The 57,671-nt window shown below is 39.3% G+C and carries 55 protein-coding genes and 1 pseudogene (1 of these 56 running past the window's edge); 40 read left to right on the top strand and 16 right to left on the bottom strand.

Going from position 1 to position 57,671, the window contains the following annotated elements; translation table 11 throughout:
* From KH893_RS06055 to KH893_RS06040, 4 genes are all read left to right on the top strand, one after another.
* Nucleotides 1–1,091, top strand: the 3' portion of a protein-coding gene (locus KH893_RS06055) for a glycosyltransferase (RefSeq protein WP_281165254.1). The gene continues 22 nt to the left of window position 1, outside the view; only the last 1,091 of its 1,113 coding nucleotides appear in the window; the start codon falls outside the window, past its left edge; its stop codon occupies nucleotides 1,089–1,091.
* Between the two features lie 493 nt (nucleotides 1,092–1,584).
* Entirely contained in the window at nucleotides 1,585–2,094 is a 510-nt protein-coding gene (locus KH893_RS06050) for a YagU family protein (protein ID WP_281165253.1), read from the top strand.
* A 29-nt stretch (nucleotides 2,095–2,123) separates the two neighbouring features.
* Complete coding sequence (locus KH893_RS06045) at nucleotides 2,124–3,443, top strand: MFS transporter (RefSeq protein WP_281165252.1); 1,320 nt, start codon at nucleotides 2,124–2,126, stop codon at nucleotides 3,441–3,443.
* 72 nt (nucleotides 3,444–3,515) lie between these two features.
* Nucleotides 3,516–4,367 (top strand): NAD(P)H-binding protein, encoded by an 852-nt coding sequence (locus tag KH893_RS06040; RefSeq protein ID WP_281165251.1) that lies wholly within the window; start codon nucleotides 3,516–3,518, stop codon nucleotides 4,365–4,367.
* Nucleotides 4,368–4,533: 166 nt separating this feature from the next.
* On the opposite strand, the gene KH893_RS06035 is transcribed toward KH893_RS06040, so the two are convergent.
* Complete coding sequence (locus tag KH893_RS06035) at nucleotides 4,534–4,713, bottom strand: hypothetical protein (protein ID WP_281165250.1); 180 nt, start codon at nucleotides 4,711–4,713, stop codon at nucleotides 4,534–4,536.
* A 282-nt stretch (nucleotides 4,714–4,995) separates the two neighbouring features.
* Between KH893_RS06035 and rsmG the strand changes: the two genes are divergently transcribed.
* Genes rsmG through KH893_RS06000 form a run of 7 tightly spaced genes read left to right on the top strand, consistent with a single transcriptional unit; the run spans nucleotide 4,996 to nucleotide 10,499 of the window.
* Nucleotides 4,996–5,733, top strand: coding sequence for a 16S rRNA (guanine(527)-N(7))-methyltransferase RsmG (gene rsmG / locus KH893_RS06030; RefSeq protein WP_281165249.1), 738 nt, complete (start codon nucleotides 4,996–4,998; stop codon nucleotides 5,731–5,733).
* A 2-nt stretch (nucleotides 5,734–5,735) separates the two neighbouring features.
* Nucleotides 5,736–6,581, top strand: a complete 846-nt coding sequence (noc, locus tag KH893_RS06025) for a nucleoid occlusion protein (protein ID WP_281165248.1) — start codon at nucleotides 5,736–5,738, stop codon at nucleotides 6,579–6,581.
* 9 nt (nucleotides 6,582–6,590) lie between these two features.
* Nucleotides 6,591–7,358 (top strand): ParA family protein, encoded by a 768-nt coding sequence (locus tag KH893_RS06020; RefSeq protein ID WP_281165247.1) that lies wholly within the window; start codon nucleotides 6,591–6,593, stop codon nucleotides 7,356–7,358.
* Nucleotides 7,348–8,229 (top strand): ParB/RepB/Spo0J family partition protein, encoded by an 882-nt coding sequence (locus tag KH893_RS06015; protein ID WP_281165246.1) that lies wholly within the window; start codon nucleotides 7,348–7,350, stop codon nucleotides 8,227–8,229. Before KH893_RS06020 ends, KH893_RS06015 begins: the two co-directional genes overlap by 11 nt.
* 20 nt (nucleotides 8,230–8,249) lie before the next feature.
* Nucleotides 8,250–8,453, top strand: a complete 204-nt coding sequence (locus KH893_RS06010; protein ID WP_281165245.1) for a DUF951 domain-containing protein — start codon at nucleotides 8,250–8,252, stop codon at nucleotides 8,451–8,453.
* Nucleotides 8,454–8,479: 26 nt separating this feature from the next.
* Nucleotides 8,480–9,580, top strand: coding sequence for a redox-regulated ATPase YchF (ychF, locus tag KH893_RS06005; protein WP_281165244.1), 1,101 nt, complete (start codon nucleotides 8,480–8,482; stop codon nucleotides 9,578–9,580).
* Between the two features lie 25 nt (nucleotides 9,581–9,605).
* Nucleotides 9,606–10,499 (top strand): DUF1129 family protein, encoded by an 894-nt coding sequence (locus KH893_RS06000; protein WP_281165243.1) that lies wholly within the window; start codon nucleotides 9,606–9,608, stop codon nucleotides 10,497–10,499.
* Between the two features lie 149 nt (nucleotides 10,500–10,648).
* On the opposite strand, the gene KH893_RS05995 is transcribed toward KH893_RS06000, so the two are convergent.
* The 4 genes from KH893_RS05995 to KH893_RS05980 all read right to left on the bottom strand — a co-directional run bounded on the left by KH893_RS05995 (nucleotide 10,649) and on the right by KH893_RS05980 (nucleotide 14,456).
* A complete protein-coding gene (locus KH893_RS05995; protein ID WP_427859994.1) occupies nucleotides 10,649–11,401 on the bottom strand; it encodes a substrate-binding periplasmic protein in 753 nt (250 codons plus the stop codon).
* A 169-nt stretch (nucleotides 11,402–11,570) separates the two neighbouring features.
* Nucleotides 11,571–12,269 (bottom strand): amino acid ABC transporter permease, encoded by a 699-nt coding sequence (locus KH893_RS05990; protein WP_281165241.1) that lies wholly within the window; start codon nucleotides 12,267–12,269, stop codon nucleotides 11,571–11,573.
* Between the two features lie 21 nt (nucleotides 12,270–12,290).
* The gene (locus tag KH893_RS05985) at nucleotides 12,291–13,016 is read right to left on the bottom strand and encodes an amino acid ABC transporter ATP-binding protein (RefSeq protein ID WP_281165331.1); all 726 of its coding nucleotides are present in this window, start codon (nucleotides 13,014–13,016) and stop codon (nucleotides 12,291–12,293) included.
* Between the two features lie 57 nt (nucleotides 13,017–13,073).
* Nucleotides 13,074–14,456 (bottom strand): aspartate aminotransferase family protein, encoded by a 1,383-nt coding sequence (locus KH893_RS05980; protein ID WP_281165240.1) that lies wholly within the window; start codon nucleotides 14,454–14,456, stop codon nucleotides 13,074–13,076.
* 81 nt (nucleotides 14,457–14,537) lie between these two features.
* On the opposite strand from KH893_RS05980, the gene KH893_RS05975 reads away from it, so the two are divergent.
* The 6 genes from KH893_RS05975 (at nucleotide 14,538) to KH893_RS05950 (ending at nucleotide 22,875) form a co-directional block, all read left to right on the top strand.
* Nucleotides 14,538–15,698, top strand: a complete 1,161-nt coding sequence (locus tag KH893_RS05975) for a PucR family transcriptional regulator (RefSeq protein WP_281165239.1) — start codon at nucleotides 14,538–14,540, stop codon at nucleotides 15,696–15,698.
* A gap of 481 nt (nucleotides 15,699–16,179) precedes the next feature.
* Complete coding sequence (locus KH893_RS05970) at nucleotides 16,180–18,162, top strand: ABC transporter ATP-binding protein/permease (RefSeq protein WP_281165238.1); 1,983 nt, start codon at nucleotides 16,180–16,182, stop codon at nucleotides 18,160–18,162.
* Nucleotides 18,163–18,313: 151 nt separating this feature from the next.
* A complete protein-coding gene (locus KH893_RS05965) occupies nucleotides 18,314–19,558 on the top strand; it encodes a dicarboxylate/amino acid:cation symporter (RefSeq protein WP_281165237.1) in 1,245 nt (414 codons plus the stop codon).
* 294 nt (nucleotides 19,559–19,852) lie between these two features.
* Nucleotides 19,853–21,118 carry a phosphotransferase enzyme family protein gene (locus tag KH893_RS05960; protein WP_281165236.1) on the top strand — a complete coding sequence of 422 codons (1,266 nt, stop codon included), beginning with the start codon at nucleotides 19,853–19,855 and terminating at the stop codon, nucleotides 21,116–21,118.
* A gap of 17 nt (nucleotides 21,119–21,135) precedes the next feature.
* Entirely contained in the window at nucleotides 21,136–22,395 is a 1,260-nt protein-coding gene (locus KH893_RS05955) for a class-III pyridoxal-phosphate-dependent aminotransferase (protein WP_281165235.1), read from the top strand.
* Between the two features lie 30 nt (nucleotides 22,396–22,425).
* Entirely contained in the window at nucleotides 22,426–22,875 is a 450-nt protein-coding gene (locus tag KH893_RS05950) for a GtrA family protein (protein WP_281165330.1), read from the top strand.
* On the opposite strand, the gene KH893_RS05945 is transcribed toward KH893_RS05950, so the two are convergent.
* Together KH893_RS05945 and KH893_RS05940 are read right to left on the bottom strand one after the other, a co-directional pair.
* Nucleotides 22,844–23,875 carry an alcohol dehydrogenase catalytic domain-containing protein gene (locus KH893_RS05945; RefSeq protein WP_281165234.1) on the bottom strand — a complete coding sequence of 344 codons (1,032 nt, stop codon included), beginning with the start codon at nucleotides 23,873–23,875 and terminating at the stop codon, nucleotides 22,844–22,846. The two genes, KH893_RS05950 and KH893_RS05945, sit on opposite strands and share 32 nt — an antisense overlap.
* Nucleotides 23,838–25,274, bottom strand: a complete 1,437-nt coding sequence (locus KH893_RS05940) for a helix-turn-helix transcriptional regulator (RefSeq protein ID WP_281165233.1) — start codon at nucleotides 25,272–25,274, stop codon at nucleotides 23,838–23,840. The genes KH893_RS05945 and KH893_RS05940 overlap by 38 nt, the downstream gene beginning before the upstream one ends.
* Nucleotides 25,275–25,654: 380 nt before the next feature.
* Between KH893_RS05940 and KH893_RS05935 the strand changes: the two genes are divergently transcribed.
* The 4 genes from KH893_RS05935 to KH893_RS05920 all read left to right on the top strand — a co-directional run bounded on the left by KH893_RS05935 (nucleotide 25,655) and on the right by KH893_RS05920 (nucleotide 29,503).
* Nucleotides 25,655–26,602, top strand: coding sequence for an AEC family transporter (locus KH893_RS05935; RefSeq protein ID WP_281165232.1), 948 nt, complete (start codon nucleotides 25,655–25,657; stop codon nucleotides 26,600–26,602).
* Nucleotides 26,603–26,694: 92 nt separating this feature from the next.
* Entirely contained in the window at nucleotides 26,695–27,309 is a 615-nt protein-coding gene (locus tag KH893_RS05930; RefSeq protein ID WP_281165231.1) for a superoxide dismutase, read from the top strand.
* A 294-nt stretch (nucleotides 27,310–27,603) separates the two neighbouring features.
* Nucleotides 27,604–28,434 carry a transporter substrate-binding domain-containing protein gene (locus KH893_RS05925; RefSeq protein WP_281165230.1) on the top strand — a complete coding sequence of 277 codons (831 nt, stop codon included), beginning with the start codon at nucleotides 27,604–27,606 and terminating at the stop codon, nucleotides 28,432–28,434.
* Between the two features lie 184 nt (nucleotides 28,435–28,618).
* On the top strand, nucleotides 28,619–29,503 hold the full coding sequence (locus KH893_RS05920) for a VOC family protein (RefSeq protein WP_281165229.1): 885 nt from the start codon (nucleotides 28,619–28,621) through the stop codon (nucleotides 29,501–29,503).
* Here KH893_RS05920 and KH893_RS05915 read toward each other — a convergent pair.
* Nucleotides 29,500–30,912, bottom strand: coding sequence for an aspartate ammonia-lyase (locus KH893_RS05915; RefSeq protein WP_281165228.1), 1,413 nt, complete (start codon nucleotides 30,910–30,912; stop codon nucleotides 29,500–29,502). The genes KH893_RS05920 and KH893_RS05915 overlap by 4 nt on opposite strands.
* A gap of 597 nt (nucleotides 30,913–31,509) precedes the next feature.
* Here KH893_RS05915 and KH893_RS05910 point away from each other — a divergent pair.
* On the top strand, nucleotides 31,510–32,739 hold the full coding sequence (locus KH893_RS05910) for an aminotransferase class I/II-fold pyridoxal phosphate-dependent enzyme (protein ID WP_281165227.1): 1,230 nt from the start codon (nucleotides 31,510–31,512) through the stop codon (nucleotides 32,737–32,739).
* A 263-nt stretch (nucleotides 32,740–33,002) separates the two neighbouring features.
* Here the strand turns inward: KH893_RS05910 and KH893_RS05905 are convergent, their stop codons facing one another.
* Nucleotides 33,003–33,671 (bottom strand): helix-turn-helix transcriptional regulator, encoded by a 669-nt coding sequence (locus KH893_RS05905; protein WP_281165226.1) that lies wholly within the window; start codon nucleotides 33,669–33,671, stop codon nucleotides 33,003–33,005.
* 359 nt (nucleotides 33,672–34,030) lie between these two features.
* Between KH893_RS05905 and KH893_RS05900 the strand changes: the two genes are divergently transcribed.
* From KH893_RS05900 to aguB, 9 genes are read left to right on the top strand one after another with little or no spacing between them, the layout of a single operon-like run.
* The gene (locus KH893_RS05900; protein WP_281165225.1) at nucleotides 34,031–35,092 is read left to right on the top strand and encodes a polyamine ABC transporter substrate-binding protein; all 1,062 of its coding nucleotides are present in this window, start codon (nucleotides 34,031–34,033) and stop codon (nucleotides 35,090–35,092) included.
* Nucleotides 35,093–35,133: 41 nt separating this feature from the next.
* Complete coding sequence (locus tag KH893_RS05895; RefSeq protein ID WP_281165224.1) at nucleotides 35,134–35,478, top strand: P-II family nitrogen regulator; 345 nt, start codon at nucleotides 35,134–35,136, stop codon at nucleotides 35,476–35,478.
* A gap of 15 nt (nucleotides 35,479–35,493) precedes the next feature.
* Nucleotides 35,494–36,615 carry an ABC transporter ATP-binding protein gene (locus KH893_RS05890; protein ID WP_281165223.1) on the top strand — a complete coding sequence of 374 codons (1,122 nt, stop codon included), beginning with the start codon at nucleotides 35,494–35,496 and terminating at the stop codon, nucleotides 36,613–36,615.
* Between the two features lie 20 nt (nucleotides 36,616–36,635).
* Entirely contained in the window at nucleotides 36,636–37,547 is a 912-nt protein-coding gene (locus KH893_RS05885; protein WP_281165222.1) for an ABC transporter permease, read from the top strand.
* 11 nt (nucleotides 37,548–37,558) lie between these two features.
* Nucleotides 37,559–38,353 carry an ABC transporter permease gene (locus tag KH893_RS05880; protein WP_281165221.1) on the top strand — a complete coding sequence of 265 codons (795 nt, stop codon included), beginning with the start codon at nucleotides 37,559–37,561 and terminating at the stop codon, nucleotides 38,351–38,353.
* 26 nt (nucleotides 38,354–38,379) lie between these two features.
* Nucleotides 38,380–40,029, top strand: coding sequence for an amidohydrolase (locus KH893_RS05875; protein ID WP_281165220.1), 1,650 nt, complete (start codon nucleotides 38,380–38,382; stop codon nucleotides 40,027–40,029).
* Between the two features lie 16 nt (nucleotides 40,030–40,045).
* The gene (locus tag KH893_RS05870; RefSeq protein WP_281165219.1) at nucleotides 40,046–41,425 is read left to right on the top strand and encodes a putrescine aminotransferase; all 1,380 of its coding nucleotides are present in this window, start codon (nucleotides 40,046–40,048) and stop codon (nucleotides 41,423–41,425) included.
* Nucleotides 41,426–41,452: 27 nt separating this feature from the next.
* Nucleotides 41,453–42,553 (top strand): agmatine deiminase, encoded by a 1,101-nt coding sequence (gene aguA, locus KH893_RS05865; protein ID WP_281165218.1) that lies wholly within the window; start codon nucleotides 41,453–41,455, stop codon nucleotides 42,551–42,553.
* A gap of 20 nt (nucleotides 42,554–42,573) precedes the next feature.
* On the top strand, nucleotides 42,574–43,440 hold the full coding sequence (gene aguB / locus KH893_RS05860; protein WP_281165217.1) for an N-carbamoylputrescine amidase: 867 nt from the start codon (nucleotides 42,574–42,576) through the stop codon (nucleotides 43,438–43,440).
* 165 nt (nucleotides 43,441–43,605) lie between these two features.
* On the opposite strand, the gene KH893_RS05855 is transcribed toward aguB, so the two are convergent.
* The 4 genes from KH893_RS05855 to KH893_RS05840 all read right to left on the bottom strand — a co-directional run bounded on the left by KH893_RS05855 (nucleotide 43,606) and on the right by KH893_RS05840 (nucleotide 47,805).
* Nucleotides 43,606–44,454 carry a nucleotidyl transferase AbiEii/AbiGii toxin family protein gene (locus tag KH893_RS05855; protein ID WP_281165216.1) on the bottom strand — a complete coding sequence of 283 codons (849 nt, stop codon included), beginning with the start codon at nucleotides 44,452–44,454 and terminating at the stop codon, nucleotides 43,606–43,608.
* Nucleotides 44,451–45,038: a type IV toxin-antitoxin system AbiEi family antitoxin domain-containing protein gene (locus KH893_RS05850; protein ID WP_281165329.1), complete on the bottom strand. Its 588-nt coding sequence runs from the start codon at nucleotides 45,036–45,038 to the stop codon at nucleotides 44,451–44,453. The genes KH893_RS05855 and KH893_RS05850 overlap by 4 nt, the downstream gene beginning before the upstream one ends.
* Nucleotides 45,039–45,388: 350 nt before the next feature.
* Nucleotides 45,389–46,543: an ArgE/DapE family deacylase gene (locus KH893_RS05845; RefSeq protein ID WP_281165215.1), complete on the bottom strand. Its 1,155-nt coding sequence runs from the start codon at nucleotides 46,541–46,543 to the stop codon at nucleotides 45,389–45,391.
* Nucleotides 46,544–46,617: 74 nt separating this feature from the next.
* A complete protein-coding gene (locus tag KH893_RS05840; protein ID WP_281165214.1) occupies nucleotides 46,618–47,805 on the bottom strand; it encodes an NAD(P)-dependent oxidoreductase in 1,188 nt (395 codons plus the stop codon).
* A gap of 71 nt (nucleotides 47,806–47,876) precedes the next feature.
* Between KH893_RS05840 and KH893_RS05835 the strand changes: the two genes are divergently transcribed.
* A complete protein-coding gene (locus KH893_RS05835) occupies nucleotides 47,877–48,503 on the top strand; it encodes an LbetaH domain-containing protein (RefSeq protein WP_281165213.1) in 627 nt (208 codons plus the stop codon).
* A gap of 174 nt (nucleotides 48,504–48,677) precedes the next feature.
* Here the strand turns inward: KH893_RS05835 and KH893_RS05830 are convergent, their stop codons facing one another.
* Both KH893_RS05830 and KH893_RS05825 read right to left on the bottom strand, forming a co-directional pair.
* A complete protein-coding gene (locus KH893_RS05830) occupies nucleotides 48,678–49,349 on the bottom strand; it encodes a YczE/YyaS/YitT family protein (protein ID WP_281165212.1) in 672 nt (223 codons plus the stop codon).
* Nucleotides 49,350–49,363: 14 nt separating this feature from the next.
* Entirely contained in the window at nucleotides 49,364–49,783 is a 420-nt protein-coding gene (locus KH893_RS05825) for a MarR family winged helix-turn-helix transcriptional regulator (protein WP_281165211.1), read from the bottom strand.
* Nucleotides 49,784–49,991: 208 nt separating this feature from the next.
* On the opposite strand from KH893_RS05825, the gene KH893_RS05820 reads away from it, so the two are divergent.
* From KH893_RS05820 to KH893_RS05805, 4 genes are all read left to right on the top strand, one after another.
* Entirely contained in the window at nucleotides 49,992–50,306 is a 315-nt protein-coding gene (locus KH893_RS05820; RefSeq protein WP_281165210.1) for an RNA polymerase sigma factor, read from the top strand.
* Nucleotides 50,303–50,518 (top strand): RNA polymerase sigma factor, encoded by a 216-nt coding sequence (locus tag KH893_RS05815; RefSeq protein ID WP_281165209.1) that lies wholly within the window; start codon nucleotides 50,303–50,305, stop codon nucleotides 50,516–50,518. The genes KH893_RS05820 and KH893_RS05815 overlap by 4 nt, the downstream gene beginning before the upstream one ends.
* Nucleotides 50,519–50,710, top strand: coding sequence for a hypothetical protein (locus KH893_RS05810; protein WP_281165208.1), 192 nt, complete (start codon nucleotides 50,519–50,521; stop codon nucleotides 50,708–50,710).
* 168 nt (nucleotides 50,711–50,878) lie between these two features.
* A complete protein-coding gene (locus tag KH893_RS05805; RefSeq protein WP_281165207.1) occupies nucleotides 50,879–51,160 on the top strand; it encodes a hypothetical protein in 282 nt (93 codons plus the stop codon).
* 329 nt (nucleotides 51,161–51,489) lie between these two features.
* Here KH893_RS05805 and KH893_RS05800 read toward each other — a convergent pair whose 3' ends face one another.
* Nucleotides 51,490–52,509: a linear amide C-N hydrolase gene (locus tag KH893_RS05800; RefSeq protein ID WP_281165206.1), complete on the bottom strand. Its 1,020-nt coding sequence runs from the start codon at nucleotides 52,507–52,509 to the stop codon at nucleotides 51,490–51,492.
* Nucleotides 52,510–52,948: 439 nt separating this feature from the next.
* Between KH893_RS05800 and KH893_RS05795 the strand changes: the two are divergent.
* From KH893_RS05795 to KH893_RS05780, 4 genes and pseudogenes are all read left to right on the top strand, one after another.
* Nucleotides 52,949–53,746, top strand: a pseudogene (locus KH893_RS05795) (ABC transporter substrate-binding protein); the annotation flags it as partial.
* A gap of 108 nt (nucleotides 53,747–53,854) precedes the next feature.
* Nucleotides 53,855–56,740, top strand: coding sequence for a DUF3427 domain-containing protein (locus tag KH893_RS05790; protein ID WP_281165205.1), 2,886 nt, complete (start codon nucleotides 53,855–53,857; stop codon nucleotides 56,738–56,740).
* Between the two features lie 56 nt (nucleotides 56,741–56,796).
* Complete coding sequence (locus KH893_RS05785) at nucleotides 56,797–57,141, top strand: Arc family DNA-binding protein (RefSeq protein WP_281165204.1); 345 nt, start codon at nucleotides 56,797–56,799, stop codon at nucleotides 57,139–57,141.
* Nucleotides 57,142–57,169: 28 nt separating this feature from the next.
* The coding region (locus KH893_RS05780; RefSeq protein ID WP_281165203.1) for an SPFH domain-containing protein at nucleotides 57,170–57,671 on the top strand (502 nt) is incomplete at its 3' end.

The following is a 57,671-nucleotide window of genomic DNA, read 5'->3' as shown; positions in this document are numbered from 1 at the left end:
AAAATGTTGTAATGGACGGGACTAAACGAGCTGCAACTGTTTTGGGAAATACACTGCATGATCAGCAAGTTGATGTTTCGTTTTATTCTTTAGAAGATGTTGATCCATATTATACGCTGAAAGCACCATTAGCAGTTGCTGCCCGACCAGCGGCTGGTAATGTTTTGAACTTTCATGGTGCTGATCCGTATGTTCACTATGCTGATCAGATTGAAGACTTGATTACTTATCTTGAACAAAGGGATTTTGATACAGTAATTTTAACTGCTGGTTTGCTAAGCAGTTTTGCTCCATTGATCAAAAAACGCCTGCCCAAGATTAAATTGATTGCATGGATGCATAATAACTACCAAACATATTTAAATCAATATTATGTTTCAATGCAGGATGAATTCAAGCAAGGATTGCAAGCGGCTGATGCGGTTGTTGCTTTGACGGATTCCGATTGGCAGAATTATCGCAAGCTCAATGCCAATACTGTCAAAATTTATAATCCCTTGACTCTCAAACCACAGCATCGAGCGGACTTGAATAGTCATGTGATTGCCTTTACTGGGCGAATCGCGATTCAGCATAAGGGAATCGATTTTTTGTTAGAAGCAGCCCAGTTTTTGCCGGCCGATTGGAAAATTGCGATTGCTGGCGAGGGTGTTCCTGAAGATATGGAGTGCTTTAGCAAACTGATTGCCAAATTTGAAGTGGCGGACAAGATAATTTATCGCGGGGCTCTGAAAGATCAGCAGCTACAGGACCATTACGAAAGTGCATCAATTTTTGTTTCAACCTCACGTTGGGAAGGAATGCCGTTAGTTATGGGGGAAGCCATGGCTTTTGGCTTGCCGGTAGTGGCAATGGAAAATACCGGTTCGCTAGAGTATTTGCAAGATAATAGTTACGGCGTGGTGACCCAGCCACAGAATGTAGCTGATTTTGTTAATGTATTGCTTCGCTTTACTCATAGTCGCTTTTTGCGCCGCTACTATGCTGAGCGCTCGTTAGAACGAATTAGTCATTTTGCTCCAGAAACGATTGCTAAGCAGTGGATCCAAGTACTTAGTCAATCAAATCAGCCGGTACAGGAATTAGTTTGATTTTTTAATAACTTGGGAGAGAAAAAAGTGAAAACTAAAAAGCCCCAAATAATTCTTTTGCGACTTTAAGAGGCACATAAAAATTGTGAGCCTCTTTTTTTTTAGCCAATTTTTAAAGGTAGTTACTGAAACCTAAAAGGCCAAAAAGTATCCAGTATCTTAGAATTACTTAAAAGTTCACATGGCTAATAATTTAGAAAAACTTTCTGGTAATTGGTCAAAAGCTGAGTTTAAGAATTCATTTATTTGCTTTTCAATGAATCTTTTTTAGCTGATCTAGCTGGCTAGATCAGCTAAAATCTTGATGCGGTGCAAGTAATTAATGATGCCAGCGGTTAAAAGACAAGTAAATTATTGCCAGACAATCCAAAGCTGAACTTTTAAATTTTAGTCAATTGAAAATTAATCGGTATTTTAAAAACTTATGATTGGTAAGTAAATTTTAAAACGTGTAAAATAAAGCTAATTTAATTAAGTCGGGAGAGATCTTAAAATGGCCAAAAGAAATTTTGATTTAAAAACAGCAGTGGTTGCCGGCGGAGTTGCAGGAATCGTGTCAGGTTTTGTTAAATTAGGATGGGAAGCTTTATTTCCGCCACGGACCGCGGAACGAGATGCAACTAATCCGCCACAGCAGTTTTTACAGCAGTTAGGTGTACCAGAAAAAATTACCCACTCAACTTATACTTACTCTGGACATCAGCTGCCGTGGGTCAGCTTTTTAATGCATTTTGGTTTTTCTTCCAGCTTCGGAATTCTGTATACTGTGGCCGGCCATTATTTGCCAATCATTAAGCTAGGGCAAGGAACATTTTTTGGAGCCGGAGTTTGGGCTACCGCACATTTGGGCGCTTTACCAATGTTAGGGACGGTTCCAAGTGCTAAGGATCAACCAGCTGAAGAACATTTGTCAGAATTGTTTGGCCATGTTTCTTGGATGTGGGTGACCCATATCGTTGCTAATGAATTAATGGCTGAAGCCCAAGCCAAGGTTAAAAAATAAGCTGATCTGCAGAAAGAAGGAAATCAGGGATGAAGGAACCACAATGGCAAACCCGCTGGCCAGAACGGATTAGTTATGGTTTGAGTGATGCGGCGGATAATCTGGTTTTTCAGATGATGACGACTTATTTGATGTTTTTTTATACCGATGTATATGGCTTAAGTGCCGGAGCGGTTGCTGTGTTATTTGTCGTTGCCCGCGTTGCTGATGTGGTTGAAAGTCTGATCATTGGCTATATGATCGATCATACTCATTCTAAGTATGGAAAAAGCCGGCCTTTTTTTCTCTGGTACGCGTTGCCGTATGCAGTTATGGCCGTCTTGACTTTTGTAACGCCAAATTTTTCTGCTACCGGGAAACTGATTTGGGCCTACGCAACTTATCTGGGACTGGGGTTTTTGTATACCGCAGTCAACTCACCGATCACGTCGATTCTGCCGACCATGTCGCAAAATGTTCGTGAACTGACTTTATTAGGCGTGATTCGTCAATTTTGCGGCAGTTCAGTTCAGATCATCGTGGCTGTTTTTACGTTGCCGTTAGTCAAACTGTTCGGCAAGGGTGACCAGCAACAAGGATTCTTTTGGACGATCGTAGTTTTCAGTGTAATTTCATTGATCTTGATTTGGAATACTTTTTTGCATGTTAGGGAACGTTTTACCAATCATGAAATTGCTCATCAGCCTTTGTCACTGGTCATAAAAATGTTGCGAAAAAATCAACCATGGATCATCATTTCAATTGTGATCTTTTTATTCTGGTTAGTAACAGCGATCAAAAATCAAACGACAGTCTATTATTTCAAGTATGCTTTGCATAATGCCAACTTAGTTCCCTGGGCTAATAGTTTTACGCTGACTTCTTTGATCGGAGTCTTGTTGATTATGGTTTTGACACGGATTTTAAGTAAGAAAAAAACAATGCAGCTGGGAATTATGGTAGAATTAGTGGGGCAACTGGTCTTACTAGCTGGGGTCTATACTCGATGGCTGCCGGTTTTATTCTTGGGAGTTACAATCAATTCAATTGGCAATGGAATCGTCGTTGGGTTAGTTTCAATTATGATTGCTGATACGATCCGCTATGGAACTTCAATGGGAATTCAAGCAGAGGGCATTTTGGCTTCGACTGATGATTTTGGAGTCAATATGGGTCTAGGCTTAGGTGGTTTGGTCACAGCTGGCTTGTTTGAACTTTCTGGTTATGTACCAAATCAGGCCCAAAATGCTGCTACCTTGCAGATGATCAACCTCAATTATGTTTGGTTGCCACTGGTGATTTATCTCATCATGTTTGTGGTTTTGCATTTTTATGATGACCAGCGCATGGTGAAATCGGTTGTTAAATAGTGCATACATTTTGACAGTTTTCTCTTTATGTTACTTTAATAATCACAGGAATACTCAAAGGAGGATTTTTTTATGAAATATGCAGTAACTGCGGCAACTGGGAAATTCGGTCAGACCGCTATCAAAACTTTATTAAAGTTAGTCGATCCAAGTCAAGTAGTTGCCGTTGTCCGTAACCCACAAAAGGCCCAGAAAATTTTGCCGGCTCAAGTTGAGATTCGCCAGGGCGATTATACTCAGCCCACTCAATTAGAAGCAGCTTTTGCCGGCATCGAGCGGTTATTATTCATTTCCTCTTTACCAGGTGGCAAATATCCGCGTGATCGGCAGCATTTGAATGTCGTAGCGGCTGCAAAAAAGGCCGGTGTTAAATTTGTAGCTTATACAAGTTTTCCCCATGCTGATCAGGCTACTAGTCCGCTCTCAGCTGATCATCGAGTAACCGAAAAGGCTTTGGCTGAAAGTGGTTTGAAAACTGCTTTTTTGCGGAACAATTGGTACTTGGAAAATCAGGCTGATTTTATCAAGACGGTACTGGCTGGCCAACCGGTTTATTACGCCACTGGTGATAGTCAAGTTGGCTGGGCGCCAGAAGCAATTTATGCACAGGCCGCTGCTAAAGTCTTAGTGGCAGCTAAACCAAAAAATGTCTATGAATTTGCTGGCCCAATGCATACTTTCGCTGAATTGGCTAATGCCGCGGCTGAAGTTGGTGGGGTCAAAGCTGATGCGCAGGCAGTTTCCAAAGATAAATATCGTCAGATCTTGCAGCAACAAGGGCTTCAGGCTGCTGCCGATGTGCTCTTAATGATCCAAGGCTTGATCGGGGATGGTGAACTAGCTCATCCTAGCAAAGATTTGGAGGAAGTTTTGGCAACACAATTGCCAACGCTAACTGAGAGTATTGCCAAGGTTTTTAAATAACAGATTAACGCGAATAACTAAAAAATTGGTGGACTTAGGCTCAATTGCTAAGGTCCATTTTTTTGTTGAAGCTAAAAATTTTAATCAGCAATAAAAACAGCCGGCAAAGCTGAATTCAACTTTGCCGGCTGTTCAATTTTGTACGAACTTTTTAGTTAGAGTTACTCTATCTTCTTTCACGCCAAAACGCCAGCTTCGGTCTTGGCATAATCATCAGTGCTAAGATCACAGCACCATAATCAAAATAAATATCATATGCTGAGGGAGCCACAATATAATGTACGGATAAAACAAACGCAACAATCACTAATGCAACAATTACTCGAATGTTTTTGTTCATCATCATAATTCTTACCTCCTTCACTCTATTTATATGATAGCGTTTTCTTTTACGAACATCAATTGAAAATAATTGATTAACAGATTTTTGTGATTTGCCAAGAAAAAAGCTGATTTATTTATTGAACTTGAGTTTTCAAATTCAAAAAAACTAGTAAAATAAAGTTGAAACTTATTGAATTTACAATGAAGCGAACTTGTATTTATGAGCTAAGTATTTTAAACTATGAATAGTGTGTGAAACAAACTTGTTTCACAAATGCATTCGTTAGAAATCGAGGAATAAATAATGAAACCAGCGGAATTTCAAGCTAGTTTGGCCGCTCATGGCATTCAATTAACCGACCTACAGTTAGATCAGTTTGCTCGTTACTATCAGTTGCTGGTAACCACTAATCGTCAAGTAAATTTGACAGCAATCACAGCTGAAGAAGAAGTCTATTTAAAACATTTTTATGATTCATTGGTTTTGGCTTTGGCCTTACCGCAATTGCAGGTTCAGCCATGGATCGTTTGTGATGTCGGAGCTGGAGCGGGCTTTCCATCAATCCCGTTAAAAATCGCCTTTCCGCAATTGCAGATTACAATTGTTGATTCACTGAATAAGCGGATCAATTTTTTGCAGACATTGATTACTCAACTCAATTTGCAACAGGTTGAATTGCATCATGCGCGAGCAGAAGAATTTGGCGGCAAGAAGAGCCCTTATCGGCAACGTTTTGATTTGGTCACAGCGCGGGCGGTCGCGCGGTTGAATATTTTGAGCGAGTTGTGTCTGCCATTAGTTAAAGTCAACGGAAAATTTGCCGCGATGAAAGCTCAAAAAGCCCCACAGGAATTGACGGATGCACAGTCGGCAATTCAAATTCTGGGCGGCAAGGTGGCTACTGATCAGCAAATTACTTTACCGGAAAATGGCGAAGTCAGACATGTGATCATTATTGATAAAATTAAAGCAACTCCAGCAAAGTATCCACGTAAGCCAGGGTTTCCAAATAAAAAACCCTTGGGAAAAAAGGAGGCGTGAAGGTGGCATTTTCATTTTGGAAAAACAAACAGGGAAACTCTGCAGCCACTGATGATCAAATCCAACAGATTGCACTTGAAAAGATCAAGCCCAATCGCTTTCAGCCAAGGAAAACGTTTGATCAGCAAAAAATCACTGAATTAGCTGAGACGCTGAAAGAGCATGGGATGCTGCAGCCAATCATTTTAAGGCAGGCCACTGAAAATAAATATGAGATTATTGCCGGTGAACGGCGCTTTCGGGCAGCCTTAGAACTAGACTGGCAACAAGTTCCAGCCATTATCAAGAAAATGTCGGATAAAGAAGCGGCTTCGTTTGCGGTAATTGAAAATCTGCAACGCGAGGAATTGACAGCGATCGAAGAAGCTCAGGCGTACCGACGCTTGATGGAATTGAATCAACTGACACAAGGCCAGCTAGCTGAAAATTTAGGGAAGAGCCAATCATTCATTGCCAATAAATTGCGTTTGCTGAAACTGACGCCAGTTGTGCAACAGGCTATTTTAAAACGTCAGGTCACGGAACGCCACGGTCGCAGTGTGGTTGGTTTAACTCCACAGCTGCAAGAGAAGATTATTCAACAAGTTATCACCGAACAGTTAACTGTCAAAGAAACCGAAAAGTTAGTCAAAGATGCATTGAATACGCGATCAGTTAAGCAAAAACCAACATTTTCCAAAAAATCAAAAGGCAAAACACAAGATATGCGAGTGGCAATCAATACAATTAAAAAGTCGCTCAAAATGATCAGTGATAGCGGCATTACTTTGACCACTAAGGAAGAAGAAGGACCAAATTATCACCGGATCATTATTGATCTGCCACTTGAAAACAAGGATCGAAACTAGGAGGCACTCATGGGAAAAGTAATTGCATTGGCCAATCAAAAAGGCGGAGTTGGCAAAACAACGACCAGTATCAACTTGGGAGCTTGTTTAGCAGACCTTGGACAGAAAGTATTGCTGATCGATTCTGATGCTCAGGGAAATGCTACCAGTGGCTTGGGAATCCATAAAACGGAGATCGACAAAGATATTTATGATGTTTTAGTCAATGAATATCCACTTGCTAAGACAATCATTAAGACAGCTCATCCCAATTTTGACATTGTTCCGGCAACGATTCAGCTTTCAGGTGCTGAGATCGAATTAACTTCGCAGTTAGCACGTGAATCACGACTCCAAGAAGCAGTTAAACAAATTAAAGATCAATATGATTTTATTTTGATTGATTGTCCGCCTTCATTGGGCTTGTTGACGATCAATGCTTTTTGTGCCAGTGATTCGATTTTGATTCCGGTGCAAAGTGAATACTATGCTTTGGAAGGATTAGGTCAACTGTTAAATACGATTCGACTAGTTCAGAAACATTTCAATCCAGATTTAGAAATCGAAGGAGTTTTGATGACAATGCTTGATGCCCGTACCAAACTGGGGATTCAAGTCGTTAAGGAAGTTCAAAAATTTTTTGGCAAAAAGGTTTACCAGACGATCATTCCGCGCAATGTCCGTTTGTCAGAAGCACCAAGCTATGGTCAGCCAATCGTTGACTATGATCCTACTTCAAAGGGTGCCCAAGAATATCAAACGTTAGCTAAGGAGGTGCTGGCACATTATGGCAAATAAGAATAGCAAAGGCTTAGGTCGTGGCTTGGATGCGTTGTTCCAAGATTTGGAGCAAGTCAGTCAAGGTGAAGAAGTTATTACTGATTTAAAACTGAGTGATATTCGACCGAATCCTTATCAACCACGGAAAGACTTTAACGAAAAGGCTTTGGCTGAATTGACCAATTCGATCAAAAAATCCGGCGTTTTTCAGCCAATTATTGTTCGCAAATCAAAAATCAGGGGCTATGAGATTATTGCTGGCGAACGGCGCTTTCGAGCTTCAAAACTCGCCGACAAGCAGACAATTCCAGCAATTATTCGTCAATTGGATGAACCGCAAATGATGGAAATCGCGGTTTTGGAAAACCTGCAGCGTGAAGACTTGACCCCATTAGAAGAGGCACAGGCTTACGAGATGCTGATGAAGAATCTGAAATTAACTCAAGCTCAGGTATCTGAACGCTTAGGCAAAAGCCGACCATATATTGCTAATTATCTCAGATTGCTTGGCTTGCCGATTGAGGTTAAAAAACTGTTGCAGCAACAAGAGCTTTCAATGGGACAGGCGCGAACTTTGCTGGCTTTAAGGGACCGATCAAAATTAATTATGATTGCTAAAAAAACTGTGCGGGAAAACTTAACCGTTAGACAATTGGAGCAATTGATCACGCGGCTTAATGGTGAAGCTTCACCTGTCAAAAAAGCCAAAAAGGATCCTTATCAAAAGTATTATCAGCAAACTGAACAAGCTTTGCAGGAACGGTTTGGCACAAAAGTAGCGGTTAAGGGCAATTCTAAGACCGGCCGTGGTCATATTGAGATCGATTACCTGTCAACAGCAGATTTTAACCGAATTATCGATCTTTTAGGAATTTCACTTGATCAATGATTTAAAGCGGGGGAACGAAGATGGCAGTTACTTATAACTTACATGATATTGTTGAAATGAAAAAGCAGCACCCGTGTGGCGTTAACCGGTGGGAAATTATCCGGGTTGGAATGGACATTAAGATCAAATGTACTGGGTGCGGACATTTAGTTATGATGCCGCGACGGGAGTTTGATCGAAAAATCAAAAAGATTCTGACCGCTGCACCTAAAGATGAAGAATAAAATTTAAAGAAAGAGTGAAGTAGAGCATGTCATTAACAGCAGGAATCGTTGGCTTGCCGAATGTTGGCAAATCAACGTTATTTAACGCAATTACGAAAGCTGGAGCCGAGATGGCTAATTATCCATTTGCGACGATCGACCCCAATGTGGGAATGGTCGAAGTGCCGGACCAACGACTAGCTAGAATTGATGAGTTGATCCCAGCCAAAAAAATTATTCATACGACCTTTGAATTCACCGATATTGCTGGGATCGTTAAAGGAGCCAGCAAAGGTGAAGGCCTGGGCAATAAATTTTTGGAGAATATTCGGCAAGTAGATGCGATTGTTCATGTGGTGCGGGCCTTTGATGATGATAATATCACGCATGTCAACAACAAAGTCGATCCGCTTGATGATATTGAAACGATCAATCTGGAATTGACAATCGCTGATTTGGACAGTATCAACAAACGTTATGCGAAAGTCGAAAAAGTTGCTCGGACCAAAGATAAAGCAGCAATGGCTGAATTTGCAATTTTAAAGAAGATTAAACCAGTTTTGGAGGCTGGTAAACCAGTTCGCTCGTTGGATTTTGCTGAAGATGAGCAAAAGATCGTCAAAGGTTTATTCCTGTTGACTTCAAAACCAGTTTTATATGTGGCCAACATTGCTGAAGATGATATGGCTGATCCGCTGAAATGCAAGTATGTTCAGCAGATCAAGCAATATGCCGCGACTGAAGGTTCCGGGATGCTAGCAGTTTGTGCCCAGACAGAAGAGGAAATTGCTCAGCTGGATGACGATGATAAACAGGAATTTCTCGAAGCTGAAGGAGTTGAAGAATCCGGCTTAGATCGTTTGATCAAAGCTTCTTACAAGCTTTTGGGCTTGGCAACCTTTTTTACCGCTGGTGGCAAAGAAACACGTGCCTGGACTTTTCATCAGGGGATGAAGGCTCCACAAGTTGCTGGCATCATTCATTCAGATTTTGAACGAGGCTTTATTCGAGCTGAAACGGTATCGTTTGCCGATTTAGATAAGTACGGCAGTCTGGCGGCTGTTCGCGAAGCTGGCAAATTGAGATTGGAAGGTAAGGATTACTTGGTTCAAGATGGCGATATTATTGAATTCAGATTTAATGTCTGATAAAAAAAGAAGGGAAAGTGAAATAATGGCGGAAGAAAAAGAGACAAAAGCATCAACGACTCCAGTAACCGCGGAAAAAGAATCCGTTGCAACGACTGCTCAGGAGCAAGCAGGCCAGGACCAAGCTGCTGTAACTGCTTCAAATCAAACAAAGCAAACTGTTACGGCAACTGAGGATCCATCAGACCAGCCGCCTCTCAGCAATAAGGAGCGTAATCAAAAGGTTGCTCAGCAGCAGGCTGAAGTACTAGAAAAACAAACCAAAAAGGAATTAAAAACCGAAATTGGGATTTATGCAGGTTTAACGAAACGAAATGAAAATTATTTGTACCGCTTGAATAAAATCTTGACGGAGAAGAATTATGATCAAGCTAAAAAAGATACAGTTTTGCAGGAGTTAGCTGCAGAGTTGCGGGAAAAGCAGGGCAAAGGAATCACGGCTAGTCGCTTATATGGCACTCCGAGTGATAAGGCAGATGAGATCATCGCTGGTCCTAAGAAAAAACCGCAACCGGTAACCTTTTGGAAGATGGCGGTCGACAATGGTTTAATGATGTTGGTGCTATTTTGTGCTATGTATGCGATTATGGGCTTAGTTTCTCCTAAAGCAATCAAGGTGAATGGCGGTGTCTTAACCTTACTAGTTACTTCAGTCTTAGCCGGAGTTGGGATGGCCTTCTTTTATCAAATGGCAGCAGATCGCAAATCTAAAAAAGTCCGACTGCCATTTTGGAAAATGTTATTATGGTCAGTGGTCTTAATTGCTGTCTGGATGCTGGTCTTCACAGTAGTTGCAGCAATTCCAGGTGCCATCAATAATGCACTCAATCCGATTGCTTATGCCGTAATTGCAGTTTTAGCCTATTTACTGAGATATTATTTGAAAAAGAAATACAATATTCGCAGCACACCATTTTAAAAGACCGCCTCAAAATTTAGAAAGCTAAAAATATTCAACAGTATAAAACTATTAATCGCCTGTTTAATTAAAAACAGACGATTTTAAATTACCAAAAAAAGGTTAGGAAAAATGGTTTCCTAACCTTTTGAGATCCTAAAGTGAAATTCTTATTTAACGTTTTTGGTAATCCCATCTTTGACGTTGACATAGTAATCATTGCCAAGATTGTGTTTAGCCAAGATTTTTTTCAAAGTCCCATCTTTCTTCATGGCGGTTAATTGTTTGTTAACGGCATTTAATAAAGCTTTGTTTTTAAAACTGACGGCGGCACCAATTTTACCAGTTTCCTCTTGTTGATAAGGTTTTAGGATTTTCAGATTCAATGATGGATCTTTTTGGAAGGTGTAATTTGCAACGATTCCATCCGTGACACAAGCGGCAATTTTTCCAGTTTTAACAGCCAGCATTAAATCAGTTTGCTTGCTGTAAACTTGGACATCTTTGACTTTTCCTTCTTTTTTCCATTTTTCAGCTAGATCTAAAAATGCTGTTCCTTTTTGACCACCAATTACTTTACCGGACAGATCACTGAATGATTTGATCGAACTGTTTTTAGGAATAACGACAGCTTCGCCTTCTTTATACCAAATATTTGTAAAGTAAGCTTTTTGTAGGCGATCTTTTCTGACATACATAGCATCAGTAACCATATCGATTGATCCTTTATTTAATTCCAAGATTAAATTCTCAAAAGGAATCTGTTTCATAACAACTTTTTTAATTCCCATGCGTTTGGCAATTTCTTTGATGATATCAGCATCAACACCACTGAACTTTTTAGTTTTCGAATCAATATAAGCAAAAGGAGCATCATTTGATGAACCGACTGTCAGGACGCCTTTTTTCTTAATTTGTGCCAAAGTATTTGTTGAATTGCTGCTGGAGCTTTTGCTGGAAGAACTTTTGCTGGAACTTGATGAGCAAGCAGTCAAAAAGAGCAGTGAGATCAATAAGGTGGCCCCTAATTTTAAAATTACAGAAAATTTAATTTTTTTCATATCTAAGTCCTCTCCCTTGGAAGTTTGTCGGTTAGCGTACGATATGGAATTTGTTTTCGATCATTTTCATCAAATGTGACAGCGGCAAACTTAAAATCAAGTAAACGACGGCTAACATTGTATAGGACTCAACTGTTTCAAAGGTCTGAGAAGCATAAGTTTGAGTACGCAATAACAATTCACTAACTGAAATAACGGCTAGTAATGAAGTATCCTTGATCATCATTACTAAATAGTTTCCTAAAACGGGAATACTATTACGCAAAGCTTGTGGAATGATGATTTTTCGTAATACTTGCTGTTCCGTAAAACCTAAAGCTAAGCCAGATTCTTTTTGACCGGTATCAATTGTTAAAATAGCGGAACGAAATACCTCCGAAATATAAGCCCCATAATTGATTGCTAAACCAGCAATTCCGGCTGACAGAGCAGAAAATTGAATATTAGCACTGCCACTCCCCAAGGCTTTTAATAAACCGTCTAACAAAATTGGGATTACATAATAAATATAAAATAATTGGACAAGCAGTGGAGTTCCTCTAATAATTTCAACTAGAACAACAAAAATTGCCCTTAAAGGTTTAAGCTTACTTAAGCGGCAAATGGCAACCAATAGACCAATGATGGTTGCTAAAATGAAGCCGAAGAAAGTTGCTTGTAAAACCACCACCACACCTTGCAGCAGTGAAGGCCCAAGCGTTACAAATGCGTCTTTCCATTTTAAGTCCATTTAATTACCTCTTCCTCTAAGTTAATTAATAAAACGTGCTAAGAATTCTTTGGTGCGATCATTTTGAGGATGTTGAAAGATATCTTCTGGGCTGCCTTCTTCAACGATATAACCGCCTTCCATGAAAATAACTCGATTGGCAACTTCTTTGGCGAATCCCATTTCGTGGGTAACAACGATCATGGTCATCCCTTCATCAGCTAGTTTTTTCATTACTTTTAGAACTTCTCCAACCAGTTCGGGATCTAAAGCAGAAGTTGGTTCATCAAACAGCAATAAATCGGGATGCATAGCTAAAGCTCGGGCAATCGCAACTCGTTGCTTTTGACCACCGGAAAGTGAAGCTGGATAAACAAGTTTTTTTTCAGCCATTCCAACTTTTTCCAGTAGCTGGCTAGCTTCTTTTTCAGCATCTTCGTGGGTTTCTTTTAATAAAGTCATAGGAGCCATAGTAATATTGTTAATAACATTTTTGAAGGGAAACAGGTAATATCCTTGGAAAACCATGCCAACATGTTGGCGGTAAGAACTTACATTCAAGGACTTATCTAAGATGTTTTTTCCACGATAGGAAATTGCTCCTGAGGTTGGCTGTTCTAAGAGGTTAATGCAACGAAGAAAGGTACTTTTTCCTGAACCAGATGGACCAATGATACATAGCACCTCACCTTTGTTAAGAGAAAGATTAACATCTTTTAACACGTGGTTTTTACCATAATATTTTGAAAGTTGAGTAATTGATAACATATTTTCTTCGGTTTCAATCAAATACAGTCACCTCTTTATTGAAATTTAAAAACTTAGTTAATTTAAAACAGCTGGTTTGCTGCTTAGTTCTTGGATGCTTTCCTCGAGAATCGAAAAACCGACAGTTAATTGTTCATCGGTAGTAACTAAGGGGGCTAAAAAGCGAACGACATTTCCGTATACTCCAGCATTTTCTAAGATCAAGCCTTTATGAACACAAACTTGGATCAACTGTTTAACAAAATCTGTGGCGGGTGCTTTAGTTTGCTGATCTTTAATGAATTCGATTCCAACCATTGATCCCAAGCCACGGACATCACCAATTACTGGATATTTTGTCTGCCATTCTTTAAAGGTTGCCAGACACCGTTGTCCCATTTTTTGTGATTTTTCAATTAAGTTTTCTTCTTTAATGATTTCCAAGACTTGCAATCCAGCAGCGCAAGCAACCGCGTTTCCGCCAAAGGTTCCACCGATGACGCCGCTGGGAACACTGTCCATGATTTCCTTGCTAGCAATAACTGCTCCTAAAGGCAGGCCATCAGCGATTGATTTAGCAGTTGTTAAAATATCAGGGGCGACTCCGGCTTCTTTCCAATACTCTGAAGCAAACAGTCGGCCAGTTCTGCCAAAACCTGACTGAACTTCATCAGCAATCAGCAGAATTCCATTTTCGTCACAAATTTTACGAACAGCTTTAACCCATTCGAGTGGTGCCGGAATAAAGCCGCCTTCACCTTGAACAGGCTCAACTACCATGGCAGCAATTTGATCAGCTGATGCGCATTCTTCAAAAACCTTTTTGATTCGAGCAAGGTAATAATCGAGGGCATCTTCTTGGGCAATTCCTTTTGGAAGACGGTAGTAGTAAGGAAAATCAGCACGAAACACTCCGTTTGCTAAGGGACCAGCATCTTTGGCATAAGCCTTTTTAGAAGTCATTGTCATAGTTAACAACGTTCGTCCATGGAAGGCTCCAGAAAAAACAATTATATTTGAGCGCTTGGTGTAAGCTTTAGCGATTTTTACTGCGTTTTCATTAACCTCAGCTCCGCTATTAGCAAAAAAGACTTTGGCTGCTCCAGATTCAGCTTTTTTGACTGGCGCCAGCGTTGCTAATTTTTCAGCTAAGTCGACATAACCGCTATGAGTTACGATGTTAAACATCCCATGCAGATATTTTTCACTTTGCTTTTTGATGGCCGCAACAACCTTAGGATGAGCGTGACCAACATTGAGAACGCCAACGCCGCCGACCCAGTCTAAGAAGCGGTTGCCGTCGGGATCTTGAATGATTGCTCCTTGAGCTTTATCAATGACAACGGGATAGACACAAGAAACGCTATTAGGAACGTATTGTTTTCTTTTTGCAATGATTTCAGCAGCTTTTTTACCTGGCAATTTTGTAGAAATGATTCGTGGTAACTCCTCACTCAACATAAGTTTATTCCTCCTCGAGATTGACTAAATTAAACTAAATCATATAATGTGATATTAAATGACATGAAAGCAGGTGAGATAGTGGCTATTAAATTAAGAACAGTTTATTATGCAACTAAAGAAAAATATGAAATGAAATTACTTACCGGTAATTCTGGCTTAGATCGACTGTTTAGCTGGGTACACATCTTGGAAAATATCAATACAATGGATTATCTGCATGGAAACGAGATTGTGATCACGACTGGGATCGGCAGAAATTCCGATGAATGGTTAGAAAAATACGTTAAAAGAGTTGTTAACTCTAGTGCAACAGCATTAATAATCAATACGGGGGAATTTATAAATTATATTCCAGCTGATTTGATCAAATATTGCCAAGCCAAAAACTTTCCTCTATTTACTGTTCCTTGGAAAATACATTTAATCGATATTATCCGTGACTACTGTAATCGAATCTTTTTGAGTGAACAATTTGCCTTTAGTTTGACTGAAAGCATTAAAAATGCCATTTTTCATCCAGAAAAACCAGAACAGTTTGTAGCTCAATTGGAAAGGAATAGTTTTGATCTGAACAGCAATTACGCGATAATCGCGATTCAAGGTAAAAATTTTGTAATTCAAAAAAGTAGTGCACAGTTTCATGAGCAATTACAGTTAAGTATTGAAATTCAACTTAATGCTTATGGGTTGGTAAATGGTATCTTTGAAATTGAGGATGCAATAATGATCGTTGTTAATGATCCATTTCAACTGAAGGACTTTGCTAAATCACTGGATAAAGCATTAAGCAATAAGTTTCCAAGCAAGCTATTTGAAATAAGTGTCAGTGAGGAAGTTTTGTCCATTAAAAAATTGCAGCAAGCCTATAAGCAAGTCAAATATGTGATGGATCGAATTCAAAAGCACACTGATGACTCACTTTGCTTTTTTGAAGACAATGGCATTAATGAGCTCATTTTAGCTGTTAATGATTTTGAGATTTTACAAAAAAGTGCTCAACGGATCTTAGAACCAATTCTTTTATATGATCGAGACAATGGAACGAATTATACCTCCTTGTTAAAACTTTATTTGCAAGAAAATGGTAGTATTAAGGCTATATCAGAGAAGACTTTTACTCATCGAAATACCATCAATTATCGAATAAAGAAGATAAAAGAAATCCTGTCATTAAATCTTGAAGTCAATAGTGACCGCTTTAAATTAATGTTTGCCTTTTATGTTTTAGATAGTCTTTAAAATGCCTCCTTTAAATTAATTGAAAAAAGCATATCATAGTTATTTAAACTAAAAAATGTTTTACAGCATAAATATTAACTAGCTGTTTAGTGCTGAAGCACTAAACAGCTTTGTATTTATTAGTTATATGGACATTCTTCTTTGTAAAAACAAAGTAACCGATTACAATTAAAGAATAATAATTTGTTTGAATGTATTAAATTGCATTCTGCTAGTTTAAACAAGCATGAAAAAATCGTATTTGTTTGAAATATAAATTTAAAAAGCAGTCCTTTTTAAAAAATGCAAGCTAGCAGGTAATATTTGCTTGTTTTCAAAATAACGGCTAGCTTTTTCTTTTGAAGGCAGCAACGATTAAAAATATCCCTCAATTATGTAAACTACATGTTTTTCCCGTTCGTCTATGGTACGATTAACACGATATAATTAAGAATTTTAAGAACCAATTTTATTAAGCGGATAGAAGCAAGGAGAAAAAAAGATGGCATTTTTAGAATTAAAAAATATCCACAAATCCTACTATCTTGGAAATGAAGAAATCCCAGTCATTAAAGGAATTAGCTTAAGTTTTGAAAAGGGTGAATTTGTTTCGATCTTGGGTGAATCAGGCGGTGGCAAATCGACTTTGATGAATATCATTGGCGGATTAGACCGAGAGTTTTCTGGCGAACTGACGATTGCTGGTAAGAAGCTGGACCATGCCAAAGAAAAACAAGTTGATGATTACCGGCGGTCAATGATTGGCTATATATATCAATCATATAATTTGATCAGTCATTTGACAGTTTTAGAAAATGTTTTGATTTCTTTGGAGATGACGACGCTTTCTCATCAGCAAAAAGTTAACCGCGCTAAAAAGCTGCTCCAGCAAGTTGGTTTGGCTGATCAGCTGAAAAAGCATCCTAATCAACTTTCGGGTGGACAAAAACAGCGGGTAGCGATCGCTCGAGCTTTAGCCAGCGATCCAGCGATTATTTTGGCTGATGAGCCGACTGGAGCCTTGGATTCTAAAAACACGCAAGAGGTTTTGGAGATCCTAAAGCAAATTGCTGCCGATGGTCGGTTAGTAATCGCGGTTACTCATTCGCAGGAAGTGGCTGATCATGGGACTCGGGTGGTCCATTTAGCCGATGGTTTGATCGACTCAGATCATCGTTTGCGGCCAGCTTATCCGCTGCCAAAGGATGCAACCAGGATCGAGGCTAAAGTATTATCTGCTGCGGCCAGTTACAAAAATGCTTTTAAGCATTTAATGTATCATTTTCAGCAAAACTCGCTGATTGTTTTAGGAACGGCGATTGGAATTTTTGCGGTTCTCCTTTTTTCTGGTTTAGGAAATGGAATCAATGCCTATATTCAAGACCAAATTAATTCACTGGCGAATCCTAAAGTTATGACAGTCATGAATAATCCGCAAGGCAAGCATTTATCCCAATCTAAATCGCAAACGGCCATTCAAAATTTTAGTCAGGAACCAACAAGCTATTTTCTTTCAGCCAAAAAGATTGCTAAAATCAATCAAGTCAAGCATATCAAAAAAGTCGAAAAGGGCTATCAGCTGGGAAATTATACCGTGAATTATCAAAATAAAAAAGCCGCTGGCAGTACTTTGAAAACCTATACAGCAGCATATACCGACCAGGTTTTGAAAAAAGGCAGTTGGCCGAAAAAAGGCGAACTGGTTTTGGATGCTTCGATTGGTCAACAGTTGTTTGGCAAAATTGCAACGGCTAAAATGATTGGCAAACACGTCACAGTTGTCTATAACTGGATAAATGCCAATGATCAGCCAGTTCAAGCCACCACTAATTTCAAAATTTCCGGAATTATCAATGGTAAAAGTGCCAGTGCCATGGTCTTAACTAATTTCCAAACAACTAAAGCAGGCCTACAACAAGTCGGCGCAGTTACTAATCCCAACTTTCTAAGTGTCGGCGTCGACCAATTAGATAATGTCGAAAATGCTGCAAAAAATTTGCGGCAAATCAAATCCACTAAAAAATATGACTTTTTAGTGATTACAATTGGAAGTTTGCTAAAGACCGTTAATCGTTATGTTAACTTAGCATCAACGGTTTTAGCGACGATTGCCGGAATTTCCTTGTTGGTATCGGCGCTGATGATCATTGTGACGATGTACATGTCAGTTGCTGAGCGGACCAAGGAAATTGGAATCTTACGAGCTTTGGGCGAAAGGCGTAAAGATATTCGTCGGTTATTTACTTCCGAATCGGTCTTATTAGGAGTGTTTTCGGCGGTTGTTGGTTTATTATTGGCTTGGCTTGTTGAGATAGCCTTGAATCGAGCGCTTTATAGTTTGATCAAATTTAATATTGTTCAAATGAACTTAAGCAATGTGATCTTTGCCTTTGCCGCGGCGATACTTATTTCATTTATTGCGGCGCTTCTGCCGGCTCGTAAGGCTTCACGGTTAAATCCAATTGATGCGTTGGCAAATGAATAATTAAGCGAGCATATTTATCAGCTGGAGGTGGTCCTTCAGCTGTTTTTTTTGCAATAAAATTAACAAAATTGTCTTGAAAAAAAAGATGCAGTTAGTTTCTGGACTGATAATTAATAATGCTATAATTTAATTTATGAAAAGAGGTTGGGTCATGAGTAAACTTTGGAAAAATTATCGGGGAACGAGTTTACTGTTCCTAGGTTTGATTTTAGGTGGTTTAGCAGGGGTGATCTGGGGGAAACAAGTTGAAGTTGTTAAGCCATTTGGTGATTTGTTTTTGAACTTAATGTATATGGTCTTGATTCCATTAGTTTTCTTCAGTATTTCGTCGGCAATTGCCTCAATGACGGAAATGAAACGTTTGGGGAAAATTCTGATCACGGCTTTGATCGTTTTTGTCGTTACAGCACTTATTTCAGCTGTGATCGGTTATTTAGCCGTCTTACTTTTTCATCCGATCAATAACGTTGATATGGCTAGCTTGAAACATTTAATGGGCAACGTCAAAGGAGCAACTAGCAGTCATACGTCAGGACTAGAGCAACTAGTCAATACTTTTACGGTCGATGACTTTAGCAAGATTTTATCGAAAAACCATATGTTGCCGTTGATCGTGGTGGCAATTCTTACTGGAATTGCTACTTCGACTTCTGGTCAAGCTGCTCAACCTTTTGCGAAGGTTTTGATTGCCGGCAATACAGTTACCATGAAGATTGTTAAATATATTATGTATTATGCACCAATTGGCTTAGGTTGCTTTTTTGCGACCGTAATTGGCAACCTTGGTTCAGAAATGATCGCGACTTATATCCGAACATGGCTGGTTTACCTAGTTTATGCGGCCTTTTATTTTGTGGTGGTCATGAGCTGCTATGCGCTGATTGCTGGTGGAAAGCCGGCCTTTAAAGCTTTTTGGCGCAATATTGGAGTGCCAGCGATCACTGCCGTTGCTACCAGTTCCTCGGCAGCAACGATCCCGGCCAATCTAGAGTATACGAAAAAGATGGGAGTCAGTCCTGATATTGCCGATACCGTCGTTCCATTAGGTGCCAATGTACATAAAGACGGGTCAGTTGTAGGCGGTGTCTTGAAGACAACTTTCTTATTTGTCCTCTTCGATCGGAGTCTTACTTCACTGCAAAATGCGCTGTTGATCATTAGCGTGGGGTTTTTAGTTGGGATGGTCATGAGTGCCATACCCGGTGGCGGCTTTGTGGCTGAGGCGGTAATCATTACCATCTTTGGTTTTCCAATGTCGGCGCTGCCATTAATCCTAATTATCAGTGAGATCATTGATATTCCAGCAACGTTAATCAATTCTTCGAGCAATACAACGGCTAGTATGTTGGTTACACGCTTTGTAGAAGGCAAAAACTGGTTAGGCAAAACCAAGTAATTAAAATTAAAAACTAAAGTGCATAGTTCTTAAGGGCATTGATCAATTAGATCGTGTCCTTTTTTGTAGTCAGCATGGCGGAAAAGGATTGCCTCACTCAATTGATTTGACCGAATAAAGATTAAGTATTCATTTTTTATTGACTGTTCAAGCAAGCTGTTAAGCCTCATGTCATAAAAGTTCACATTGTACAATTATAGGTTGCAAAAAGTTGCTAAATTGCTCTATTTAAATAACAAGCCTCTGAGTATGATAAATGTAATTGATAAAGAAAATCCTTCTGGGGGTGGTCGAATGGGACAATCAAATGCAACTCAGCCAAACAAATTCAATTTACTAAGTTTTTCAGAAAAGCTGAACCACTTGAAAGAAGTTGCTGAAAAAGCCAAGTTGCTCTGGGGCTATCCAGCAGATGCCAAAGTTAAGTTATTAAACTTTACGGAAAATGCAACTTTTAGTTTGCAAGCTACTGGTCGACCAAAAGTAATTTTACGAGTGCATCGGCTTGAATATGCAACTTTCAATAATATTCGAACTGAATTGACATGGATTTTAAATCTAAAGCAGCAAACCAAGTTATCCTTGGCATTGCCACAAAAGTCGCAAAACGGTCACTATATTGAAGCAGTTGAGACACCAAGCTTGGCAGAGAAAAGATACGTTGTGTGTTTTGAATATGTATCTGGTAGTGCGCCAGTTGATTCTAGTGATACAAATGAGGATCTTGAACCGATTGTTAAAATTTGTAAGAAAATTCCTAACTGGTTTACTTTTCCATTATTCAGATTGGCAGCCGTGCTGGAAATTAAATTCAGTAAGCATGAAAAAAGTGATTTAACTTTTGAAGATCGACAGCTATATCAAAAAATTGGTAAAATTGCGGCAACTTTGCATTTAGCAGCGCAAAAGTGGTCGCAGCCAGCATTTTATGAACGAATGGAATGGAACTTTTCAGGGACGTTTGGACAAAACAATAATTTTTATGGTGCTTCTTATCAGACAGGTCATTGGCTGCATAGCAAAGAAATTGGGATCTTAGATCAGTGCGTTGAATTAATTCGAAAGCGATTGACAATTTATGGTACTGGACGCGATCGTTATGGAATGATCCATAGCGATTTGCGGACAGCCAATTTGTTAAAAAATGGTCGAAAAATTACCGCTTTAGACTTCGATGATTGTGGTCAAGGCTGGTTTATGTATGATCTGGCAAGTGCAGTAGCTTTAATGGAGCATCGACCTGATATTGAAGAAATTCTTACTGAGTTGCTTGATGGTTATCAACAAGTTAGAACAATTACTCAGCAAGATAAAGACGAGCTTTGGACTTTTATTATGATGCGCAGAATTGGTTTGTTGCAAAGCTTGATTTATCGCATGGGGATGGTTGTTGAAGGTAGCGGTGAAACGGTAGAATTGACCCCTGATGTTTTGGAATTTTTTGCTAAAGGGACAGTTGTTTTAGCCGAGCGTTATTTGAAACGCTATTCGCTAACGCCAATGGCTGAGCATGTACTACAAACTCAAAAAGGAAAAAATACGAAAGTTGCCGGTCTTTAAAAAAGGAGTAAGTGATTATGAGTAAAGAAGCAGAAAAAATTTACGCTGAAGCTGCTAAGATCTGGAACCCTGATCGAGTTGCAACTTTTAAAAAATTTGGCTTTGAAATGGTAATGGGTAAACGCCAAGGAAGCTACTTTGAGGATTTGGATGGTCATAAATATATTAATATGCATTCCAATGGCGGGGTATTTAATTTGGGACATCGAAATCCCGAAATCCGGCAAGCACTGATCGATGGAATGGCTGTAGTTGATGCCGGCAATCATTATTTCCCTTCGCGGTATAAAAATGAGTTGAATGAAAAACTTTTAGCCGTTTCACCAGAAAATATGAAATATGTTTTTACTTTAAATGGCGGCGGGGAAGCAATTGATGCCGCAGTCAAGTTTGCCCGACGAGCAACAAAACGCCAGCGAGTCATTAGTTTGGCTTGTGCTTTTCATGGCGGAACCGGGATTGCCATGCAAGCCGGTAATCCAGAACTAGCAGAATTTTTCAATATGACGCCAGATCCTAAGTTCTATACCCATATTGAATATAATAATTTGGAGCAACTGGAAATGGTTCTCAAAAAAAATGATACCGCAGCGGTTCTGATTGAAACTATTCCGGCAACGGCTGGATTCCCCATGCCAATTGAAAATTATCACCGAGAAGTTCAACGATTGGCACATCAATATGGCGCTTTGTATATTGCTGATGAGGTTCAAACTGGTATGATGCGCAGCGGCCAAATGTGGTGTTGTTGCAAATTTGGAGCTACGCCCGATATGATCGTTACCGGTAAAGGACTTTCGGGTGGTTATTATCCAATGTCAGCAGTCATTATGAACGATGAGGCAGCTGGCTGGATGAAAGTGGATGGCTTTGCACATACTTCGTCTTTCAATGGGACAGAGTTAGGCTGTATTGTCGCGGCAAAGGTCTTAGACATCTTAAGACGGCCAGCAGTTAAACAAAATATTGATCAGCTAACGGAGTTCTTTCAGCAAAATCTGGCTAAGTTGCAGCAAAAGCATCGAGAATTTCTGATTGAAATCCGACAATGCGGAGTGATTATGGGATTAAAAACGGCACATCCTCTTGGTGGACAGGCACTAATGGTAGCATTGATCAAAAATGGCGTTTGGGCGGTGATGGCCGATTTTGATAAGTCGGTTTTACAATTTAAACCCAATCTATTAATGGATCAAGCAACTGCTAAGAAAGTCATTAATCGTTTAGACCAAGCTCTAACGGAGGCTCAACAAATGGTCAGTACTCCAAGTCTTTAAAAGCAGTTCAAGGAGAAGGGAGTTTTGAAAATGAAAGCCAGCAGTCAAAAAGAATTACTGCGAACAATTAAGTATTTTGCTTTTGCTTCTTCAGCTGGAGCAGTCGAAATGGGTTCATTTACACTTTTGACGCAATTTAGCAATTTTCCTTATTGGAATCGATATTTGGTTGCATTGGTTTTATCGGTGGTTTGGAACTTTACTTTAAATCGACGGTTTACTTTTAAGTCAAACAATAACATCCCGATTGCGATGCTGAAAGTCTTTTTCTATTACTCAATTTTTACTCCGGTTTCAACAATTGGTGGGAACTATTTAGTGACTGTGTTGCATTGGAATGATTATCTAGTAACGATCATCAATCTCTTATGCAATGGAATTACTGAATATCTGTATCAGAGATTTTTTGTTTTTGGCGCTTCGCTTGATTCGCGCGAGCTTCTTCAACCTAAATCAACTGATTTGAATCATTTACTCTGATACCGATTCGTGGATAAAGCTGTTCTTGTTCGACTTGGTAAGCGGTCAAAGCAGCTGAAAAACTAAATTCACGGCGAATCAAACTTTTTAAATTAAGTTGTGCTAACAAAGTTGCTGTCTGTTGCAGCAATTTTTTGGTATATAAAAATGAACTCATGATGGTTAGGTTCATAGCAAAAAACTTAATTGAATTGATGGCAATTTGCTGTTGGCGATCAAAATAGACAGTAGTCAAAAATAATCCTCCTCGAGCGGTAGCGTTGATGGCAACTGATATTAAAGCAGGATACTTTGAGGTAGTTAAGATTGTTTTGTTAAAGCCAATAAAGTTTGACAACTTTAAAAGTTCGGTTGCGACATTATCAGCCAGCGGATCGATAATTTGATCAGCGCCAAATTCCTGTGCTAATAATTTATTTTCGGCTTTATTTTCAACGACAACTACAAAAGCCTGAGTATAGCGCTTGATCAGCTGCAGCAAGATCAAGCCATTGAAATCACCGCCAAAAATACAAATCTGATCGGAATCATTAATTTGCAGTTTGTCATAGGCCATTTTAACAACTGCGACTGGTTCAAGCAAACAACCAGTTGCAAAAGAAACATTAGCTGGTAAATGAACTAATTGGTCGGCCTTCCAGACGATATAAGGACAAAGAGTCCCACTTTTGACACGCAGCTGCAGACAATTTTGTTCTTGCTGCTGTTTACAGGCGGGGCATTTTCCGCAAAATTGAACCACTGTTCCGGAAACAGCCTGCCCAATTTGCCAGCCGGCCTTTTGAGCTGAACTGCCAGCGGCGACAACTATGCCAGCCATTTCATAGCCGGCGATTCCTTCTTTACTATAAAAGTCCCACTGGCGTTTCAAGCGTAAGTCTTGAATACCAATCGTATTATAAACAACTTTGATTTTAACATCGTCAGCTGATTGTAAATTTGGTTCTGGCCGTTCAGCAAACTCAATCAATCCACTGCGATGGTTCCAAATAGTCTTCATAATAGTTAAGTTTCGCTCCTTTGCGCATTTTTTCTTGGTAACTTTTAGGTGTAGTTTGATAACGGTTTTTAAAAACGCGGTTAAAATAACTGACACTTTTAAATCCGGCGGCCGCGGCTGCCTGGGCGATCGTTGCGGTACTATAGCATAAATAGATTTTAGCAAATTCAAGACGCAGCCAGGTATAAGTGCCAGCAATTGTCAGTTGAAACTGTTCTTTATAAATCCGGTTTAAGTAAGTTTTGTTAATTGCTAGCTGAGAAGCTGTTTCTTTGAGCGACCAACCTTGAGAAAAATGCTGCCAGATTACTTGAAGGCACTGATTTAAAGTTGTTTTAATAATTGGCGAATGATATTTGATTTTTTGCCAAAATTGATCTTTGAGTAAGGCGTGCAGCTCGTCTTCTAAGGTCGCAAAGTTCCATGCAACCGGCTTGATTTCTTGATTTTCAGTTAAATAGATGAAAAAACTGATTTGCAGTCGCAGATAAGCTAAAGCTACAAAACTACGCTGTGGTTTGATTTGGTCAAGATAAACAGCTTGCAGCAAATGCTGAGCGGTTGGCAAATTACCGTTAAACAATGTTTGACTGAAGGTGAGACACTGTTCGATCAAAGTCAAATTTAAACTGTTGGTTTGCGGTTTAATAGGAGCCATTATGATTTCTCCGCCTAGAAAATAACGCAAATCCTGCAGCTGTTTAAACCTGATCAATTGCTGTTTTAGTTCCACTGAAGCGATGTTTTTGCGATAGACGCAGCTGCAGTTTGCGCCCCAAAGGATTATTAGTTCCTTTTTGAGCTGAATAAAATTCAATTGTGAATTAAGCTGTGCCCGATTGATCAACACCAACAGTTCATCAGATTTATTTAACTTGATCAAAGTTAAAAATTTTAATTGCAAAGATTTTTGTAGTCGTTTGATTTCGGACGAGTTGATGGCTTGGGTATATGTTTTAATCCATAAGAGGTGGTAAGTACCATATGGTAGTTCAGTTGCTGATTGAAAAGTTGTTAAAGTAAGGCTACCAGCTGCTGGCTGACTATGATTTAACCGTTGAAGCAAGCGGTTGATCGCATTTTTAAGAGTTGTTGGGTTTAGCTGCTTAAATTTCAGACTGATTAGGGGATGCTGATAATTTGCAGCAGTTAAATCCTTGCCTAAAAACAAGACTCCATAGTTCCAAGGAGCTTTTGTTAAGTCATTTAGAATTTCTTGATAGGGTAGTAGAATATTGGCATCAATAATTATTAGGTCAACTTGATTAGCTGAAAAAGCTGTTAATGCATCTGTGCTGAAAGGAACCAGCTGGATAATTAAGTTAGGTTGATTAGCTAGCCATTGCCATAATTGTCGCAGTAAAATTCGATTTTCAGAAATAACTAAAACATGATACATAGCTTGAATCACCTAGTTTTGAAAAGCTTTTGGCTAGTGTACCACATAAATAGCTGGAAAGCGGTCGAGCAAGTGAGTTTGGTTGCCAGTCCAAGCCGAGCTGACTGAACTTTCTGAAGTCAAATGACTAAGCAAAAATTGAATCTTAAATTGAAAACGATTTTGAGTTGCTTTCCTTATAAAATTAAGAAAATTGATTTTTGGCAACTCTTAAGCGGTTAACTTTATTTTCGTAAGCAAAACTCAAAAAATGGTTAACAAAACAAGCTGCTCAAGTCAGCTTTTCTTCGGTTGTTTATGTTAAAATTTTCATTAGTTTCTAATTTAATTTTTATAGACATCAGGATGAAGCTTTAGAACTGCTGTGAGGAAGTGTTTTTTTGCCATTAACTTTGATTACTGCAATTTCACCAATTATTTTTACCTTAGCACTAGGTTTCTTGTCAGGCTGGCGTAAACAGTTTGGCAAAGGTGCTAGTCAAGCCTTTATCAGTTTCGTAATGTCATATGCTTTGCCGCTTAGTTTGTTCGGTGGTTTATTATCGACGAGTCGACAAGTTATTATTCAGGATATTCCGCTGTTTATCTGGCTGGGAGTCGGGATGATCGGAACTTTTGGATTATTGATTATTATTTATCAACTTTATTTACATCACCTTAGTTTGGCTGTTTTGCGCGCTTTGTCGGTTGCTTGTCCATCTGTTCCGTTTATGGGTACCTCCGTGTTAGCAATTATTTTTGGCTCGACTGATAGTGTGATCTTGGTAGCTATTTGTGGCTTATATTTAAATTTGATCCAAGTGCCATTAAGTGTGCTGTTGCTGTCGGCAGCTGGTCGTGAAGGCGAGCAAACGGCTAAAGGGGTTCAGCAAGCGGGCGAGCGTTTGCTAAATGCTTTAAAAAAGCCACTCGTTTGGGCACCAATTTTAGCTTTTATCTTGAATTTAAGCGGTTTTCAATTAGCTGAAAAATGGTTGCCGCTTTTTAGTGAACTGGGACAGGCGGCTGGTGGTGTGGCTTTATTTTCGATCGGTATCATGCTGTATGTGCAACATTTTCGGCTAACCAGAGCAGTTATCTTGAATGTTTGCCTTAAAAATCTGGCTCTGCCGCTAGCAATTTGGGGAGCAATGTCTTTAGCTGGTGCCAATCAGACTTTTCAACGATTAGTCGTGATCACTTTAGCAATTCCTACAGCGGCGATGCCAAGTATGTTGGCAATTCAAAGCCAGGTCCATGAAGATGAGATGGCTTCAACTCAGTTAGTCAGCACCTTATTGTCAGTAGTGACAATGGGATTATTTATGTTCTTGCTACAAGTCGGCTAGAACTAGGCATTTTGATCGACAGGTTCTGGTAGCTACGGTATTTTAGAAGTAGGAGTAGTGTTTTTGGGATACCAAGAAAGGGGTCGACAGCGATGGTTTATATTTTACCGCAACTGCCGTATGATTATGCTGCTTTGGAACCTTATATTGATCGGCTGACCATGAAGATTCACCATGATCGGCACCACCAGGCTTATGTTGATAAATTAAATCAGGCATTGGAGCTTTATCCAGTAGCTAAGGAATGGTCTTTGTCGCAACTGTTGGGAAGTTTAGCCGAATTACCAGATCAAGTTGCCATGAACATTAGAAATAATGGTGGCGGTCACGCTAACCATTCAATCTTTTGGGAAAGCTTGACTCGGGATGCTAAAGAATTGCCATCACCGCCGTTGTTAGCGGTAATTACAATGGCTTTTGGGAGCTTTGAAGGGTTCAAGCGTCAATTTGCTACCACAGCTCAGCAAGTTTTTGGTTCAGGCTGGGCGTGGCTGGTAGTCGATGAGGATGGCCAGTTAGCAATCACGGCGACAGCTAATCAGGACTCACCATTAATGTTAGATCAAGTTCCTTTATTAGGTTTAGATGTCTGGGAACATGCCTATTATTTGCAATATCAGAATCGGCGACCGGAATATATTAACGCTTTTTGGCAGATCGTCAATTGGACCAAGGTCACTGAATGCTGGCAAAAAAACGGTGGTTGATCACAGATCATTCCAGCCCAAGACCTTCATAAACGGTTTGAAAACTAAATAGTTTATTCAAAGCTGAAGCAAAATTGTTTCAGCTTTTTGTGTACCAAGCTGACTTGTGGCTGCTAAGGTAATATTGTTTATTAAATTTTAGCAAAAAGTTATTTGTTTTCTAAAGATAATGTATTAAAATTCCTTTTTAACAAAAATTATTCATTTTTAGTTGCATTTTATGCGTTTCAAGTTTATATTAATTCTATAAGAAGTTGAATTTCATTCATATTTAAATGTATGGGGGACGAGAACATGAAAAGAAAAAGTTGGTATCAAGTAATTTTAAGTTTGCTAGTGGTGAGTTTGGTTTTTTTAGTAGCTGGATGCTCAAGCAGCAGCAGTAAAACTAATGGTGTCAAAAAAATTCAAAATCGTGGGACTTTAATTGTCGGGACTTCTGCTGATTTTGCACCATTTGAGTTTCCAATCGTTCAAAATGGTCAAAAGAAGATCGTCGGTTATGACATTCTGCTGGCCAAAAAAATTGCTAAAAACTTGGGAGTTAAGTTGAAAATTGAAAATGTTGAATTTTCGTCATTGATTTCTGAATTAAAAGATCAGAAAATCGATATGATTCTTTCTGGTTTATCCGTTACCAAGCAGCGTAAAAAGAGCATCAGTTTCTCAGAACCATATTACACAACTAAGAATGTTTTATTGGTTAGAAAAGCTGATAAAAATAAATACAGTTCGATTAGCCAATTAGCCAAAAAGAGTATTGGTGTTCAACAAGGCAGTACCCAGCAAACTGTTGCTAATAAGAAGCTTAAGAAGAGTAATCTTGTCGTTGAAAGTGTCGTAACCAGTTTAGCAACTGAATTGAAAGACAATAAGTTAGATGGCGTGCTAGTTGAAAGCGGGGTTGCAGAAGGTTATGTTTCTAAATATCCTGATCAATATGCAATTGCTTCAGTCAAAATGCCAATTGAAAAAGAATCGCAATCATATTCAGCAGGAATTGCCAAAAATAATCAAGTCCTAGTTAAACGGGTCAACAAAGTGATCAGCAAACTGAAACAAAATGGTACTAATAAGAAGATGCTTAATCAAGCAAAACAATTGCAGCAAAAATATAGTAAATAACAATTATAAATACTAATTAAAGCAGTTCGTTTAACTAATCGTTGGAAAACAATCAGTTAAACGGACTGCTTTTGGTTGTTTACAGGATTTTATAGAAATTTGAAAAAGATTTGTTAAAAGACTTGTTTCCTTTAAATTGGATGTTATAATTAATGTAACAAATATAAAAAAGAAGGCAAAAACTATGACAGTAATTATTCCTGATTTTCAATTAGCTGCTGCAACCCAACCAGGGACAGTGGCACTTAAGGTTGCCGATTTAAACGCTCAGACAAATTTCTATCGTGATATTATTGGACTTGATGTTTATGAAAAAGGTTTAACTCGGAGTATCTTAGGCGCTCATGGCAGTCAAATACCATTACTAATCCTGCAACAGATTATGTCACCACTTCCCTTGGCTCGAAAAACTGGTTTATACCATACTGCCTTTTTACTGCCCAGTCGCAAGGATTTGGGTAATGCTTTGATCCATTATTTGAATGTTCAAGCGCCAATCATCGGAGCAAGTGATCACGGCTACAGTGAAGCAATTTATTTAACCGATCCGGAGGGTAATGGCATCGAAGTTTATCGTGACAAGCCGCGCTCAGCTTGGGACATTCGACCAGATGGCGAAATCCCGGGAATTACGATCGAAATGGATGCTCAAGGAGTTGTTGATGCGGCCGATCGGGATTGGCAAGGGTTTCCAGCAGCAACCAAAGTTGGTCATGTACATTTAAAAGTCGCTGATTTGACAGCGACCGAAGGATTTTATACGGATATTTTGGGTTTATCCTTAAAAACAAATTTTGGCAATTCCGCAAAATTCTTTGCCAGTGGTGGCTATCATCATCATCTTGGGACGAATATTTGGAATGGACGTAATCTGCCAGCAATGGATCAGCGCGATTTAGGCTTGGCTTATTATTCATTCTTTACCCCAAATGATGTTGAGTTAGCTCGAGTACGAGAAAATCTTGAAAAATTAGGCCAGAGCTTTGAAATTTTGAAAGATCAAAGTCTGGCCTTGACTGATCCGAATGGGATCAAATTAAGATTTGAAATTGTTCCGAAAAATAATTAATGGGCTAAAGCCTTATCCTTAACGCATTTAGGTCCTAACAAATTTTCAGGACTCAGCAGTTGGTCGATCTCCTGGATAGAGAAATCTTTGCTTTGCAGTAAATTTCTAATTGAAACTTTTTGGCTCAAAGCTTGTTTGACAAGCTGAGTAGCAGCTGCATAGCCAATTTTAGGAGCTAGAATAGTGGCAATTTCGGCTGAGTGCTCAATATTGCTTTGACAAAGCTCTTCATTGATCGTTAAGCCTTGCAAGCAGTTGGTGATCAAGCTTTGACTGCCAGCTATTAAAAGTCGAGCGCCGTCTAACAGATCTTGGAACATGACCGGTTCAAAAGCATTCAGTTCAAGTTGACCGGCTTCAACTCCAAAAGTTACAGTTGTGGCATAGCCAATGACTTGAAAGGCAATTTGATTAACAAATTCGGGAATAACAGGGTTGACTTTGCCAGGCATGATCGATGAACCAGCCTGAACTTTAGGTATTTTTAATTCGCCTAATCCAGCCCGCGGTCCGCTGCCTAATAAGCGCAAATCATTGGAGATTTTTCCTAAAGAAGTTGCGAGATTTTTGAAGGCATCAGCTGTTTCCAAGTAACAATCAGTGTTTTGAACAGCATCGACCAAATTATCAGCTTGTTTTAGCGGCAGATCAGTTCTTTTGGCCAGTAATGGTACAATTTTTTGCTGGTAGGCCGTTGTCGTATTAATACCGGTTCCAATTGCTGTTCCGCCGAGCGGGATGGTCATTAACTTCTTGCAAGCTGTTTCTAAGCGTTGCTTGCAGCGTTGTAATAAATCAGCATATGCTTGGAAAGTTAAGCCATAAGTTGTTGGGACAGCATCTTCCAGTTGGGTACGTCCGAGTTTTAAGACGTGCTTATTTTTTTGGACTAATTTCTCAAATTCAATAATTAAGTCCTGAACGGCTAAAGTTAGCTGCGAGATTACTTTGATCAAGGCTAAATGTCCAGCTGAGGGATAAGTATCATTAGTTGACTGGCCACGATTAACATCATCGTTTGGATGTAAAAATTGATACTCGCCTTTTTGATGACCAAGTAACTCTAAAGCTCGGTTAGCAATAACTTCATTGACATTCATATTTGTACTAGTTCCGGCTCCGCCTTGAATATTAGGCACAATGAATTCTTGTTGGTAACGTTCAAAGTTTTGCAGCAACTCGTCACCAGCTTGAACAATTGCTTGAAGGTTCTCTTTTGTTAGGTTATTTGTCAGATAATTAGCCTCGGCACAGGCTTGTTTAACTTGAATCAATCCCTTAAGTAACAGTGGATCAACTCTTCGTGCCTCACCTAAAGGAAAGTTCTCCGCTGCTCGTTTAGCATGAATCCCGTAATAAGCATCATTTGCAATTTTCAAAGTTCCAATAGCATCTTTTTCAATCCGCATTTTATAAGCTCCTCAAAAAATTTATTATTTCATGCCAAGTAATTTAACATATCGCTAGCTGAAAAAAAAGAGTTTAAAAATTTTTAATGGATAATGAAGAATCAGCTTTTCTAAACTGTTGATATTTTAAGCTGTGAGATTTGAATTCTTTGTAAATGAAAGGCTTAAAAAATTAAGATTAGAACTAAGTATTGTTTCGATCAGCTTGTTTTAAACAGTGGGTAATCACCAAGTATATAAAATATATTATCTTAATCTAATCTTCAAAGTGAGAAGCGATAACAATTCTTTTTTGAAGGTTTTTTTTGTTTTTCAATTCTAAAAAGGCAGTGAAACATTTTATTTATAATTATTTCAATAGCCTTTTTTTGAATTGACATTTCATAATTAAGTACTGGCAAGCTACCAGGTTAACATAGATAGGTTTTTTGATGTTAATTCTAAAGATTAATGTTATTCTTCTTATTATAATAAAGTTTTAAAGATGAATGCATTTAGAAAAAAGCAGTCAAGCAATTATTGCAATTTTTAATTTTCGTGCGTTTGTTAATCGAAGGGATATTTAGTGATTATTTAGTTAGTAAAGGGGGTTTGCTTATGAGTAAAAAAACAAAACAATTATTGCAAAGAATTCGAACCGATTTGAGAGAGATCACTCCATCAAAGATTCGGGAGTTTGATCAGGAAGTTTCTAGTATTCCAGGCATTATAAAATTGACCTTGGGTGAACCAGACTTTAATACTCCAGAACATATTAAAGCAGCTGGAATTTTAAGTATTAAAAATAATCATACCCATTATCCGCCTTCAATTGGAACATTGGGCCTCCGCCAAGCAGCGGCTAGCTTTTTGGATAAAAAATATAATTTGAAATATGATTATGAAAATGTCATTGTAACAGTTGGTGCGACAGAAGCAATTTCAGTTGCAATTGGTTCAATCATCAATCCTGGAAAAGGTGAAAAAATCATTATTCCAACACCAATCTGGCCAATGTATCTTCCAATTGCCAAAATGCATGGTGCTGAGCCAATCTATATCAACACTTCAAAAGATAATTATATTTTAAAGCCGCAACGGTTAAAAGCAGCTTTGGATAAATATGGTGACAAAGTTAAGGGAGTTATTTTAAACTTTCCATCCAATCCAACCGGAACAACTTATAGTCGGGAGGATGTCCAAGCGATTGCCGCTGTTTTAGAGGATTATAATGTTTTTGTTATTTCTGATGAAATTTATAGTGAGCTGACTTATGGCAAAAAGCATGTTTCCGTGGCCGAATATCTTCCAGAACAGACCATTTTGATCAATGGGGTTTCAAAATCGCATGCCATGACTGGTTGGAGAATTGGAATTATCTGTGCTCCTAAAATTATTGTTAAAGAAATTTTTAAATTGCACCAGTTTTCGGTTACGACAGCAGCTTATGTGGCTCAAGAAGCTGCTCAAGAAGCTTTTGAGAATGGTTTTAATGACAGTCAAGCAATGAAGGCAGAATATCAGCAAAGAGGAAACTTTGTTTATCAAGAATTAAAGGCAATGGGATTTGAAGTCTTAAAACCGCAAGGAGCATTTTATATTTTCTTCCAATTGCCAGCTTGGCTTAGTGAAGAGGAATTTTGCCATGAACTTGCTTATGATTATCAAGTAGCGGTTGCAGGTTGTAGCCCATTCGGCCCCGGTGGTGAAGGTCATATTCGAATCAGCTATGCTTCTTCAATGGAAAACTTAAAAGAAGCGATGAAAAGAATGAAAGAGTATATTGCTAAAAAGAAGAAAGGCATGCTTTCTACTGCCAAGATAATTGAAACAGCTAAAAGTTATTGATTTTTAGTAGAAACTAATTGAAATTTGAAAATTCAAAAAGCATCCTGTATTCTATGCCTATTCAGTAGGATCGTAAATTTTGTTAATAATTCTGTTTTATTTTTCGTAAAGATAAAGCTGGTGCTATGCAGTGCCAGCCCAAATATGAACTTTCAAGTTTCAGTTATTTAACAACAAAAACAGCATCAAGACCATAAATTTCCAGATTTTTTGAAAAATTATGGGCTTGGTAGAAACTGTGAATAATAGGGGCTTATAAATAGCTACTTTTCCTTTTCATTAATCATTTTAAATAATTGAACTCGATTGCTGATATTTAATTTTTTGTAGATATTGGAAATATGTTTTTTCAAAGTGTTATTGGTGATACAAAGATTCTCACAAATCTGATTATTCTCTAATCCATCGAGAAGGCTTTTTAGAATAATTGTTTGACGGTTGGTTAAGCGGAATTTTTTAACTGCTTGGCTGACGGTTATTTTTTTTTGTGAATAAAACTCCATTAAAAAATAGTGATACAAACTGTTTTCCAGGTGAGTAGTTAGTAACTCTATTAGTTCTATATCATCTTGAGAAAAATTTTCCTTTTGTTCATTGCGAAAAAGTGACATAACCCCCAGAAAATGGTTTTTATAGGAAATACTGGAATGAAGTGAATAATGGAAATGATAGCTTCTATAAAACATTTGGTAATAAGGGGTTAAAATTCTTTTACCTTCATCAATAATATCACTTTCGCGATAAGTTACGCTTCTTCCTGTATACATTAGAGCTTTTGAATAGTCTAGCTGATTGTACACTTGTAGGTATTTTTTCCCAAAATGTGAATCAACATTGTAAACAATCGGGCTAGTTAACCTATGATCGTTTTCGATATTTGATAAATAAAAAGTTCCACCGTCATAGTCGACTAAATAAGTAAGTTTTTGCATTAATAGCGATCTCATTTGTGAACTGTTAGAGCAGCAGTAGATATGATGAACAATGTCATTGAAAATGTAAAGATCATTTAGTGAAAAATCAATCATTTATTATCACCAGATTTTAATTGTTGTTTAATGATACATTATATACCATAAATTAAATAAAGACTCGTTAAATTGTGAATAAAATTAAGTTGAAGACAGAAAAATACTACTTTTGAGGTATGGTTTACATTTAAAAGAGTATTTTGATGACCCCAAAGACTAATTTATCTGAGTTTTTTTGCAAGTTATAATTTAGCCTATAATTAAATATTAAAAGGCTTGACATTAAAATTTGATGAAACTAATAAATTGGAGGTTGTTAAATGAAGCGAATAAAATTTTGGCTGTTTGGCCTCGTATTCAGTAGTGTTTTGCTGATTTTAACAGGATGTAGCAATTCACGAACGACGCATCACAGTAAGGTTTTGAATATTATTGGCTGGAGCGAATACGTTCCGCAAAGTGTTTTAAACGGTTTTACCAAGGAAACCGGTATTCGGATCAATTATACGTCTTATTCTGATCCAGATCAGATGCTTTCAAAAGTTTTATCTTCAGCTAATGGTACTTATGATATGGTTCTTGCGCCTGGAATGTATGTTCAGACACTGCGAAAATTGGGACGGTTAGAAAAACTTAATAAAGCAGAAATTCCCAATTATAAAAATTTAAGTTCAATTGCGTTGAATCAAGCGTATGATCGTCACAATCAGTATTCTTCCCCGTATTTGGGGACCGTGATGGGGATCGCATATAACAAAAAAAGAGTCAAATTCAAAATTACCAGCTACCAAGATCTTTTGAATCCTAAACTCAAAAATCAGCTGGTGACTGTTGAGGATTCTCGAGCAGTGGTTGGCTGTGCCTTGATGGCGACGGGGCATCAGATTAATGATACCAGTAAAGCGGCTTTAAAAGATGCAAGTGCTTATCTTAAAAAGTTAAAGCCAAACATCCAGATTTTTGACGGGACCAGTCCAAAAACTTCTTTGATCAACGGCCAGGTTTCAGCTGGTTTGATCTATGGTGGCGAAATTGCATTAGCGATGCAGAATAACTCGAATATCAAAGTTGTTTATCCTAAAGAAGATGTCTATTTTGCCTATGATGTTTTCATGAAGCTTAAAAAAGCACCGAACGGAAACAATGTTGAAAAGTTCATCAATTATATGTTGAAGCCAAGTGTCAGTGCCAAATTTTCTGAAGCATTTCCATACTATAATCCGAATCGCAAAGCCGTAAAACTATTGCCTAAAAAGTTAAAAGACAATCCGGCTGTAATGATTCCAACTTCAGTTTTGAAACGTTCACAAACGGTTCTGGATCTTGGAAAGAATACGACCAAAATTGACAAGGTTTGGAACAATTTCAAAGGCAGCAACTAGAATCACACTTTAAAAAATTTCACTACGAGGAGAAATTCATAATGAAAAAACTAGAAATAACGATCCGACCAGAAAATTTAGAAGAAATCAAACAAATTCTATCAAATCACGGGGTATCCGGGATGACGATCTTTTCAGCGATGGGTGCCGGCAATCAGAAAGGTGAAAAAGATGCCGTTCAATTCAATGACAAAAAGATCCATATCAATCTATTGCCGAAGATCCATGTTGTAGCTTATGTCAAAGATGGTTGTATCAACGAAATCTTGATCGACATTCACGAGAAGCTGGCGACCGGTCAAGTTGGTGATGGCAAAGTAGCCGTTTCATCAGTCGAAGAGGTTATGCGGATTCGGACCGGCGAACGTGGCGAAGATGCCCTTTAAGGAGATGGTGCTGTTATGAAAGAAATGATCAAATTAACTGCAATCAATAAAAGTTTCGGCGACGTATCGATCATCAAAAATCTCAACATCACCATTTACCAAAGTGAATTTTTAACGATGCTCGGTCCTTCAGGCTGCGGTAAAACGACGACCTTGCGGATGATTGCTGGTTTTGAATCACCAACCAGTGGAGAGATTTTGCTCGATGAAAAGTCAGTCAAAAATTTACCGCCCAACAAAAGAAAAGTTAATACGATCTTTCAAAATTATGCTTTATTCCCTAATATGACCGTTGCTGAAAATATCGCCTTTGGTCTGAAAATGGCTAAAGTTCCTAAAATTGAACGACAAAAACGGGTAACGGCCATGCTGAAACTAGTTCAATTGGAAGGCTATGGCAAACGAAAGTTAGATCAGCTGTCTGGTGGACAAAAGCAACGGATTGCCATTGCGCGTGCGTTAGTCAATCAGCCTCAGGTCTTACTTTTAGATGAACCATTGTCAGCTTTGGATCTGAAACTACGCAAACAAATGCAGATTGAACTAAAACGGCTGCAACGTAAGTTAGGCATTACCTTTGTCTATGTCACTCATGATCAAGAAGAAGCTTTGATGATGAGTGATCGGATTGCAGTCATGAATCAAGGCCATTTGGAACAGGTTGCCGATCCACAAACGCTCTATGAAAAACCGCAGACGCGCTTTGTTGCTAATTTTATTGGTGAATCCAATATTTTTTACGGTAAGATCTCAACAGTGGTCGATGACTTAGCAGAAATCACCGTAGAAAATGGCTATCTGGCGATCAAAACGGCTACCGATACAATCAACAAAGATCAAATTGTCAATATTGTTGTCCGGCCGGAAAAAATCAAGCTTTCAGCAACCGAAGTCGAGCATTTTCATCTTCCAGCCAAAATCAGCGAACATTACTATGCTGGTAATGTCAGAAAAACTGTGCTGAAGCTACCAAATGGAATGGAACTGAAAATGAATACCCCTAGCGAACAGACTTTACTGCCAGTTGGAAAAGAGGTCTTTGTCTATTGGAATCCGAGTGATGCCATTTTGGTCAAAAGCGATTCGAATAAGATTTTTAAGACAATCAAAAATACAGATTTTGAACCAATCAAATAAATTAGCAGAGGGGTGTTTGCATGGAAACTAAAGATAAAAGTTTTTCAATGAAACTTACTGCAAAAAAGAAGCAAAGATCCGGTAATTTCTCACAGACACTGTTGAAATGGATCCAAATCATCCCAGTTTCTTTCTGGATGCTGCTGTTAGTCGTTATTCCGTTATTATATGTCCTGCTGATGAGCTTTATGTCACGTAATTATTATGGCGGGTTGGTTTATAAATTCACTTTAAGCAACTATAGTCAAGTATTTGATTGGCAGAATTTGAAGATCTATGGCCAATCAATCTGGATTGGTTTGTTAAGTACGTTGATTTGTTTGCTGATCGCCTATCCCTTTGCCTTATTTACCGCCCAAAAAGGTCCGATTGCTAAAATGATCCTGATGACCTTGGTGATCGTTCCATCAGTTTCCAACTCACTAGTACGTTTATTCAGCTGGGTCACGCTTTTGCGCCGGACCGGAGTCATCAATACAGTTTTAGAAAAATTAGGGATCATCAATCAACCATTGACCATGGTTTATAACACCGGCGGGATTGTTTTAGGGATGTCTTATCTGTTGCTGATGTTTATGATCATTCCGATTTTTAATTCACTTGATCGGATCGATCATGACTTAATTGAAGCAGCGGCAGATTTAGGAGCTTCAAAATGGCAGATCTTAAAAGAGATTATTATTCCTTTATCAATGCCGGGTGTGTTTGCTGGCTGCATCATGGTCTTTATCCCATCGCTAGGTTATTTCTTCGTCAGCGATGTGATGGGTGGTGGTACAAGCATCATGATGGGTAACTTAATCGAAAACCAGTTCCAAGTTTCACGTAACTGGCCGTTCGGAGCGGCAATTTCAGTCATGCTGATTGCTTTGACCTTGGCCTTGCTAGTAGTGTTCCAGCATCGCGGCGGCAAAATGGAAGATTTGAGTTAGGAGGCTGTTAAATGAAAAAAAGAGAACACCAGAATTTTTGGAAAAATTCCTTTATTGGTTTGACTTTTATTTTTCTTTATTTGCCAATCGTAGTGATCATTGTCTTTTCATTCAATACGTCAAGACTCAATATCTTATTTGAAGGATTTACGCCGCACTGGTATATTTCAGTTTTTCACAATTATCAGATCATGTCAGCTTTAGGCAATTCGTTAATCGTCGGTTCAATTAGTACGATCTTAGCAACAGTGATAGGGACTTTAGGCGCGATTGGGATGGATCGGTATCACTTTTGGGGCAAACAGTTGTTAGACAAAGTACTGTATATCCCGATTGTTATTCCGGAGGTAGTTTTAGGGATTGCGTTGCTGTCGATTTATTCCTTAGCTGGGATTCCGTTGAGCTTATTTTCTTTGATCCTCGCACATGTCACTTTTTGTATCCCATTCGTTGTTTTAACAGTCCGCTCGCGCCTGATTGGAATCGACAAATCCTTGGAGGAAGCGGCGCTGGATCTGGGGGCGGGACCGCTGACAGCCTTTATTAAGGTAACTTTACCACTACTTTTGCCTGGAATCATCAGCGGTGCCGGTTTTTCCTTTGCTTTATCACTGGATGATGTGATTATCAGCTTCTTTACGACTGGACCAGCTAGTACGACTTTCCCGTTGCAGGTTTATGCGATGGTCAAGACTGGCATTACACCTGAAATCGATGCGATCTCAACGATCATGATGATCGTTTTGATTTTAGTGGTTGTAATTAATGCTTTGATCCAAGCTAAAAAATTGCAGCGGGCAAAATAATCATTTAGACAAAGAAGGTGAGCAAATTGAGCTTGATCAAGGTCTTAAAAAGCAATTCAATCTTAAGCGCGGATTTCAAACATTTTTTTACTGGCGCGGTGGTAATCGAAAATGAACGGATAGTTGAGGTGATTGCAGGAAAATTACCAGCAAAATATCAGCAAGAAGGAACTAAAATCATCGATTTTGGCGATAAAACAATCGTGCCGGGATTTATTGAAAGCCATGCACATATTTTTTTATCAGCATTGGTTTATGCTAAAAAAATTTTTTTAGTCAGCGGGCACTCTGAAAAGGAATGTGCGGCTGATCTAGCCAGCCAAGTCCAACAAACCAAGATAAAGTTGCCAGGAGGCTGGATTGTCGGCAAAGGCTGGTACCTGCCACAGTGGACACCACGGCAACTGCCAACTAAAAACAGTTTGGATCAGGTGTTTCCTGATCAGCCAGTCGTTGTGATCGCTGATGATCTGCATACGCTTTGGCTGAACTCTGCCGCGCTAAAAAGGCTGTTACCGACTGCTGACCCTCAGCGTTATCAACAAGATGTTCATTTAGATGAAAATGATCAGCCAGATGGATTAGTCGGTGAACAAACTGCAATGGGATTTTTACATGTGATCTTTAATTATCCTGTTGAGCAGCAAGCAGCGCTTTTTTGGCCGTATTTGCAACGGTTAGCCAGCTATGGCCTGACAACGATCTGTGATTTAGCTTTATTGCCGGCGATCACACCAAAGGGAATGGATGATCAGATTTATCCGGCAGCTTATCAAAGGCTGGCAAAGAAAGAGCATCTGCCATTGAGAGTGAATTTGTATCCCTACTTTGGTCGGCAATTATCAGAATTAAAAGAAATGAAACAAAAATTCACAACTGATCAAATCAGGATCGCCGGGGCAAAATTATTTTTTGATGGGGTGACCAGCAGCTACACTGCCTGGATGAGAGCTGATTATGAGCAAAAAACGATCCGCGGAGCGCCTAATATCGATCCGCAAGTAATGAGATTATTGATTTTTAAAGCCCAGCAAAATCAAATCCCGTTGCGGATTCATACGATCGGCGATCAAGCGATCCATCAGGCGATCCTTGATTTCAAAGCGGCCATTGCGCAGTATGGTCCACTAAAAACCGGTCACCATTGTTTGGAACATTTGGAGACGATCGATCCGAGCGACATCCCATTAATGAAAGAAAATGATTTGACGGCTTCGATCCAACCAAGTCATCCCTTGTTGGACTACCAGACGGTTGCTCAATACATTGGGCAACGTGCTCAGCAGATGTGGCCATTTGCGACTTTTTATCAACAGCAAGTCCCGGTAGCCTTTGGTACAGACAGCCCGGTTGTTACCAATATCCGACCGCTGCAAAATATTTATTTTGCAATAACGCGCCAAACGTTAGCTGGTGATCCAGCGGGTGGCTGGCATCCGCAAGAAAAATTGGATCTTTTCCAAGCGCTTCAAGGTCAGACCTTGAATGCCGCTAAAGCTTGTAGCCAAGAACAACAGATTGGATCTTTGCAGGCTGGTAAACAAGCCGATATTTGTATTTTAAACCGTAATCTTGAAAAAATACCAGTTGATAAATTAAAAGATGTTCCAGTTTTGGTGACGATTTCAGCTGGCAAGCTGATTTATCAACGAACAAAAACATTAGGTGTTAAATGAAAGGTGATTGATAATAATGACAGAAGAATTAACTGCAAATAAAACACCAAAGCAGCAAGTCATCGATGATCTTGATGAGGTCTTAGACTATATTCAAAGTGATTCAATGACCAATGATCAAAAAGACAAAATGACTAAAGATACACTAAATTATTTTGATAACTATGTTTCACCAGGCTGGCTGAAATACCGTAAGTCGGTTTCGACCGATGCTGCCGTACTGGAGTGGACGGATCAAGATGCAATGATCCATGGTTTGAAAGGTGAAGAATTTATCGACTGTTTGGGCGGCTTTGGGATTTATACTTGTGGCCATCGTAATCAGTATATTTTGAATGCGGTGTTAGCTCAGCTTAAACATCAGGCATTGCATTCACAGGAACTGTTAGATCCGTTACGCGGGTATTTAGCAAAAGCTGTTGCTGACATTACGCCGGGTGATTTGGAAAAATGTTTCTTTACGAATGGCGGTGCCGAAGCGGTCGAAATGGCTTTGAAACTGGCCCGGATTGCTACTGGTGGGCGTTGGTTTATTTCGACGGTCGGTGCTTTCCATGGCAAATCAATGGGCGCAATTTCAATGGGCGGCAAAGGTTCATACCGTGTTCCTTACATTCCAATGGTCCAGCAAGTTCAACATGTTGAATACGGTAATGCTGAAGATATGCGCAAAGCGATCCGTAATCTGATTGCAGTTGGCGAAAAAGTTGCTGCCGTCATTTTGGAGCCGGTCCAAGGTGAGGCCGGGATCATTATCCCGCCAGAGGGCTATTTGAAAAAGGTTCGTGAAATCTGTGATGAATACAATGTTGCTTTGATTTTTGATGAGATTCAGTGCGGCATGGGTCGGACTGGTACGATGTGGCGCTGTGAGGCTGAAGGAGTCATTCCAGATATCATGACTTTTGGTAAGGCTTTTGGCGGTGGAATTATGCCGATCACCGGGGTCATTTGTCGTTCGAAGATGTGGGTTCAGCAATTGATTGATAATCCATGGCTGTTAGGCTCACCAACATTTGGCGGCAATCCCGTCTGCTGTGCTGCGGCATTGGCGACGATTTCTTATATGCTTAAAGAAGACATTCCGGGTCAAGCCCAAAAAAAGGGAACTTATCTGATCAAAAAGCTGCGTGCGTTGGCTACTGAATTTCCTGAAGTTATTCAAAAAGTCCGCGGTGTTGGTTTGATGATCGGAGTTGAATTCCATACTAATGAGATTGGCTATAGTGTTGCTAAAGGTTTGTTCTCACGGGGAGTTTTGACCGCTGGGACTTTAGTCAATTCCAAGACAATCCGCTTTGAGCCACCGGCAATCATCAAATATGAACAGCTGGATCAGGTTACTACGCGGATGAAGGAAGCTTTGAGCGATACGAAAAAAGAGTTCGAACTTTAAAAGCTTATTTGACAGAAAGGATCAAAAATGAAACTAACGACGACCCCTAAGAACGACGGCTGGTATTTTCCAGCTGAATTTGAACCACATAAACGAACATACTTGATTTGGCCAAAGCGGACTGATACCTGGCGCAACGGAGCTAAACCTGCTCAAAAGATTTTTGCTCAAGTTGCTGAGGCAATCAGTCACTTTGAACCAGTAACAATGTTGACCAACGCTGAGCAGTTTCTTAATGCCCGCGCAATGTTGCCTGACAGTGTGCAAGTAATTGAAATGTCAAGCAATGACGCTTGGTGTCGGGATTGTGGGCCAACTTTTCTGATAAATGATCAAAAACAGCTGCGCAGTATCAATTGGCGTTTTAATGCATGGGGTGGTTTGGTTGATGGTTTGTATTTTCCCTGGGATCTTGATGATCAGGTCGCTCAAAAAATCAGTGAATTAGAACAAGTCGATGAATATTTTTTGCCGGACTTTGTTTTGGAAGGTGGTTCTTTTCAAGTTGATGGTCAAGGAACAGCAATTGTGACCAAAAGTTGTCTACTTAGTGCTGGTCGTAATCCCAAATTGTCCCAAGCCCAGATCGAACAAATTTTGAAAGACTACTTGAATGTGCAAAAGGTTTTATGGCTGCCATATGGCTTAGACCAAGATGAAACCAATGGACATGTTGATAATATATGTGCCTTTATCCGTCCAGGTGTTGTTGTTTTAGGTTGGCCAGAAGATCATGATTCTAAGCAGTATGGTTACTCTTTAGCTGATTATCAATATTTGCAGAAAAATTTTGATGCTCAGGGTAGATCACTTGAGATCCAGCAGGTCATCATTCCGACTAGTTTGAAGATTTCGGCGACAGAAGCTGCCGGGATTGATCAAACAACAAATGCTAAATCGCGCAAAGCTGGTGATTACTTACCAGCTTCTTACATTAATTTCTATTTTTGCAATGGGGGCTTGATCTTACCAGCTTTTGGTGTCCCAGAAGATGAATTAGCCAAAGACCAGTTTCAAGATTTATTCCCTAAACGCCAGATCGTACAGCTGAATACCCGTGAGATTTTGCTAGGCGGTGGTAATATTCACTGCATTACGCAGCAGGTTCCGACTTTAACTAGACGTTGATTTCAAAGGGCAGTGATCAAATGGAAAAAATCAAAGTTGCAGCAACTCAAATGAGTTGCAGTGAAAAGATCAGTGATAATTTAGCAACAGCTGAAAAATTAGTGACGGCTGCTGCCCAAGCGGGTGCGAAGATAATTTTACTACAGGAGTTGTTTGAAACACCATATTTTTGCCATCAAGAAAAATATCACTATTTTGATCTGGCAACTCCTTTGAATGAAAGCTCAGCAATTGCCAAGTTTTCGTTTTTAGCTCGCAAATTATCAGTCGTTTTGCCAATCAGTTTTTTTGAGCGTGACGGTAATAACTTCTTTAATTCTTTAGTCATGATTGATGCAGACGGCAGAATTTTGGATGTTTATCGCAAGATTCATTTGCCAACCGGGACTAATTATGAAGAGAAATTCTATTTTTCACCCGGAAATACTGGCTTTAAAGTTTGGCAGACTAAATATGGCTGCTTGGGGGCTGGAATCTGCTGGGATCAATGGTTTCCGGAGACGACCCGGATCTTGACCTTAATGGGAGCACAAATCATTTTCTTTCCAACAGCGATCGGCAGTGAATCGGTTTTGAAACGCAATACGCAACCACATTGGCAGCGGACGATTCAAGGCCAATCAGCAGCTAATTTGGTTCCGATCGTCGTCAGCAATCGGATCGGCACGGAAGTTGATAAAAATGAAATGACATTTTATGGTTCATCTTTTATCACTGACCAATTTGGTAAAATCTTAATGCGGGCTGATGAAAAAACAGCTGGCTATATCATAGCTGATCTTGATTTAAAACAAGCTGATCATGATCGTCGCGACTGGGGCGTTTTTCGTGACCGTCGTCCAGAAATGTATCAGCAGTTATTATCGTTGACAGGTATTTCAAAATAGTGATCGATAATAATTAAACTGCGACATGATCAAATAATCATGATAAATATTTTTTAGAAGTTTTTTTCAAAAAGTACTGGTAAATGAAGTAGTTGATTTTAAATTTGATATAGTTTGAGTAATTAGGCTATCTATCCTTCGGAATGGGTAGCTTTTTTTGTGCGCTCAGCATAGGTCATATAAATCCAGCGCAGCGTCACAGGTGGCTTCATAAGTGACATTCTCACTGTAAACATTGGCCACTCGGTACTTCTCCCAACGCTGTTTCAATAGGACAGATCCACGCAATGTCGTGATAATTTCTGTGTATCGCGGCAATAAGGCTTCCGAACCACGAAGTTCTGCTGTCGCCTGCAATGCATCTTTTAAGACTTTGAAATCAATATTCTGTCGTTGCATCTTATCGAACAGATACAAGTCATAGAAGTCTTTCATGCGTGAGTTAAGTTCTTGACGCACAACCACTGATTCGAGTTTCTCGGCAAGAATGGTCTCCATATTGTAGGCCATGATCATGATGCTTTGGTCGTTGAAGATCGTGTGATGATGCCATGAAATTTCACGGGGAGTTATGGTATCTCCAGTTGAAACATCAATCTTCGTTTCCACAACGCTGTTATAGATTTTTGCTTCGATATGAATGCGAAATCCGGCATAATCTGCGGTAACACGAATATCGTCAATCTTAACAATCTTAATTGTCACGTCGCTATCCGGCTCGTTCATGTCAGCAATGGCCGTAAACACCTTGAAAATCTCCCCTTTTGTTACTGGCAAACCCTTGACCGAGGTATCGACGTCACGTGTTGACCGAGTATCAACGCCCAGCATGGATGCAATCAAAAAACCGCCTTTGAGGATCAAGTTGTCCCGATAAGGTGAATGGGAGATTCTATCCACAATTTCGTCTAATGCTACCTCTTGCATCAATATTTGAGGATCGATTTGTTTTTCTTTCGCTAGGTTGCGCACTTTTGCTTTGAACTGTTGCCCATTAGTAAAACCAAGTTTCATAGTAGCACCTCCATGTAGTTGTTGATTTTTTCTCTGACTTTGAAGAGGTCCGCATAGCGTACTAACCGCCCAATGTCCTTTTGCTTTAGCTGCGAGTAGCTAATCATCGCCTGACGGATAGTTTCCGAATCTGATGGATCGCGCGTTCGCAATATATCACAAAGTGTCCGTTCGACATTATATACTCTCACCTTATGTTGACCCGGCGAGAGCACTTCTTCCACACCCAGTTCGTGCCATTCGATCTTCTGATGATATACCCGTACCGGGAACTCACCGAGCGAACTTGGATTGTAGCCACGGGGAAAGTTCATTTGGTAGCGATCTGGTGTGCGATCGATCATGTTGTGTAAAAACAGTGCCGTGTCTTTGTAATAGACGCCTTTGCTAAAACGATATTGAAGGATGTACATGTCGTCTTCAAATATTGCTGGGTCAATATACACGCCACGCCCTACGCGCTCCAACTTGCCACGATTTGCAAGATCAATAAGTAGATGCGGGTTGATGCCAAGTTTTTTTACATCCTCGGTCGTTACTTGACCATTATTTTGCTTCATGAATTTTTCTATTAAATCGAACATCATTTCCACCTCACGTTTCAAACATCATTATATCACACTATGATGTTTGAAACGTGAATTTTAAAAATGAAAGGAGTCCCAATGAGAATCTTGACAATCAACAATCGAAGCCAACTCCAAGAAGACTACGCCAACACAATCACTACTGGGACAATGGTTAACGCCGAAGATGCTTTGATAGAGCTTTGCGACTACATTGGGCCGTGGTAAGATGGCGATCACTGGCTGGATATTGCTGATCACACTATATCTGGCAAACCCGTGCACCTTTGGTCAACGGCTGATATTTTTGCTGATGGCTTTTTATTTGTGTTTTGCAAGAATTTTATACGTGGAGAAGGTGCTCACTGTTATTTTTGTTCCTTTAAAAATTCAATTGCAAATTGTTGATAAAAATCAATTGCTTGCAGATAAGTATTGACTTCAACATATTCATTGCTTTGATGCGAAGTCTGCGAGCCTGGCCCTAATTCAATACTATTGAAGTCTCCCTTGGCTTGCAAAAACTCAGCACCATCGTTAGCTCCAAGACTGCCTGTGACTTCGACAGGATGGCCAAACAATTGTTGATAAACTTTTTGGGCTGTTTGAATGATCGGCGAATCAGGCGTTCCAAAAATAGCTTCTTCTGGAAAACTATAGGTCAACGAAAGTTTAAAACCAGGCTTTTGATTTAGTTCATTGATCAAGCTTTCCATTGTATCATAAAAGACTTGATTAGGATAAGCCGGAATTGTTCTAATGTTGCCCATCATTTGGGCTTTAGAAGGAATACTGTTAACTTGTTCGCCACCGTTGATTTTTGTGATATTGTGAGTAATGCCGCCTAAAACTGGATCAACTTTGGTGAATTTAGCAAAGCGGATTTTTAATTCACGATAAAAGGTCAAGAGATTGTCGATGGCATTAATTCCAAATTGTGGACGAGCTGAATGAGCAGCTTTGCCAATTGAAATTACTCGATAGTCGATTACCCCGCGTGAAGTATAAATCAGTTTTTTAAAATTATCAGTTGGTTCAGCAATCAGCAGTCCGGCTAAATGATCGGCAAAACCGGCTTTTGTCAATTGGGCAGCACCATATTCACCGGTTTCTTCTCCAACAGTTGCTAGTAAGCGAATTCTTCCAGCTAATGGCTGCTTTTTTGTTAACAGTTCCAGCATTGCTACGACAATTGCTGCTAATCCGCTTTTCATATCGGCAGCACCGCGACCGTAGAGTTTTCCAGCACGGATTTCAGGTATAAAGGGATCGCTTTGCCAATCTGCGAGGTTTCCAGGGGCAACGACGTCTAAATGACCGGATAAACCTAAGATTGGACCACTTTCACCAATTGTGACCGCTAAATTGTCACGACCAGGAGCATAAGTTAATCGTTGAACTTTAGCTTGTGGATAGGGTGCAAATAATTCTGCTAAATAATTAGCTGCTTGAGTTTCATGATCATTAATCGTTTTGAATTTAATTAGCTTTTCTAAAATTGTAATTTTTTGTTTTGTGTCCAAAAATATCACCTCACTGCTGATTATAGCCAAATAGCTTTCAAGAAAACAGAATTTTTAGTACTTAAGTATAAAAATCAATTAATGGTTTGGATGATATTTGCCGGACTGTCCAACAATCGGACACGGATCATCCCGGGAATTTTTTCTAAATCTGTTTTCAGCTGTAAGATTTGATGCAAATTGCAAGCGCTTAAATCGGTATTGATTAAGGAATAACTATAGCCTTCTTTAGTTGTGTTGCCGGCCATTTCATTAACTGGCAGACCATAGCTGCTAAGAGTTTGAGTAATTTCATTCCAAAGTGTTTTGCGATTGGCAAAATAAAGTGTGATTCGTTGTGGACTATCAAAAGGCAAATCAACCGTTGGGAAATTGACGGCCTGTTGAATTGTACCGCTTTCTAAAAAATTCAACAGGCTTTGCAAGGCTAAATTAGTACTTGAGGTCAAAGCTTCGGCAGTATTGCCGCCAAGATGCGGCAACAAAGTTATTTTAGGTTGATTTTGCAGCTCGCTTTTGGGAAAATCAGTAATATAACCAGCAAATTCATCATTCGCTAAAGCAGTGAGCAAAGCTTGATTATCAACGATTTGATTACGGCCAAAGTTCAATAAAAAAGCAGTTTTTTTCATTAACTTAAAATGATGGCTTGTCAAAAAATGGCGGGTTTGATCAGTCAAAGGCAATAAAACAACTACAAAATCAGCTAATGTTAGAATCTCCTCGACCCTTGGCAATTGCAGAATGTGCGGCAGACTTTTAAAGCTGCGATTATAACCGATGACTTGCATCCCTAATTGGTAGCAAGTTTCAGCCAGACGTTGCCCAATCGTTCCCAAGCCAAGGATGCCGATCGTTTTGCCATATAGTTCATGCCCCAAGTAGTTTTTCCGCTGCTTTTCGGCCAAAACTTGCAAGTCTTCAGTCGGCTGTGCTCGAAGATCGGCAGTCATTTTAACTGCTAGATTTAATGGCCGGACGCAGTTGAAAAGACATTGAATGATCAATTCTTTGACAGCGTTAGCATTAGCGCCGGGAGTATTGAAAACGACGGTTCCATTTTTAGTACAGGCTGCCAAGTTGATGGTGTTGACACCACTGCCAGCTCGAGCAATGGCCAAAAGTTCCGGCCTGATCAGATCATTAGAAACTTTTGAGCTGCGGACTAAAATTGCATCAGCAGATTCTTGATCAGTTAGCTCAAGAAAGTCAGTTGCTAAAGCCGTCAGTGGAAACTGATCAATTGTTTTTACTTTATACATGGCGCTCGCTCCTTTAAAATAACGATGAAAGTGTCGATTATAAATCATTTTGAAAAGAGGGTCTGGCAAAGATGCATATTGATTTTCCTAAATTATCAGCCGATAAACCAGTGATTGGACAAGGTACTCAACTTAAACGAACAACTTTAGGTCAATGGGTCGAATTAGGTGCCAGTAATTTGATCGATAATTGTACAATTGGTGATTATGATTATACTGGACAGTATTGTTTTATGCAAAACAGTAATTTAAAAAAGTTTATTAGCATTGCTGCTCAAGTCCGAATCGGACCAACCAATCATCCTTATGATCGGGTTTCTCAGCATGTTTTTGCTTATAATGGCAGTGCTTATGGTTTTGACCAAACCGATGTTGATTTTTTGGAAAAGCGTAAGGCCATTCGCACAACAATTGGCAATGATGTCTGGATTGGTCATGGAGCGATCATTCAAGCTGGCCTGACAGTTGGCAACGGAGCTGTGATCGGTTCTGGTGCGGTCGTAACGCATGATGTTGCCCCATATACGATTGTTGGCGGTGTGCCTGCCAAACCAATTAAAGATCGTTTTTCAGCTGAAGTCAAAACAGATTTAGAAAAGATTGCTTGGTGGGACTGGTCACGAGCTAAACTAGAAAAATCTTACTTAGATTTTAGATTACCAGTCAAAGAGTTTATTCAAAAGCATCTAACTGATTAGTTATAAAATAAGCGGCTGGAGGAAAATTATTTTTCTCTGACCGCTTTAACTGTGCAATTAAGAAATCTGAAAGTTTTAAATTGTCTGCTCGTGAAAAAATGAAACAAGAGTCGAGACCGGCAACCAAACCATCTTGAAAGCTGGGATTTATGAGCCTAAACTTGCTAATTGGCTTTAAAATGTTTTGAATTTGCCAGTCAATAGCCAACTGGTTAAAGGCTGCAGCTTCTTGGTCAGCAATTTGACCAAACTACCGACCAATAAAGCTGAAATCAAGGTTCCCTCACGAACGCCTTTTAAGTTGTGTAGCCAAACCAAACAAATGATAGCTCCCAAAAGCGACATTGAAATATCCGAACAGACACGGACTTGTCCATATTCGTATGTCCAATGGTGGCAGATGGCTCGGACAAAGGCATCACCAGGCAACATAACGACATCGGCGATTACTTCTAAATAAGCTCCGCCGGCAATGATTAAACAACCAAGCAGCAAATAAAGTAAAGATTGCCAATAAAAAACCGGATTCAGATTTTTTAAGCAATTCATCGCCCAATCGATGCAGTTGCCAAAAATAAAAGAAATAATCGTTTGCCAGCCCAACTGTACCCAATTGAGCGGCCATTTATCCAAAAAAATCTGGCAAATAATCAGAAGCATGCTGAAAATGATCGTCCATTGACCCAGTGAAAAATGCGGTAAAACAAGCGACAAACTATACGGGATCGCAGCAATCGGCGAAGTTCCTAAATTGGCCTTGGTGATCAAAGCTACCCCAATTGCATTTAAAAATAAACCAAAAATAAACAAAACATAGCGGCGCAATAAATTAAATTTTTTAAACATATAGTTGCTTCCTTTTATTTTTTGGATTGCAATAATAGGGAAATCAAGTGAGCTAACTGGTCTTTTTGTTGTTCAGTTAAAGCAGCCAGAAGTTCTTGACCAGCAAAGGTCCCGTGTTGTTTCAATTCTTGGACTAAGAGCTTCCCCGCTTTGGTCAAATAAATTTGATGCTGTCGGGCATCAGTTGGGTCGACTTTGATCATTAGCAGTTGGCGCTGGCGTAATTTCATAACTAACTTTTGTGCGGCTTGATGGCTGACTCGCAAATGATTCTTTAAATGACTGACTAAATGTCCTGGGTGATCGGCAAAATAGAGCAGAATTTCGGATTGACTAGCAGTTAAATCATGTGCCAGCAAGTCAGCTTGGCGGCGATTGCTTAATTGATTGCCTAATTTTATTAGTTGTCTTTGTAAACAAAAATCATCGATCAATTGATTGAATTCCTTTCAATTAATGTACAACCGGTTGTACATATTAATAGTAGCACCAATCTCAGTAATTGCCTAGTTATTTAAAAAAAATCATTTTAACTCGCAAACGAATTATTCAATGAGAAAATATTAGCGATATTTTTTCCACTAAATCCGGCAAACTTTTTAGGAGTTAGCAACGTCTTAATTATTAGGAACCAGAAAGTCGTTGAGAAATATTTTCAATCAATTTCAAAAAAGGTGCCAGCGTAAACAAGCTATTAATCAGTTGGAGGAATTAGTTCAGACAAAATATTCCAAAATGTATCGAATAGCTTTGAACTATACCTATCGTCTACAAGATACGCTTGATGTTTTGCAAACTAGTTTTAATAAAGCTTTAAAAGCCATTGATCAACAGCCTGATTTGGTGATTAATGATCCAGTTGCTTGGTATTATCGAACTCTGATCAATTCTTGTTGTGATTTTTGGCGGACACAGCAGCATCAACCAATCAAGGCAAATTTTGAATTGGAAAAATGATGCTGTCCACTCCGCAGATTACAAGACGTGAGTTACAGAAAATTATTGATTTGTTGGATAGTCCGGCAAAAGAGATCATCATTTTAAAATTTTTTGAGGGTTTTACGCTTCAAGAAATTGGAACAATTTTGAACTTGAACGTCAATACGGTTAAAACTCAATACCGTGCCTTAAACGAATTGCGTCAGATTCCAGAGAAGGGAGGACGTTAGATGATATTTACTAAAGATATTTTAAGTGTGTTAAAAGCAGCTTATCAGTCAGTTGCAATTTCTGACAAAATTGGACAGAAAATTCAACAATTATTTCAGCTGGAGGCCAGAAAGCATCAGCGCCAGCAGCGTTTCAAGCTTTGGGGCAAATTAACCGGTACAGTTATAGTGACAGCCTTGGTGGGTTGTTGATCGCTTCAATAGCTTCTTGGCGTTCAGCAACAGCTAAAATACCAATTTTCGGCCGAATGGTTCACGTTATAACGAGGGCTGAATTTCAAGCGAAAGCTCCTAATTTTCAAATCAAAATTAAAATTAAAGTTCCCCCAAATTAATTCAAAAAGTGCTGCGATCCATTCTTTGAATCGGCGTTACTTAGCCGATGCTCAACGAAAATATCAGCAAGTAGAAAAAGAGATCAAACAAAATAAAAATGAAAAACTGACAGTTACTAGCGATTATCAAAAAGTAGTCGTTGATCAGCGTTTCTTAGTTATTAAACGACAAACGACAGAGGCTAAAGCTGATTCAGTAACAACTGTCAAATATGATGTGATTGATAAAAAAGCAAAAACGATTTTAAGTCTGCCATTATTGTTTAAAAATCAAGCTTATTTAACAACGATTAGCAATGAAACTTAGCATCAGATCAAACAGCCAAATCATCTATTAAAACCTATTGGACGAAAAAAGATCTGGCTGAAAATGAAGGAGTCAAAGGGTCAATTTTACGAGCGGCTCATACACTTTATCTTAATCGCCGGCATCAGTTGGTAATTGTTTTTAATCAATTTGCGATTGCTCTTGGTTATATGGGCAATCCCAAATTCGTAATTCCAACCAAGGTGATTGAAAAAGACCTAGTTAATCCAAATTATTTAAAATAAAAAATCGGCAAAGAATTACTTACTGACAGTTAAGCAGTGGGCAACTCTTTTGCCAATGATTATCAAAATGCAAAGTCTAAAAAATTAAGCAAAGACATTTTCCTGAGGAATTTCGAAATGAGTTATGGTTTCAAAATCAGTAATTTTATTTTTGCGCCAAGTATTTGATTTAGCACTCTTGACGTAGAACGTCTTTTCAAAAAGATCATAACCTGACCAATAAAGAGTACTATCGCTGGCAGTTGAAGTTGCTGAAACATGTTCGATGCCCTTTGGAACCATAACAGTCGTAAAAGTATTAAACAAAACATTGATACCATCTTGGCTGTCAAACTCATCGATGTAGCGGGTCAGAAAAGCTGCTCGCACAAACCGAGAAGTTGAAGTATAGTCCCCCGGCAAGCCCAGCAGACCGGAGCCATAACCAATTTCATTTAAGAGAATATTGCTATTAGTGGTAGTTGCTGTTAGCTGAGTATTGCCAGCATTATAGCCTTGAAGTTGAACATAGTTGCGCAAATTAGTAACCTGCCAGTCATATTCAGGACTATTAGTCATAACACCAATGCTGTTATAAAGCTTGAAGCGCCCATGATTGACTGGTTCAAGAATGATGCTATCACCAGAAGGATCAACGAAGATGTAGTGTGAAGGAATTTTTTTAAAGATGTTGCTGTTGACTGCTGAGGCAAATTCAACATCAGCTAAAGCATATTTTTGAAAATCAGCTTTGATTTCAGCGACAGATTTGTAATGGCTCAGCATGTAAGTAATGACCTCTTCGCCCATCAATGGAGATAATCCAGCAGCTTTGATTTCAGCTTGATCAGCCCAAGTACATTCACCTAAAGCATTTAGACCACCAGCTAAACCAGCTTCGTTGAAACCATCGTAACAAGCAATGGTATTTTTGATGTTCATTAAACCGAGTGTGTATTTTGTTTGCCAAGTTTCTAATTGTCCTTGAAGCTGAGTACCTTTAGGAAAAATCGACATTTGTGCTTGAAAACGGGGGTCATCATCTAGAAAATGCGGAAAACAATCTAGTGTTCGCCCAAAAAAGTAATGCCCATCACGGGATTTGATTGTCATCGATGTACACATTATAAAAACCTCCTTAAGTTAAGATGAGATAATTATAATTGATTATCATCTAAATATCAAAAAAATATTTGCAAAAAAAATATGAATAAAAGGTTAAATGCTTGATTTTTGAAGTATTTATTAGTTTTATAACCATTCATGTCAGGCGAGGGTGATTTGTAATAGATTTATGAAAAAAGGCATCAGAAAAAATAAGTAGCTAATCATTAATAAACCGCTAGTTATAAAAATTATGGTTCCTTTATTAATTGTTTGAAATTTGAACATTGTTCCTGAATGGGCAAAAGAACATTAGACAGAAATACCTCAGTTGATTTTACATCAGGCGACTTTACAAAAAGAATTAGCAGTCTATCAAATCGGGATCAGTGCACCGAATCAACAAACCGTTGTTATTAAATTGGATAAACCGATTGCTTACTTCAAAGTCTTGATGGCCTATCCATATTCATATATTTCATATCTGGCTTACAATTTTAAGGATCATGATTCACAAAAACGCCAAGCTTTGAATAATCGTAATTTACGGTTAGCTTTGTCATTGGCAATCGATCGTCAGGTCCTGACCAAAAAGGTTTTAGGGGATGGTTCGTATCTGCCAAAAGGTTTTGTCGCTAAAGGCTTAGCGGATGATCCACAGACGGGGAAAGACTTTGCTGATCAACAGACCGTTAAGAACACGGTTGCTTACCGGCCGACTTTAGCCAAAAAATACTGGGAAAAAGCTTTGCAAGAAACTGGTCTCAAAAAGTTAAAATTGACTTTGCTGGCATCAAATGATGATAGCAGTAGTAGTGTGGTGGCTCAATATTTGCAATCGCAATATGCAAAAGTTTTGCCGGGCTTGTCGATCACAATTCGCAGTGTTCCGGGAAATAATGCTTTGCAAAAGGCTCAAAAAGGTGATTTTGATCTTTACTTGTCAGGCTGGGGTGGAGACTTTAATGATCCGATCACGTTTTTACAGATTCCAGTTACGGGAACATCTTATAATTATGGCGACTATTCGAATACTAAGTATGATGCGCTGATCCAGCAAGCTCAAAATCAAGATGCTAATAATTCCACCAAACGCTGGCAAGATCTAGTGGCGGCTGCGCGAATCTTTAATCAAGATCAAGGAGTCACACCAATTTATCAGCAGGTAACTTCGTATTTGCAAAAATCGGATGTAAAAGGAATTATTCACAACACGGCCGGTACGCAATGGAATTATAAGTATGCTTATAAAAAATAATTAAATCAAATTCTCTAGGTCAAACTGTGAGTGGCAGAATTGTCTTAGAGATTTTTTTTGCATTATACTGAGAATAAATAATAATGAAAAATGGATGGATAATAAGAAATGGATTTTGATCAAATGATTGCTCAAGCAGCAGTTAGCGGCCTGGCTGCTCAACAGTTGACCGCAAATAATAATTTGCAACCGCAACTGCTAACGAATTCATCAACCGAAACAATTTGGGAACACTTGCGCCAGCAACTGGAAACTTGCCGGACCTTTTGTTTTGCGGTGGCTTTTATTTCAGCTGATATGCTGCCGCCGTTTAAAGCAGTGATGGCTGATCTAGCTGAAAAGCAGCTTAGCGGCCAACTGATCACGTCCGATTATTTGTCATTTAATCAGCCAGCTGCATTAGCTGAATTATTGAAGATTCCCAACTTAGCAGTTAGAATTTCACCTTTAGCTGGATTTCACGTCAAAGGCTACTATTTTGAACATCAAACTCCAATTTATCAGACGATGATTATTGGCAGCGCTAATTTTACCCGTGCCGCGCTTTTACAGAACTATGAATGGAGCTTGGAACTGAATTCTTTAAAGCAAGGTACTTTGACCCAACGAGTTCAGCAAGAATTAAACCAACTCTGGCAAACTGGTCAACCACTGACGGTTCAATGGTTAAAAGCTTATCAGCAACGCTATCAATCAAAGGTAACACCGCTGGTGACTGAATCCCAAGCTGATAAAAGGCCGATCAAACCTAATCAAATGCAGCAAAGCGCCTTGAAACAGTTAGCAGCCTTGCGTCAAACTAAAGCCCAGCGTGGACTGGTGATTTCAGCAACCGGAACTGGCAAAACTTATCTCGGAGCCTTAGATGTTCAGCAGTTTGCTCCGCAGCGCATGTTGTTTGTGGTTCATCGCGAGCAGATTTTAAAAAAGGCGTTGGCTAGTTTTCGTGAAATTTTGGGCGGCCCAGCCAGTGACTTTGGTATTTTAAGTGGTAATTTTCAGCAAACGTCAGCTAAATATTTATTTGCAACGATTCAAACGCTCAATAAACCAGCAGTTTTAAAGCAATTTTCCCCAACAGCTTTTGATTATTTGCTGATTGATGAGGCTCATCGAACTGGAGCCGCTAGTTATCAACGATTGCTGGCCTATTTTCATCCGCAATTTTGTTTAGGGATGACGGCCACTCCAGAGCGCAGCGATGATTATAGTATTTTTCAATTATTTGATTATAATATTGCCTACGAGATTCGCTTAAAAGATGCCTTGGCAGCCAAAATGCTTTGCCCTTTTCATTACATTGGAATCAGGGATTATCAATACCAGGGCCAGCTGCTGACGGATAAAGCTCCATTGCGACAATTAATTGCGCCCAAACGAGTTAATTATATTTTGGCGCAACTGGAATATTACCGTGATCAGACTCAGCCAAATCGAGGCTTGATTTTTTGCACTCGGCGTCAGGAAGCCGAGCAGATTGCTCAAGCTTTAAGTGATCACGGTCATCCTGCCCGGGCAGTTGACGGAACTGATTCGATTCGTCAGCGCGAAAATTTAGTTCACAAATTAGAAACTGGTCGATTGGAGTATTTGGTCACAGTTGATATTTTTAATGAGGGGATCGATATCCCAACGATCAATCAAATTGTAATGCTACGGAATACACAATCACAAATTGTTTTCCTGCAACAACTGGGTCGCGGTTTGCGTTTGGCGCCCGGGAAAAAATATGTGACAGTCTTGGATTTCATAGGAAATTATCAAAATAACTATTTGATTCCGTTAGCTTTAACTGAGGATCACTCATTAAACAAAGATCATGCTCGCCAAACTTTAGAATTAGAACCAGTTTTGGGCTTGTCAACGATCACTTTCACTAAAGTGGCCCGTCAACAGATCTATAACTCGTTGCAACATGTTAAACTAGATGCCTTCTTACGTTTACGGCAGGCGTATCAGCAATTAAAACAGCGCTTAGGCCGTATCCCGCTTTTAGCGGATTTTGCGCGGCAGCAATTGGTGGATGTCCAAGTCTTTGCCCAAAATCAGCAAATTGATAATTACTATCAATTTTTGTCCAAAATGAAAGAAACTTTGCCGGTTTTACCACCTTTAGCTGATCAGTGGCTCAGTTTTGCTACTAAAGAACTGATCAATGGAATGCGCCAACATGAATTATTATTGTTGCAAAAACTTAGCCGCCAGCCGAGTTTAGCCCGTCAAGACTACCTTGCCTTGTTGCAGCGGCATAATTGCTATTGTGATCAAGCAGTTTTAAACTCAGTTGCAAAAGTTTTAAACTTGGATTTTTATCACGTTAAGACCGGTAAACAATTGCAAGCAGCCAAGTATGGCAATCAGCCCTTAGTAGTCGAAAAAAATGGCTACTACATTTTAAATCAGACACTGTATCATTGGTTAACAGAGCTTCCCTGGTTTCAACGGCTGTGGGATGATGTCTTGACCGCGGGCTTGCTGCGTTCAAGCCAATATTGCTCACAACGACCATTGACCCTTTATCAAAAATATACCCGGAAAGATGTCTGTCGTTTGTTGAACTGGCCGTTAGATGTTAGTGCGCCACTGTATGGTTATCGGGTTGGTCAGACTGCTTGTCCCGTCTTCGTAACTTATCAAAAAGATACTGACCGAAATGCCCGGGCTGGCAGTTATACTAACTATTTTTTAGACCGAGCAACGATTCGCTGGTATACCCGCAGTCCACGCCATCTTGATTCACCTGAAGTCCAGCAGCTATTGGCGCATGATCAACAGGACAACTACCAAGTAACGATCCATTTGTTTGCCAAAAGAAGTGATGCAGAGGGTAAAAACTTCTTTTATTTAGGGACATGTCGGCCAACCCGGGCTCGTGAAGTCCAACTTAAAAGCGGTCAGCAGCGAACCAAAACAGCGGTTGAAATGCTCTTGCAGTTGCAACAGCCAGTAGCGTATCAATATTACCGCCTACTGACGGGTGTTGAAAATAATTGACTTTTAATATTTCACTGATATCATGGTAATATCAGATAGCAGAAAGGAGGATCATTTTGGCAGAAGAAACGACAACTTTTTTGCTGCGTTTGCCAAGCAAATTGAAAGCTCAACTGGAACAGCGAGCTAAGCAGGAAAATCGCAGTCTTAACAGTTTGCTGATTACCTTGATTGAACGTGAGTTGCGGCCTTTTAAGCCAGCAGCTTCACTGGAACATCGCCAGTTTCTAGGCAAAGCAGTGACTAGCCGGCAGATTGATCCAGAAAATGGGCTGGCTCAAGTCGATGGTATCTACTATCGCTATTTGATCGAAGGCAATGCGGACTTTCAGGCGAAGAAGGATTATATCATTATTGAAGCCAATGGAAATATTTTAACTTTGCGGCCAGTTGATCTTTAAACTGCAAGCAATCTAGGGGGGAAATTATATGTTAGGGTTTAGGGTAGTCCATCAAAATTGTCAAGGCTTGGTTGAAACGCTTGGCAAATATCGGCGCACAGTTGATGCCGGACTGCATTTTTATCTGCCGCTTTTCCAACGGATTAAAACGGTTAATTTAGCAATGCGACCATTGAAATTATCACAATATTCAGTGATTACTAAAGACAACGCGGATATTAAAGCCAGTGTGACGTTAAACTATCATGTAACTGATGCACAAAAGTACACTTACGAAAATACAGATTCAGTTGAATCAATGTCGCAATTAGTTCGCGGTCATTTGCGAGATATTATTGGCCGGTTGGAGTTAACCGATGCACTTGGCTCAACGTCGAAGATCAATGCTAACTTGGCTGCAGCTATTGGTGATTTAACGAACGTTTACGGGATCAATGTTGATCGGGTCAATATTGATGAATTGACACCATCGGTAGCCATCCAAGAAGCCATGGATAAGCAATTGACAGCCGATCGGGAGCGAATTGCCA

The organism is Liquorilactobacillus sicerae (genome assembly GCF_029916425.1).
In the GTDB taxonomy this organism is placed as follows: Bacteria; Bacillota; Bacilli; order Lactobacillales; family Lactobacillaceae; genus Liquorilactobacillus; species Liquorilactobacillus sicerae.
Note: the sequence above shows the minus strand (reverse complement) of the source record. Positions and strands in the feature narration are given on the sequence as shown.

What these genes read in the sequence shown, in the direction of transcription:
- KH893_RS06050 (WP_281165253.1), top strand. Translation starts at nt 1,585, where the DNA reads ATGGCCAAAAGAAATTTTGATTTAAAAACAGCAGTGGTTGCCGGCGGA.
- KH893_RS06045 (WP_281165252.1), top strand. Translation starts at nt 2,124, where the DNA reads ATGAAGGAACCACAATGGCAAACCCGCTGGCCAGAACGGATTAGTTAT.
- KH893_RS06040 (WP_281165251.1), top strand. Translation starts at nt 3,516, where the DNA reads ATGAAATATGCAGTAACTGCGGCAACTGGGAAATTCGGTCAGACCGCT.
- KH893_RS06035 (WP_281165250.1), bottom strand. Translation starts at nt 4,713, where the DNA reads ATGATGATGAACAAAAACATTCGAGTAATTGTTGCATTAGTGATTGTT.
- rsmG (WP_281165249.1), top strand. Translation starts at nt 4,996, where the DNA reads ATGAAACCAGCGGAATTTCAAGCTAGTTTGGCCGCTCATGGCATTCAA.
- KH893_RS06020 (WP_281165247.1), top strand. Translation starts at nt 6,591, where the DNA reads ATGGGAAAAGTAATTGCATTGGCCAATCAAAAAGGCGGAGTTGGCAAA.
- KH893_RS06015 (WP_281165246.1), top strand. Translation starts at nt 7,348, where the DNA reads ATGGCAAATAAGAATAGCAAAGGCTTAGGTCGTGGCTTGGATGCGTTG.
- KH893_RS06010 (WP_281165245.1), top strand. Translation starts at nt 8,250, where the DNA reads ATGGCAGTTACTTATAACTTACATGATATTGTTGAAATGAAAAAGCAG.
- ychF (WP_281165244.1), top strand. Translation starts at nt 8,480, where the DNA reads ATGTCATTAACAGCAGGAATCGTTGGCTTGCCGAATGTTGGCAAATCA.
- KH893_RS06000 (WP_281165243.1), top strand. Translation starts at nt 9,606, where the DNA reads ATGGCGGAAGAAAAAGAGACAAAAGCATCAACGACTCCAGTAACCGCG.
- KH893_RS05990 (WP_281165241.1), bottom strand. Translation starts at nt 12,269, where the DNA reads ATGGACTTAAAATGGAAAGACGCATTTGTAACGCTTGGGCCTTCACTG.
- KH893_RS05985 (WP_281165331.1), bottom strand. Translation starts at nt 13,016, where the DNA reads ATGTTATCAATTACTCAACTTTCAAAATATTATGGTAAAAACCACGTG.
- KH893_RS05980 (WP_281165240.1), bottom strand. Translation starts at nt 14,456, where the DNA reads ATGTTGAGTGAGGAGTTACCACGAATCATTTCTACAAAATTGCCAGGT.
- KH893_RS05970 (WP_281165238.1), top strand. Translation starts at nt 16,180, where the DNA reads ATGGCATTTTTAGAATTAAAAAATATCCACAAATCCTACTATCTTGGA.
- KH893_RS05965 (WP_281165237.1), top strand. Translation starts at nt 18,314, where the DNA reads ATGAGTAAACTTTGGAAAAATTATCGGGGAACGAGTTTACTGTTCCTA.
- KH893_RS05960 (WP_281165236.1), top strand. Translation starts at nt 19,853, where the DNA reads ATGGGACAATCAAATGCAACTCAGCCAAACAAATTCAATTTACTAAGT.
- KH893_RS05955 (WP_281165235.1), top strand. Translation starts at nt 21,136, where the DNA reads ATGAGTAAAGAAGCAGAAAAAATTTACGCTGAAGCTGCTAAGATCTGG.
- KH893_RS05950 (WP_281165330.1), top strand. Translation starts at nt 22,426, where the DNA reads ATGAAAGCCAGCAGTCAAAAAGAATTACTGCGAACAATTAAGTATTTT.
- KH893_RS05945 (WP_281165234.1), bottom strand. Translation starts at nt 23,875, where the DNA reads ATGAAGACTATTTGGAACCATCGCAGTGGATTGATTGAGTTTGCTGAA.
- KH893_RS05940 (WP_281165233.1), bottom strand. Translation starts at nt 25,274, where the DNA reads ATGTATCATGTTTTAGTTATTTCTGAAAATCGAATTTTACTGCGACAA.
- KH893_RS05930 (WP_281165231.1), top strand. Translation starts at nt 26,695, where the DNA reads ATGGTTTATATTTTACCGCAACTGCCGTATGATTATGCTGCTTTGGAA.
- KH893_RS05925 (WP_281165230.1), top strand. Translation starts at nt 27,604, where the DNA reads ATGAAAAGAAAAAGTTGGTATCAAGTAATTTTAAGTTTGCTAGTGGTG.
- KH893_RS05920 (WP_281165229.1), top strand. Translation starts at nt 28,619, where the DNA reads ATGACAGTAATTATTCCTGATTTTCAATTAGCTGCTGCAACCCAACCA.
- KH893_RS05915 (WP_281165228.1), bottom strand. Translation starts at nt 30,912, where the DNA reads ATGCGGATTGAAAAAGATGCTATTGGAACTTTGAAAATTGCAAATGAT.
- KH893_RS05910 (WP_281165227.1), top strand. Translation starts at nt 31,510, where the DNA reads ATGAGTAAAAAAACAAAACAATTATTGCAAAGAATTCGAACCGATTTG.
- KH893_RS05905 (WP_281165226.1), bottom strand. Translation starts at nt 33,671, where the DNA reads ATGCAAAAACTTACTTATTTAGTCGACTATGACGGTGGAACTTTTTAT.
- KH893_RS05900 (WP_281165225.1), top strand. Translation starts at nt 34,031, where the DNA reads ATGAAGCGAATAAAATTTTGGCTGTTTGGCCTCGTATTCAGTAGTGTT.
- KH893_RS05895 (WP_281165224.1), top strand. Translation starts at nt 35,134, where the DNA reads ATGAAAAAACTAGAAATAACGATCCGACCAGAAAATTTAGAAGAAATC.
- KH893_RS05890 (WP_281165223.1), top strand. Translation starts at nt 35,494, where the DNA reads ATGAAAGAAATGATCAAATTAACTGCAATCAATAAAAGTTTCGGCGAC.
- KH893_RS05885 (WP_281165222.1), top strand. Translation starts at nt 36,636, where the DNA reads ATGGAAACTAAAGATAAAAGTTTTTCAATGAAACTTACTGCAAAAAAG.
- KH893_RS05880 (WP_281165221.1), top strand. Translation starts at nt 37,559, where the DNA reads ATGAAAAAAAGAGAACACCAGAATTTTTGGAAAAATTCCTTTATTGGT.
- KH893_RS05870 (WP_281165219.1), top strand. Translation starts at nt 40,046, where the DNA reads ATGACAGAAGAATTAACTGCAAATAAAACACCAAAGCAGCAAGTCATC.
- aguA (WP_281165218.1), top strand. Translation starts at nt 41,453, where the DNA reads ATGAAACTAACGACGACCCCTAAGAACGACGGCTGGTATTTTCCAGCT.
- aguB (WP_281165217.1), top strand. Translation starts at nt 42,574, where the DNA reads ATGGAAAAAATCAAAGTTGCAGCAACTCAAATGAGTTGCAGTGAAAAG.
- KH893_RS05855 (WP_281165216.1), bottom strand. Translation starts at nt 44,454, where the DNA reads ATGAAACTTGGTTTTACTAATGGGCAACAGTTCAAAGCAAAAGTGCGC.
- KH893_RS05850 (WP_281165329.1), bottom strand. Translation starts at nt 45,038, where the DNA reads ATGTTCGATTTAATAGAAAAATTCATGAAGCAAAATAATGGTCAAGTA.
- KH893_RS05840 (WP_281165214.1), bottom strand. Translation starts at nt 47,805, where the DNA reads ATGTATAAAGTAAAAACAATTGATCAGTTTCCACTGACGGCTTTAGCA.
- KH893_RS05835 (WP_281165213.1), top strand. Translation starts at nt 47,877, where the DNA reads ATGCATATTGATTTTCCTAAATTATCAGCCGATAAACCAGTGATTGGA.
- KH893_RS05830 (WP_281165212.1), bottom strand. Translation starts at nt 49,349, where the DNA reads ATGTTTAAAAAATTTAATTTATTGCGCCGCTATGTTTTGTTTATTTTT.
- KH893_RS05815 (WP_281165209.1), top strand. Translation starts at nt 50,303, where the DNA reads ATGATGCTGTCCACTCCGCAGATTACAAGACGTGAGTTACAGAAAATT.
- KH893_RS05810 (WP_281165208.1), top strand. Translation starts at nt 50,519, where the DNA reads ATGATATTTACTAAAGATATTTTAAGTGTGTTAAAAGCAGCTTATCAG.
- KH893_RS05800 (WP_281165206.1), bottom strand. Translation starts at nt 52,509, where the DNA reads ATGTGTACATCGATGACAATCAAATCCCGTGATGGGCATTACTTTTTT.
- KH893_RS05790 (WP_281165205.1), top strand. Translation starts at nt 53,855, where the DNA reads ATGGATTTTGATCAAATGATTGCTCAAGCAGCAGTTAGCGGCCTGGCT.